The sequence below is a fragment of the Nocardia sp. NPDC003482 genome (assembly GCF_053588115.1).
Map to the genome: position 1 here is coordinate 1 of NZ_JBSFPI010000037.1, position 45512 is coordinate 45512.

A 45512-nucleotide genomic window follows, 5' to 3' on the forward strand; every position below is an offset into this window, starting at 1 on the left:
CGTCACTTCACCTCGACCAACCACCCCACACCGTTAACACAACCAGCACATCGACTCACCCAAACCCACACAACCACTTACAGGACACGCCCTAGTTCTCGTGGAGAAGGAGTGCCGTGGAGTCGGATGCGGTCAGGGCTGCGCGTCGGGGTTCGGGTAGTGCTGGAGAGGGAAGATACGCGCAATTTTCAGAGTGCCGAACGGCTCATGTTCTTCGGAATCTGTGTGTTTCCTGGGAGACGCCAATGGTGCTGACGACTCCATCGCCCTGCCCTATCACCTAGACCACTCGATAAGGCCGACTCCGGCGGACATACCCCCGCCGAAGCCGACGAGCAGGACCTTCTCGCCCCGATGCAGTGCCCCGGAGCGCGCAGCTTGGTCCAAGGTGATCGGAATCGAAGCGCCACCGGTATTTCCGAACTCGGCGACGCTGGTGTGCACTCGAGCGCGGTGCATACCGAACTTCGGGATGATCTCGTCCAGCATCCTTCCGTTCGCCTGGTGCGGTATGACATGATCGATTTCGCTTGGCAGGACATTGTTTTTGTAGAGCACCGCTTTTACCAGGTCGGGAACATTTTCCATGACGAATTCGCGAACGCTTCGTCCGTCCATCGTGAAGTGGTGCAGCCCTTGGTGATAAGTGTCCGGCGTGTACGGTTGGCGACTGCCGCCCGCGCGGACCGAGATCAGTTCCGACATGTGTCCGAAGGTATACAGTCGGCAATCGTGAAAGCCGCGGGTGCCTGAGACCGGACCGATGACTGCGGCGCCCGCGCCGTCTCCCAGCAGGACAACGGTCTTGCGATCGTACGGATCGAGGATGCGCGAGTAGACTTCGGCCCCTATCGCCAATACGTATCCGCCCGACGCACGGATCAGTGAGCGCGCGATCTCCAACGCGAACACGAAACCGCTGCAGACGGCGTTGATATCGAAGGCGGCACAATCCGCTCCCAGCGTGTTTTGTACGTATGCGGCGGTCGGTGGCTGAGGGCGATCTGGAGTCGATGTTGCCAGCACGATGGTGGTCAACTCGCTGGCCGAGACGCCTGCGGCCTCGAGAGCCATCCGTGCGGCTGCCGTGGCAAGGTCGGAGGTGGCCTGATCAGGTGCGGCCCAACGCCGTTCCCGAATTTTCGTCTTCTTCTGGATCCAGGCGTCGTCGACCCCGGCGGGGGCGCCCACGACCTCGTTCGATACCACTCGGTCGGGAACATAGGAGCCGGTCCCCAGGATTCCGATGGCGCCAGATTCTGATGGGTCGACTCTGTTCTTATCTTCCAGCACGGCTACACATCTCCTTCGTGCGCGCCTGATAGATCCGCTTGTGCCCGGAGAGCGCCGCTAGCCGGAAGGGGCCGGAACCGTCTGCGCGTATCACATGGTCGCCACCGTCGGTGGGAATCGTCCGCTCATGCAGTTCCAGGTAACTCGGATAGTCGATCGGCGTGCGTCGCTCGATCACCGATCGGTTCGCGGCGGTCCGCAGGTGATGGCGGTAGCCGGGAGTCACCGTCGCAGTAAAGAATTCTGCGACACTGCCGGAACCGTAACTGAACAACGCGATGGGCTGACCGGCGAGGTCACCGCCGTGGTCGAGCAGCGATGCCAGACCGAGATACAGCGACGCGGTGTAGCTGTTGCCGATCACACGGTTGTAGACCGTGCTGCTGCGGACGGCGTCGAGGATCTCGTCGGACGGCTCCAGGTCGGCGATGTGAGCCAGATGCTGGTGCGCCTTGAAAGCCATCCTTGTGAACGGTTGGTGATAAAGGAAGGCGGCGAATTCGTCGATCGGCCGTCCCCCCTGTTCGTCGTAGTCCTTCCAACTACCTTCCAACGCTTGCAGATACGCGGTGATAGATGCCTTTCCATCGACGACGCCGGTTGATCGGTAGTTGGGCCGCCAGAAGTCCATGATGTCCGCAGCGAATACACCTGACGAGGGCTCCAGGCGGAGGATCGCGGGATCGGAGGTGACCAGCATAGCCGCAGCCGCCGCTCCTTGCGTCGCCTCGGCGGCCGAACCGACGTCGTATCGGGCGATGTCTGCCGCGATGACCAGGGCTCGCTGTGCTGGATCCCGGGCGACGAGTGCGGCCGCGAATTGCAGTGCCGCCGTGGCGCTGTAGCAGGCCTGCTTCAGCTCGACGACACGCGCCGAGGAGGGTAACCCCAGCAGCGAATGAACATAGACGCCGGCCGCCTTCGATTGGTCGACGGCGGTTTCGGTGGCCAACAATATGGTACGAATGCCGGCAGCGCCGTGCCGCTCGACGATCGGCTGTGCCGCTGCGGCAGCCATAGTCACGATATCTTCGTCGGCCGCGGGCACGCTCATCGCTTCCTGGCCGATGCCGATGTGGTACTTGTTGATGTCTATGTCGAACTTCCGTGCAAATTCGGTGTGCTTCAGGACGTAGTGAGAGGTCGAGAAGGAAAGGTCATGTATCCCCACCGAAAAATTCTCATTCATTTCCACTCCATCAGTGTGCGGATACCGACCCGCGTTCCAGTCGGACGTGAGCTCGCATCAGCTCGCCCGGATTTGTCAGTGCCGCCATGATCGACAGCTCACCGCACAGAACCGTCGCCGCGGCGATAGCCGCTAAGCGACGAGCACCGTCCCCCGCTCGAGGTAGACCATGGCAGCCGAGCCGGTCCAGATTCCGTTCGACGAAGTCCAATCCCTTACCGTTGCCGACGCTGCCCACGATGAGATTGGGCAGAGTGCACGAGAAATACAGCATGCCGTCGCGGTCTTCGGCGAGGGTGATCCCCTGGGAACCTTCAACAATATTAGCTGCGTCCTGCCCGGTGGCAAGGTAGAACCCTAGCAACATATTCGCGTAATGGGCGTTCGCGGTACGGATTCCGCCAGCAGCGATGCTGCCAACCAGGTTCTTCCGCAGGTTCAAATCCGCGATCCGCCGCGCGGAAGTGTGTAGCACATCGCTTATGACGTCCTGTGGCACGAGCAGCTCGGCGATGATCTTCTTGCCGCGACCCAGAATTCCATTGACGGCCGACGCCTTTTTGTCCGTGCAATAGTTACCGGAGATCGAGCCGTAGGAGATTCCAGGGATCATTCGCATGATGTGATTCATCAGAACGTCGGCGGCCAGGGTCACCATGTTGTGCCCGGACGCGTCCCCAGTGGTAAATTCGAACCGAAGGAACAGCAGATTGCCAACGATTTCGTGCCGCATTTCAATCAACTCGATGAAGCGACTCGTCGCGCCAGCGACGTCTCGTAGCTCTTCCAACTCCGCATCCAAGCGCCGGATCGCAGCATGCGCAGTCGGGGCATCCTCGGCCTCGAACAGGACCGACCGGGTCATACGGTCATCGACGAGTGTGGCCGTGATACCGTGTTCGATCAACATGGAAACCTTCGCGCCTCGTTGCACCGAGGGCCACAGAGGTGTTTCGAAGGTCGCTAGGGGCACGGATGTCTCAGTTTCGGTGACATTTCCTGAGATTCGAATCGGACCGACCCATTTCATCGGTATTCCGGCTGTCGCGGTGTTTTCTTCCACGCAAGAACCTGCCCTTCTGATCTTGATAAATACGGGTGACGCCGCCGGATGTCACTGTTCGTCATCGAGCAGCCGAGCACCTGGCCCAGGCCGTGCAACGAGAACCGATCGAGTAACGCCGAGTAATTCGATCGCAGCGGCAATGGAGTCGGCGGCCGAGTGTCGACATATGATCTTCACATTCGGTCCGGCATCCATGGTCGCGTAGGCACCGACACCTGACTCGCGCAGTTCGGCCACGCAGTCGAGGATTGTCAGCGAAGCCTGAGATATGTACCGCACGGCCGGCCGCGCGGCAAGCATTGTGGCGTGCACGCCGAGAGCGTTACCCTCGGCGATCTCGCCGACTGTCTCGACGTCGCCGCGGCTGATCGCCGCGCGCATCGTGTGGAGATCCTTCGCGCTGGACTCGACCCATGCTCGGTACAGGGGTGAGGTCTGAACGGTCCGGCGCATCGCATCGCGGCTCGGGATCTTCTTCGCGGCTGTCTCGACGACCGCCACAACCAGGGCGAGATGGAGGGCGTCGCCGTTGATCCGCTCCGCGTAGGAACTGCGATCGCCTTCTTCACCGTTCCCCCGGCCGGCGTGCCAGATGGAGTAGCCATCGAACATCGATCGGCTCGCTGAACCTGAGCCACGCCGTGCCAGGGCCGACAATGCGACGGAATCGAGATCCAGCCCGTACAGCCGCGCTGCCGCTACCGTGAGGGCAGCGAACCCGCTGGCAGAGGAGGCCAGACCGGCGCCGGTCGGGACCGTGTTCCTGGTGTCCACCGTCAAATACTCAGTTCGACCCGCACGCGCGCGAACTAGATCAAGGAATCGCCGAATACGCGCCACCGTTTCGCCGGTCGCGGGTGCATCGTTGAGTATGACCTGGTCGCATCTGCCGCCGTTCGGGCGCACAAAGGTCGTGGTCGGATAAATGTCCAGCGTCATCGACAGACTATCGGAGTAGGGCAGGACTAATTGTTCGTCCCGCTTGCCCCAGTACTTGATCAGCGCGATATTCGGGTGCGCGACGGCACCCACAGGCGAACCGTCCAAGTTGGTTCGTGTTGTCCGTGACGTGGCATCATGCATGTCAGTTCGCCCGACTTCCGAGTGCGATCTCCCATGTCGCCTTCGCTCCGGCGCTGCGTAATGCTGAGGTGACCGCTTCCACGGGTTGACGACCGTCGACGACTGCGATCACACATCCACCGAGGCCGCCACCGCTGAGTTTGGCACCAAGACAACCAGCACGCAGAGCCGCATGGACCAGGCGATCTATTTCGACGGTGCTAACCCCGAGTCCGCGCAACAATTCATGATTCTCGCTCATTCGCTGGCCAAGTTCATTGATTTGCCCTTCTGCCAGATCCTCCACAGCGGCTGTCGTGAGTCGTGTGGAGTGCCGCAGGAACCGGGTCTTCGACGCAGGGTCGGACTCGAACAGGTCCCGGGAGACCTCGAACGCGTCCTTCGTCGAGCCGAATATGCCGGTGTCGGCGATCACTAAGACTCCGTCGGAGCCGACGGACAGTTCTTTGGCGGTGCCGCTTTGGAACCAGATCGGGACGGGGGAGCCGGTGGCTACGGTGTCGACTCCGCTGGGTGATCCGTGGGCCACGCGTTCGGCGGTTTGGACCAGGTCGAAGGCCAGGCGTGTATCGATAGGTCGGTCGAACAGATCGCTTAACGCGAGGACCACGGCACGGGCGCACGCAGCACTCGAACCAAGCCCGCGTCCCAGCGGGATTCCACAGTCGACTGTCACATCGACATCGGACCTCGGCGTTTCGGTGGCGAGAAAGAACGACTCGGCTAGGCCGTTGAGTCGAGAATCGCTCGCTTCCGGTCGACCGCTTCGTTCCACGACAGTGTGATCGGAGTTGCCGCTTGCGGTATTTGTCAGGCGAATACACGTAGTGGATGAGGTGGAGTGTCGCGCTTGCACCATGACCGACAGCTGTGGAATCGGTATCGCGATTGCCGGTGCTCCGTACACCACGGCATGCTCACCGAACAAGATCGACTTGGCATGGGCGCGACCTATACCCACTTCGCGCGTCGTCATTGCATGACTCCCGTCGGAATCAGAACTCACTGATCTGTTCGGCAACTTTGATACCCACATGCCTGCCCGGCTCGACCGCTCGCCCCAGCAACTCCGTACCCGGCCGCACATCGGTCAAATTCAGTGGCTTACCCTCCGCGCTCATCACCCGGACGTGCCAGTCGTCCTGTAGAAACACGTTCACACTGACATCACCGTTTCGGGCCACGAGCAACCGCAATGGCCGCAACTCCACCTTCACCCGACCCACCGACACCTCGCGAAATCGCCCGCTGGCCGACACCGCGCAGCTGCGTTCTCCCGCAGCCAAATCCGTGATGTAGGAGGTTCGTTCGGCGCCGAACACATAAGAGTGCACCGCTCCCGCATTCACCCGGAACGGACGTAGATTCATATAAGGCAGATAGTGAACCTCCGCGCACACCAGCAGACCGCCCGCTGAGGTCGAGCCGACGATCATGCCTTCGTCTTCGCCGAAAAGTGTCGTAGTGTCGATGCAACCGCGGTATCCCATACCTGTCGGCTCGGCCCGTACGACCTCGAACGGCACAAGTTGCTGGTTTACGTCTCGGCGGGTACGCAACACACCGGCTACGCGTTCCAGGTCGGGCAAATGCCGGGCATTCACCACCAAACCCGCAGGGCCGCTCTCCAATACGCCTGCGACACTGCCTGCCTCCGCGCCGGACAAGAGTTCCTTGAAAACCTTCGTCCGGGTGGTTTGCGCCTCGGCGAGCAGCAGTTCGAGCGGGATGTTCGTGGTGTCGGTGAACGCGGCGATCAGGACGTCGACCGATCCGATGATCGATACCGCGACGTTCATGCTGTCGGCGTCGTCGATCACGCACCTGACACCCACCGGCAATTCACCCGCTGTGGCACGTACCGCCTCCAGTTCGGCTGGCGATTCGGCTACCAACAAGCCCACCCTCCGATCGTCCAATCCCGCCAGAGCGGGGGCATCACCGACGCAAGCAATCCGAATACGCTGCACTGCTTCCCAATCGGTAAGCTGGGCAGGCCGCAGAACCAGCGTCGCAATGTCGGAGTTTCGCACATATGCGAGCGCGGCAGGGGTTTCGGTCGGGGGCAGAGTACTGACATCAGCCCAGAGCTCGGTTGTCATGCGTTTCCTTCCGCGCTTCGCCGTGTATGACAACTTTCAGTTGTGTGGTGGCCGTTGCCGGATCCGCGCTGCCGAAGACCCGTCTTCCCACACACAGACCGGCCAGGCCGACACCCATCGCGTTCTTGGCCGAAGCGATGAATTCTTCCCAGGTTCCGATCGCCTCGCCGCCGGCGATTACCACCGGGACACCCACGTCGGAGGCAAGACCGGCGAGATACTCGTTACCGGGATGGATAGTCTTGACAATGTCGGCACCTAGTTCCGCCACCGCGCGCGCCGCGTGGATCACAGCCGGACCGGGCGGCCGATCGGACGGTAGTACGTAGGTCATCGCCAACAGCGGCAAACCCAGGGAATCGCACGACGCGACGACACTCGCAAGGTCGGCCAATGTGGCGCGATCTTCAGCCGAGCCGGCTCCCAGTGTGATATGAACCGACACGGCGTCGGCTCCGATGGCCATGGCCAAATTCGGTTCGCATACGCGCGTTTTCAGTTCGGGTTGAGCACTGAGAGCTGTGCTACCCGAAAGGTGGACGATCAACGCGGTGTCACGCTGCACGGGCATATCCCAGACCGCCGAGCCGCGATGCATCACCACCCCGTCCGCGCCACCGCGCACAACCGAGCGCAGCACCGCGCCCATATTGGATAGACCGCCGACGGTACCCGTCGTCACCGAGTGATCGACGGCAATCAATAGAGTCTTTCCGTCTTCGCCTAACAAGCGACGCATACGGCGACGTTTTCCATCTATCATTGGGCAACCTCGATTTCGTAGGTTGATATCACTTGGCGACGCTTAGGTCGCCGCGAACAGATATGTGGCGGGAATTGCGATCCCCAGGAATCCGAGATTGTACGCATACATGCCCATTCGGCGAGCGTCCAGCCACTGCTTGCGTACCGGACCGAGATGAAGCTGCCGTACGTGGAGAAAGGTAGGCGGAACCATGGTCAGGAATGTCCACCATGGAAATCCGGCACCGACCACCAGCCACACCGTCGCTGCGATCGACCCGGTCACCAGAAGTGATAGTACCGCCGCCAGTGATGCCGAATTCGACACTGTTGCCAGCGTTTTGCGGCCGACCATGCGGTCTCCCACAATGTCATTGACATTCGAGTAGCTGCTAACCATGAGCATCCACAATCCGAGCAGCACTCCTTCCGCGGCGACCGACCGTGTCCAATGGCCTGCGACCGCCAGAAATGGTGCGTAAAGCCCACATGCCGTCGCGCCGAACAGAAGCATCTCCGCTCCGCCCAGATGGTAGCTCATGCGTAATCCGGCCGAGTACTGAATGCTCAGAATGAATCCGGCCAGATACATCAAATAGGCGAAGTTCGGTGACTGCCAGCCCAGTGACCAAAATGCTATCACCCCCGCGAAGATTGCGATCGCAGCTGCGCAGATTACAAATATGATAGCCTGTCGCTCGGAGACGGTGCCACTCAACAATGGCTTTCGTCGAATATCTCGCCGCGTTTCTTCGGCTCGATAATTGATAGCATCACTACCATTGCGAAATCCAACGATGTCGTCGATCGCGCAGGTTGTTGCGACTATGGCAATCGAACCTACCAGAAACCACATCATGGCCAGAACTACTGTGGGTCGACGAGCCACTATCGGATCCAGGGACAGCCACGCCAGGATCCATCCGAAATAGTGCTGAAAGACGGCGATCTTCGATAACCGGAGAAACCCGGTGAGTTTATCTCTGACGCTCTGCCTCCGGATATTCGATCCGAAAGTGGCGCTTGATACTTCTGACATCTGGGCGCGCTCCCGAACTACTTGTCACGTACCGCCGCCGCGCGAGCTATAGAGATCAGCTCATCCCGCCAGCCGGGCTCCAATTCGACCCCGTCGAGGGCCTCCTGTGCTTCAGCCACCAGTCCGTGGATATGGGACTCGACCTCGGCGCAAATCCCGGTGTCGCACAGGGTGCGATATAGCAGATCCGGGGTAGCGCCTGGGTCGGTGAGCAGCTCGCGCACGGCAGAGCTTCTTTCCATCGCGAGCGACAGCAGAAGCGTCATCTTGTGTCCTTCAAAATCGAGGTGGGCGGGCTTGCCGGTGATCTCGGCGTTGCCCAGGACGTCCAGCAGGTCGTCGCGCAGCTGATACGCCTCTCCGACAGCAACGCCGAACGAGCGAAACGCCTCGATCAGGTCCGGCCTTCCAGCGAGGAGCACACCGATGACCAGCGGGCGACAAATGCTGTAGTTGCCCGACTTGATCTGCGCGATAAGTCTCGACAGCTCAGAATCGGCCGCGAAACGCGCGGCGGCCAATAGATCTAGATGTTCGCCGACCACCAATTCCGCACGCAGTTCACTCCATGCTTCCGATACAGCCGGCATGGCCGCGGACATGAGATTGTCAGCGTATATCAGGGCCAGATCCCCTGCGAGTATTGCGACGCTTTCACCGAATCGACGTGCCTCTCCTTGCCAACGGTTTGCTTGGTGCTCGGCGGCATATTTCTGGTGGACCGTCGCGGCACCGCGCCGTAGAGACGATCCGTCCATGATGTCGTCGTGGATCAATGCGCAGGTGTGTAGAAACTCGAGCGCTGCGGCAGCCGAGATGATCGGACTTCGATCCGGATCACCTTTGGCAGCCAGATAGCCGCTGATGCATAACATGGGGCGTACCCGTTTTCCGCCCGCCTGGAAGAGATCGAAAATCGTCTCGATCGGCATTGCGGCATGCTCATCCAGCGCCGACCAGCGCATTCGCTCCTGAGTAAGAATATTTTCAGAGAGACGCTCGACGCGACTCATCATCATATTTCTGGTATGCCGCAATGAAACATGCGGGCCTCTCGCACACACGGACACGGGGTCACCTCTGCGGATTCGATTTCGATACTTCGACGATCGCGGCAATCGAAGCAGGGAAAGAATGAAGAAAGCATCTGCATTTGGGCAGCGCTGGTGTACGTCCAGCATGACAGAGGCGGTGTTCGAATCCAAGATGCGACTGATGTGATGCGAATCACGTGCGGGTGCGGATGGATTTCGCTCGCCAGTCCTGTCATGCTGAACGGACACCAGCGCTGCCCACAATGGCAGCTGCTTCCCTCTTTGCGTTACTTTTCCCCTGATGGCGGATTCCCGCATATACCTGTGCCGTCGGATCCTTCGCGAATCAATCCCGTCATCATGCCCACACCGATAGAGGTGGCACCGTGACCGTATTCATGACCAACTCGAGCGGCTCCCTCCGGCACACCAAATCAGAGATGATGAATAGCGCCGATGAGCAGGCTCTTAGCTTTCTGGCTGCCGAGCGCGCACGGTGGTCCGAACTCGACGAGAACGCCATCGCACCGATCGATGCGGTCATCGACCTGGTTCGGGCAGGCGGCAAACGTATCCGCCCGGAGTTCTGCATCAGTGGCTACCTTGCGGCAGGCGGAGACGCCGGGCTGCAATCAGTGATCTCGGCGGCGATCGCGCTGGAGTTCCTGCATACCTTCGCGCTGATCCATGATGACATCATTGATGACTCATCGTGGCGGCGAGGTGCGGCGACCGTCCATGAGAAGCATGCTGCAGAACACCGGCTCAACCACTGGCGGGGCGAATCGCGTCGATTCGGTGAGAGTGTTGGGATCCTGTCCGGGAACCTGGCCCTGATCTATGCCGACGACTTCATGAGCGACGCCGCGCCGAACGTCGCCGATGTCTGGGTCGAAATGCGCGCCGAGCTGATCATCGGACAGTACCTCGATGTCCTGGCCGCGGCGAGGTTCTCCGGCGATGCGCGGTTGTCCCGGCTGATCGCGCAGGTAAAGTCGGGCAATTACACCATTCACCGCCCCTTGGTCATCGGTGCGCTGCTCGCAGGTCGGCCGGACCTGGCGGATGCATTCCGCTCCTTCGGAGTAGCTGTCGGGGAGGCCTTCCAGTTGCGTGACGACCTCCTCGACCTCCTCGGCGACGCCGAAACCACCGGTAAGCCCGCTCATCTCGACTTCGCACAGCACAAGATGACCCTGTTGCTGTCGCTGGCCATCGAGCGAGATCCCGACGTCCGGGAGATGGTCACCGATCCGGCCGCGACTCCGGAGAAACTGCATCGGTTGCTGATGGAATCTGGTATCTGCGCTGAGGTCGAGTCCCATATCGACAAGTTGATGCAACTCGGCCACGACGCGATCGCCTGCGTGCGATTGGAGCCGGGCTGGCGGGAAGAACTCGCCGCCATGGCACACGCGGTCGCCTACCGCAAGCGATAGTCAGGAGTTCTCGATGAGCCCAATGGATTCGGTGATAGTTCTCGGAGGAGGGATCGGTGGCCTCCTCTCGGCCGCGGCGGTCGCCCCGCACGCAAGTTCTGTCATAGTGGTCGAAAAGGATTCGCTGTCAACGGTTCCCGTCGAGCGACGTGGTCTGCCGCAGGCGCAGCATACCCACATGCTGATGCCGAGCGGCGCCGCGGCCACGGATGCCTTGGTGCCCGGATCGATCGACCAGCTGGTCGGTGCGGGCGCGCACCGGATCGGCATGAACGCGAATATCGTGTCCTATAGCCAGCGAGGGTGGGTACAGCGAATGCCCGCGCGGCGGCACGCGATAACCTGCAGTCGTCCGCTGATCGATGCCACTGTTCTTGCACGAGTTCAGGATTTGCCGAACGTCTCATTCGAAATTGGTTGTCAGGCAGTGGGTTTGGTGGGGACTTCCCAGCGGGTGTCCGGAGTCCGGATTCGCGACGAGGGCGGGGAACGGGTCGCGCGGGCCGCGCTCGTCATCGATGCGACCGGTCGAGGTTCTCGAACGATCGCCTGGCTGGAATCACTCGGTGTGCCGTCGGTACCAACCGACTGCGTGGACTCCGGCCAGGCGTACGCCACTCGGGTGTTCCGTGCCCCCGCAGGAGCGGAGACCGGTTTTCCGATGATCACGATTATCGCCGATCCGTCATCGACGCAGCCGGGACGTGGAGCGGTGTTGACGCCGATCGAAAACGGGAACTGGATGGTCACCTTGGGTGGGACGCGCGGCGGCGAACCACCTACTGACGAGAACGGATACCGGTTCTTCGCAAGGCACGCGGTCCGCCATCCCCTCGTCGCCGATGCGATCGCACGCGCCGAACCGATCGGATCGATCAGAGGGTCGCGGAGCACTACGAATAGAAGGCGACGGTTCGATCTCTCTTCCGCCTGGCCCGCTGGCTTCCTCGTCGTCGGAGATGCCTCGGCGACATTCAATCCGGTCTATGGACACGGAATGTCTGTCGCCGCACGTGAAGCGCTTGCGATCCGTGAGATCCTCGACCGAGTCGAACCCGATGTGTTCTCGACGCGCGGTTTGCAGCGATCCATCAGTCGGTGCGCGGTCGACGCGTGGCAGATCGCGGCCAGCCAGGATATGCGCTACCCGGCGACGAAGGGTTCCCCGCCCGGGCGTGCGGCGAGGCTGCGAAACCTATATTTGGACCGAATCATTCGTACCGCGTGCGTCGAGCCGAGAGTGCGATCAGCACTCATCGACGTTTACTCGCTGTCGAGGCCGTTGAGCACGTTCACGAAGCCCGGGCTGGCCCTCCGCGTGATGCGAGGTCCCACCCACAGTCCACCGATCGATCCGCCTCTGACCGAACACGAGCGCGAGATCATCGGAGTAAGAGAGCGTCAGGTAGCGGAATGATCAGCAGAAGGATCGGCTTCCCGCCGAATCTCGGCCAGCTCTTCGAATGGCACGCGAACAGGAATCGTCAGACCACCCTCTACCTGGACCGTCCCTTCGACGTCTCTCCCGAGGCCGGCACGCAAATCTTTGGCGCTGGGCTGGCGGGCATCGTCGAAGAGATTTCTGGATGGCTCAGCGCGGCCGGCCTCCGCTACGGGGAGGCCGTAGCCGTGGTCAAGGAGAACCATTTCGACACGGTTCTGATCGCTGCCGCGGCCGTTCGGATCGGTGCGTTGCCGGTCTTGTTATCGCCAGAGAATTCGGACCACAATCTGCGAGTTATGCTGGGGCGCGCTCGCCCGACCCTCGCCGTGCTGGGTGAGGGCATCATCGCCAGGATCGCCACTGCGGACCAGCCGGTTGTTCCCCCGCAGACGCGCATCATCGCCCTCGGGGGCGATCCCGCGGCAATGCCAGGGCTCGAGGTCATCCCGATCGGGAGATTGAGAGGCGCTCCCGTGGCGCCCGCACGCTTTCGGCCCCTCGATGAGCCGATGATCGTGACGCATACCTCCGGCACCACCGGCGTCCCGAAGCTCGTGCTGCACTCGTCGCGAAGTTCTATGGCGTCCATTTCCTTTCGGATCGAATCGACTCACATTCCGTTTGTGACATCGCGAAGCTCGGATGTGGTGGTGGGCTGCTTCTCCTACGTCCACAACAGGCTGCTGTCCTGGACCGCAGCGCAACTCTCCCTTGCTCCGAAGGCCACGGTCGTCATGACGGATCCGTCGCCGGAGAACGCCGAAGAAATTTTGGAGAGGTATCGTCCGACCTCCCTCGAGACGTTGCCCAACGTATTTCAAGTTTGGGAAACTCTCGCACACCGGCGACCGCAGCTGTTCGCTCGGGTGAAACGGTTCAACAGCGCCTTCGACGCCATACATCCGCGGACCGTACGAACCTTTCTCGAGGCTTCCGGCGCCCGATACCCGATCTGGGCTACGGGCCTGGGGCAATCCGAGAGCGCGAGTGTTTCGGTCAGTATCTTTACGCGGCGGATGGCTCGCCGCTGGCGGGACCCGCTGGACTCGACGAACATAGGGTGGATCCCCCCCTTCCAGCGCGTACGTGTGGTGGATTCGCTGACGGGAGAGCCGAAACGCCGCGGTGAGGCAGGGTTGGTCCTGGTTAAGACGAGCTCGCTGTGTCTAGCCTATCTCGGCGAAAATGAGCGGTATCGGGCGAAGCTTCGTAACGGCTGGTGGGTCACCGGTGATGTCGGCAGTCGGATGCCGTACGGGCGCTTCCGCATGATGGACCGGGAGGTCGACTTCGTACAGGGCATGAGCTGTCTCCACTTGGAGAATTTACTGCTGGAGCGACTGCCGGAGTCTGTGGACATCACGGTGCTTGCGATGAACGACCTACCGCCCGTCCCTGTGATCAGCACCCACGGTGAAGAAATCGACCCGGCGAGGTGGGAGCTGGCCATCCGCGATCTTCCCAAAATGGCTGAGCCGATCACGATTCCGTGGACCGAGCTGCCGAGGACGGCGACATGGAAGGTACGGCGGAACGAACTCCGCTCCCGGGTATTGGGCAGCGAGAACATGCCTGGAACGGGAAACTGGACTTGAGAGGTGAGTACTTCCATGCTGCCGTTCAATTTTCTACCGCCTGCTCTTATCCAGATGTCGCACATCGCGCCTGCCACGCTTCCGGAGGCGACGAATACGCCGTGGTTGTACTGGGGATTGATGGGTCCGGCCGCTGTTGGCTGGCTGAGCGCTTACGGCCTTGCCATCCACCGCGGGTTCGTGGACAAGTATGTTGCGATTCCGGCATTTCTGGTGCTGGTCAACTTCGCCTGGGAGTTCAATCTCGCCCTGGTGCTCGATCAGGGAACTACTCAGAGACACATCAATTTCTCGTGGGCGGCGCTCAACACGATCATCGTCTTCCAGGCCTTCAAATACGGCTGGAAGGACTTCCCGTCATTGTCAAAGGGTCGGTTCCGATCATCATTGATCGGCATATTCTTGTGGGCGTCGGTCATGGTCATGGTGTCGACCAACGAATTTGGCGACGTCGAAGGCGCGTACACAGGCACGGTTATCAACATTCCATTGAGCGCCGCTTTTATCTTCATGTTGCGGGCGCGAAGGTCCTCGGTGGGGCAGTCGATGTACATTGCAATATTCAAATGCATCGGATCGATTTTCGCTGGTCTGACCGCCTTCGTGCAGTTTCAAGGGCGGTATCTGTTCTTCCCGTTGTTCGCGACGATTCTGGTGCTCGATCTGAGCTACATTTACCTTCTGCACCAGCAGATCCGTCGCGAAGGCGGCTCCCCGTGGGATCTGAACAGACCGCGCGTGTACCCATCCTCCGGTGCGCGTGAGTTGCCTCCCTCCGCGTCGACTACCCGACTTCGCGTCAGCGAGGAACTCGACGACGTTGCCCGGTGACGCCCGCTTTCCGCTCGGATCTGGCCTTGTCATGGATCGCGCCGATGAACGGTCTAGTGATCAGACCCTCAAAGGTGCCGGTGCCGCCGAGCGTCGTGCCGACCCGTAGGGGCACCCTACCGCTGGATCTCATCGAGGTGAGGACATGGACAACGCCATAGAAATCTCAGAGCTTCGAAAGTCGTTCGGCCGCACCCAGGCTCTCGACGGGGTTGACCTGCAGGTGGCCGTCGGCCAGGTGCACGGGTTTCTGGGTCCGAACGGCGCCGGCAAATCAACTACCATCCGGATCCTTCTCGGCCTGCTCAAGGCCGACTCCGGCAGGGTCCGCCTGTTGAACGCGGATCCCTGGTTGAACGCCGTGGGTTTGCACCGCCGGCTCGCCTATGTTCCGGGCGATGTCGAGCTGTGGCCCAATCTGACCGGCGGTGAGGTGATCGATCTCCTCGGGCGACTCGGCGGCAAACCCTCGGAGCGGATTCGATCCCGGCGGGCAGAGCTGATCGAGAGGTTCGACCTGGACCCTACGAAGAAGTGTCGGACGTACTCGAAGGGCAATCGACAAAAAGTCGCCATCGTCGCGGCCCTGGCCGCCGACGTGGAACTGCTCATCTTGGACGAACCGACGTCCGGCCTCGATCCCCTGATGGAAACCGTGTTTCAGGACGTGGTGACCGAGATGAAGCAGCAAGGGCGGACGGTGCTACTTTCCAGCCACATCCTATCCCAGGTCGAGAAGTTGGCTGACCGGATCAGCATCATCAAGCAGGGTCGAATCGTCGAAACCGGAACGCTGGATGAGATGCGTCATCTGTCCCACACCACGGTCGAAGTCCGCACGACCTGCCCGGCCGACGGTCTCGCTGTGCTGCCGGGGACCTCCGGCTTCGAAACCACCGGGGACGGAATACGTTTCACCGTCGACGGCGAGTACATCGACGATGTGATGAGAGAGTTGACACGTCTGGGCATTCGCAGTATCAGCTGTCACCCACCGACGCTCGAAGAACTCATGCTACGGCACTACAGCATCGATTCCGCCGGTGAGCACCAGGAGTACGCACGATGATCTCCGCTGCGACTGCCGCCCGGACCTCTTTCGCCGAGAACGACGCGCCCGTCATGGAAGCCTGGGTCGGCACGCTGACGTTGCTCAAATTTCAAGCGAGCCGTGACCGCGGCAGATTGATTCTCTGGATTGTGGGGTTGGCGCTCTGGCCCGTCCTCGTGCTGGCGTCCCTCGGTCACAATTATCCCACCCGCGAAAACCGACAGAACGCTGGAGACCTCTTCGGCCTGCCCGCGGTGACCGCGATGGTCGGCAACAACTACCAGCCGTGGAACTATACGTTCGGCATCATGCTGGGGCATATGCTCTTCATCTGGGCGGCAATGCCTTTCGCCTTGATGAGCATCCTGCTGGCCATCCGCTACACGCGACTGGAGGAGGAGCTTCGCCGCACCGAGTTGCTTCGAGCCCGGGCTCTTGGCCGGCATGCTCAGTTGAGCAGTGCCGTAGTTCTTGTCGCAGCCGTCAATATCGTAACAGGAGCAGTAGTCGCTGCCGGACTGGCGGCCTTTCCTCTCGACGGAATCTCGGTGTCCGGATCGGGTTTGTATGGAGTCTCGCTCGCCGCGGTCGGCATCGCCTTCTTGGGCATCACAACACTGGCCGCGCAGATCACCGAATTCAGCAGCACCGCGATTTCGATTTCTCTGTCCGCGCTCGGCACCGCGTATGTCGTGCGCGCGATCGGCGATGTCAGCCGCAACCCTTTATCGTGGCTCTCCCCGCTGTATTGGGGATTCGCGACCCACCCTTACGCGGACGCCCAGCGATACTGGCCACTGCTGGTCCCAGTGTTGTTCGCGCTGGTGACTCTCGCTCTGTCACTGCGCCTGAGCACCAATCGGGACGTGGGTGCGGGCCTGCGCCCCCCGAGGCCCGGTGCAAGTTCGGCCGCCGCCACCCTCCTGGCTCCCCACGGTCTGGCCGGCCGTCTCCTGGGCATGAGCGCGGTATCTTGGACGATCGGATTGGTCGTCTTCGGTGTGATGTACGGATCGGTACTCGGAACGATCAACGAACTGCTCGCCGATCTTCCCGCTTTCCAAAAGATGGTGCGACCGACCGGCGGGGCGTCGATGTCGGACTCGTGGATTGCGAGCACGCTCGCCCTGTTCGCGATCCTCGCGGCAGTCCAGGGAATGCTCACTATCACCTTCATGCGCAAGGAAGAACGCAGTGGCCGTGCCGAACCGGTTCTCGCGGCTGTCTTTTCCCGATCACAGTGGGCCGGTGGCAATCTGCTTGTCGGTATAGCCGGCAGTACTGTCACGGTGGTCTGTGCCGGGCTCGGTTACGGAATCAGCGGTGCCCTGGCGACCGGAGACCATGATGTGCTGGTGAAGGTCATGACGGCCAGCGCCGCCAATATCCCGGCCGTCTGGCTCACGCTCGCCATCACCATGGCTGTGTATGGAGCGATACCACAATTTCTGGAAGTGGTCTGGCTCATTCCCGTCTATGCGATTGTGGCGGTGTGGTTGGGCGACATCTTCGGGCTGCCCGGTTGGGCCAAGAAGCTTTCGCCCTTCGGGTACATCTCCAACATGCCCGCAGAGCCGTTCGCTCTGCTGCCCACTGCCGCACTAGTGGCAGTGGCGGTCGTGCTGGGCGCGACGGGAGGCACCCGATTCAGGCACCGCGACCTCCATCTGAAGTAACATGCGCCAAAGGAGGCGGGTCGGCGTGAAGAGGTTGTGTGATTCGAGCCGACCCGCCGCCGAAGATCATGTCGACAGCTGCCGATCCAGAAACCGCAATTTATCGGGATTGACGCATGTCCGGATGGTCGAAATGAGGCCCTCGTGGGTCTCGAGGAGGATCGCGGCAATCACCTTATGGCCCTCCCGTGCCACGACCGCAGGCTGGCAATTCACCTCTTTCAACAGAAATTCGATGCCGGACGGCGCCTTCGCCATCCATGACCGGAGGTAGTGCGCGACGGTGATGCGTCCGGATACGGGACGTGTTGCGGCGGTAACCCGGCCGCCTCCATCAGCCCAAGAGACAACCTCCCCGGCCAGCAGAGCTTCGAAGGACGCTATGTCATCCCCTCGGGCAGCCTCAAGAAAGGACCGTGCCAGGGCGACTGCATCGATTCCGGTCGGTGTGTATCGCTGGCCGCCCTTCAAACGAAGCCGTGCGCGGCGGTAGTGTTGTTGCGATCCGGACTCGGTGATTCCGAGTATTTGCGAGATCTCGTGGTGTGTATACCCAAACGCTTCTCGGAGCACGAATACGGCGCGCTCCGGGGGTGAAAGCTTCTCCATCAGAACCAGCATCGCCATCGAGATCGTCTCTCTCATCTCCACGGACTGATCCGGCATCACGCTGGGATCGGAGGTGATCACGGGCTCGGGAAGCCACGGCCCGAGGTACGATTCACGCGTCCGATAGGCCAGATTCAGCTTGTTGATGCTGAGGTTGGTCACGACCGTGGTGAGCCAGGCATCATGATTCCTGACCGTCTCACCGGTGTGTTGCCGCCATCGAATGTAAGCATCTTGAACCACATCTTCGGCATCGCTCGCCGAACCAAGCAGGCGATAGGCGATCGCCGTCATCTTCCCACGATGTTGTTCGAACTCACCGATCGCCGCGCGACTCTCGGCATCGGTCGGCACATGCCCGGACGATCGTCGGTTCCTCATCCCATAAGTACAGCACCCGTGACCGGCTGTAACACGGCCGGGGGCGGGCCATTGGATGACCGCACAATCGCAATAGCATTTGTCGCTGCGCGCTTCCGCACTACGGAACCAACCATCATGGATTCAAAGTCGTCGAGGTGTTCCCCGATCGATATATCGCGACTAGGAAGTCCCAGTCCTCACTGTTGAGGGCACTGTCCGCGATGCCATGTTGTTCACGATGCGCGATGACGATTCGCTAGTGACCACGCCCTTCTGATTGCTGACGTGCCCGACTGGCCAGTTTCCCGATGTCAATCCCGCGGGCTTCGCAGAAGGCGCGCAGACCTCCCGACACGACCAGGTCACATCGCCGACAGTCGGCGGGTGTCGATGTGCCCACAACGGTCATGAGCGACCGAATCTGGTCGAGCCAGGTGCTGATTCGGTCCACCAGCGCTGGCAGTCCAGCATTCATGAGGGTGCCGAGGAACTGGCCGGACACACCGACCGCCGGTGCGCCAAGCGCCAGTGCGCGCATAACGTCGAGAGGGTTACGCACGCCACCGGAAGCCAGGACCGGTAGGTTTGTCGCGCCCACGCAGTCCAACAGACTGGCCGGGGTCGAGAGACCCCAGTCTGCAAGGAAGGCGTAGTCCTGCCGACTTCGGCGCCCGTTTTCGATGACGGCGAAGTTCGTACCGCCGCGACCGCCGACGTCGACGGCGTCGACGCCGAGCCCCTGCAGCCTCGCTGCACTGTCGCGGCTAAGGCCGAAGCCGACTTCCTTCACGATGACAGGCACGTCCACCGCCGCCGCGACGCGTTCTATGCTGCTCGCCCAGGCGGCAAAGGATCGGTCGCCCTCGGGCATCACAATCTCCTGGATCGCATTCAAATGGATCTGCAGCGCGTCGGCCTCGAGCAGATCAATGGCCCGTTTGGCATCCTCCACCGACGTCGTGGCGTTGATGTTCGCCATGATGAACCCGTCCGGGTTCTCTTTGCGCATTACCCGGTAGGTGTCGGCAACTGCCTCGTCGGCGAGAAACGCGCTCAGTGATCCGGTCGCGATCGCGACGCCGGTCTCTCGGGCCGCGACGGCTAGATCGCGGTTGATTTGTCCGGTGCCCTCGCTGCCCCCGGTCATGGCGTTGATGTAAAGCGGAACCTGCCACCGCACACCAGCGAAAACTGTGGCGAGCCCGACATCGGCCCGATCGATTCCCGCGAGTGCATGATGGACGAAAGCCACATCGTCGAATTCGTTGCGTAAGTTTCGGTGTTGCGACTGTTCGAGCGCCAGCCGCACGTGGTCATCCTTGCGATTACCGATCACGGTCGGTCCTCCTCGAGGTCACACCAGATTGAGGGCTAGCGGACGAATTCCGGTCGAACGCCACCGATCCCGCAACTGCTCCAGTCGGGACGGTGAGGAATCCGTGAGTACGGCGATGCCACAGTCACCACCCCCCGATCCAGACGGCTTCGCGGTACCGCCCGCCTCTTCGGCGATACGGCAAAACGCATTGAGCCGATCGGTGAAGATCCCGATCTGCGTAATGCCGTCTGCGGTCTCGAGCAGCAACCGGAATCGGCGGATATGGTCCAGCAGGGCCGCGGTGTCACGCTCCCGCAACGCGGTGATACAGCCCTGGACGCACTCGTCGCTGCGCCAAAGGAACGACCGGTAGAAGGTGCTGTACTTGTGGTTCTGCAGCATCATCCCGCCCACCATTTTCGGACTGGACGACGGTGTGCCAGTCCAACCAACCTCGAAGTTGAGGTTTTTCGGTGGATTGAGGCTCTGCACCGAGAAATTCGGCCACTGTGCGTGTATGGTGTGCTCGACGCCGAACCGCTCGGCCATACCGAGAACCTCCAGCCGATTCGGGGCGCTGTAGGCGACCCACCCCTCCCAAGTGCTCGCCGCCAGGTCACCACCGGAGGATTTCGGATCGACCCGCGCGGTGGCAAGCATGGCCAGCCGGTAGCGTTCCTCCATCGACGGTTCCAGGCCGTGGAAGGCGCCGATCGCGGCGATCGCGGCGACAGTGACCGCTCCACTGGAGCCCAGCCCCAGTTTGACGCCGTCCTCGTGCAGTTCACTGGTTATGTCCACATTGATGGGGACCACCGAAGTACCGACTTCTAGCGCGTATCGCTGGACCACCTCGATCGCCGACATCACATGGCGCAATCTGCGGATGGCGGCATCGCCACCCACGATCGGAAGCAACCTCAGATTCTTGCGGACGAATCGCACTGTGCCTGAACACATATCGGAGGTGACCGCGACGTCGTACGTTGCGCTTTCCGCATGCGTCACAGTGACAGACACGCGCCGGTCCACCGACGCCACGATCGCGACTCGCCCTGGTTCCACGACGGAGTACTCGCCGACCACGAACAATTTTCCGGGTGCGCTGCGCGTGATCACCGACAACATCTGCACTACCTCCTGAGCGTGTCAGCTGGAATAACCGGCGGTCCTGACTCTCCACGTCGCAACCGCGCCCGCGGCATGCAGTGCGGAGACCACCGCCTCGACCCGATCGGTTTCCTCGACAAGTGCGATTACGCAGCCGCCGAGCCCGCCTCCGCTGAGCTTGGCTCCCGCTGCTCCCGTTGTCAGTGCCGCGCAGACCAGGCGATCGACCTCGGCCGCGCTCAGGCCGAACTGCCTGAGCAGGTCGTGGTTGTCAGTCATCAGCTGCCCGACATTTCCAACTCGACCGCGGGTCAGGTCCTCGACGGCTGCTGTGGTGAGTCGGGAGGAATCCTCGAGGAAGCGGGTTTTCGATGCCGGGTCGGCATCGAACCGTTCACGTAACTGTCGAACCGCCACCTTGGTCGCGCACGACACGCCGCTGTCGGCGACGACCAGAGTGGCGTCGACATCGATCGTCAACTCCTTGGCGGTGCCGCTTTGGAACCAGATCGGGACGGGGGAGCCGGTGGCTACGGTGTCGACTCCGCTGGGTGATCCGTGGGCCACGCGTTCGGCGGTTTGGACCAGGTCGAAGGCCAGGCGTGTATCGATAGGTCGGTCGAACAGATCGCTTAACGCGAGGACGACGGCACGGGCGCACGCAGCACTCGAACCAAGCCCGCAACCGGCTGGGATGGTGCAGTCGACGCGTAGGTGTACGCCACGCGCCTCGGCTGCGGTAGCGAGACAGAAAGCTCCGAGCAGCATGTGCAGTCCGGGATCGGTCTGGTCCACCCGCCCCCAGCCGCTCCCTGCGGTAGCCTGCACAACATCGGTCACCTGCACATCGCCGTGAGGTTCGGAGTGTCGCGCTTGCACCATGACCGACAGCTGTGGAATCGGTATCGCGATTGCCGGTGCTCCGTACACCACGGCATGCTCACCGAACAAGATCGACTTGGCATGGGCGCGACCTATACCCACTTCGCGCGTCGTCATTGCATGACTCCCGTCGGAATCAGAACTCACTGATCTGTTCGGCAACTTTGATACCCACATGCCTGCCCGGCTCGACTACAGGGCCAAATATCTTTCATTGAGCGACGAAATCTGCGCCTATCGTCGCAAATCAAATAGCGGTGACCGCTGGGCAGAAACGTCCGAAGCGCACTACAACGGAAGTCGAGAGTAGGTTGTTTCAACGCTAACCCCAGACTCATCCGGGCAGCTCAGGTACGCCTCCAGCATGACAGAGCCTCGAACGTGATCCAACAGCTATCTATGTGACCTGCATCACGGCATCTTTTCAAGTGATCTTCCTTCTAGAATCGGACGCGGGGAGGTGCTCCACATGAAGCTCTCTGCAAATTTGGGAATCATCGCCTGAGTCCGCACAAGGGGGATCCGTGCACTTTTCGGTAGAGTTACTCACTTGTCCATCGCAGCATCACAATCAAGAACAAGCGCGATGTGCGCGTAATCCGAGACTGTGCCCCTCATGCTTGAATAGAGCTCGGCGCAACATCGACCTCGTATCCGACATCTACCACGGCTGCCAAGAGGCTCTGTTGCTTCCCACTCGGGCCGGCGTTCTGGAGCGAATTCGAGGCGGACAGCTCCGCAATCTTCCACTGTGTGAGACTGCCTTGACTGCGCGGATGGAAATTTTTGATGTATTGACATCCTGGACGGAGATGGTGGTGGACGAACGCCGTCTCCCAACTCGGCCGCGACGGACCGTCTCGGATCAGGCCCGCTTCCTGAACATCCATTTGCACTGGCTGGCGCACCACTTCGCTGGCGGAGACTTCGTAGACGAACTCGATGCTGCGGTGACCGCAGGGCGTCACGCCGTGGAATCCATGGGTATGAGCGTCACGAAGGCCGACGGCCCTCGTGGCTGTCCAGTACCAGACTGCGATGGCAGCGTCGTTGTACACCGGCGCACCAGCCGGGGCCGACAATCGGTCGAGGTCGCGTGCACCCGCGGCCACCGGTTCAACACCGACGATTCGCGCCTGATCGGTGCGGCCGACAGCGGCTTCCAGCAAAGCACGCGACAGATGGTGAACACCAAAACCGCCGCCTGGATTATCGGCGTCTCCGAAGACGTCATTCGCCAATGGGTTCGACGCGGAAAGATCACCCGATACGGAACGGCCAGAAAGGCTGAGTTCGATCTCGCCGAGCTTCTCAAAATCATCGAAGTTTCCTAGAAGGTCGGGGGCGACGAAATTGCTTCATCGCCCCCTCCTCGGTCGGTATATAGGTCAACGACGATCGAGCAGACGTGCCAGGTGTTGCCAGTCTCGGGAACGCTGTCGCGCGAGTTCGGCGATGCTCGGAGTGCAGTGGCTGGGAAGGTTTTGGACGAGCGCGTTCCAGTCGACGCTGTCCCCGAACGGCGTCTCCAACGAGCGCAGCAGCTTGCGCCCTGACTCGCTGAAACGTAGCGAGGGATCCCTACGTAGACGCTGTAACAACTCGGCGCTATCGGTCTCGTCCGTGACGGGTGCTGGAGGATTGCTCTGGTGCTCACGCGCGGTTGTGGGTGCGGAGGTTGCGTCGGATGCGGGTTTGCGGGGTTGCGCGGGTCGTTGCCCAGCGCGCAATTGCTTGCGGACTTCTTTGGCAGTCGTCACCGAGACTCCTGCTGCCGAGGCCACCGTCCGAGCCGACGCATTTGGGTCAGCGGTGAACAATTCGGCTGCCCGCAGGCGGCCCTGCTGCCCGTCGAGCCGACGGAGTACTCCGTTGCGCCCCACTCGGGGGGTCGACTGGTCAATCTTTCCGATCGACCGGTTACGGATCGCCGCGACGGTAGGGTGCGAGATCCCGGCGATCGCAGCGATCGATCGATCCGACCAGTCCGGATGCGTCAGCAGGATGCGGTGCGCGGCGGCCTTTCGATCAGCAAGTGACAACGGTAGGCCATGTGCCACGTTCAATTTCACCGCCACGACGAAGGCTTCTGACAGGTCACCGTCGAAGTAGACGGCAGCAATGGTCGTCTCACCGCGCGACTCGACTGCGCGCACCCGATGCCAGCCGTCAACTACTCGCATCGTCGCGCGATGGACGACTATCGGAGGAAGCGGGGTCACCGATTCGGCGAGCATTCGTATATAGCCTGCGTTCAGTCCTGATGTTCGGGGCGAATCGGCGGGCAGCAGGTCGGATATCGGAAGTTCCACGACCGTCGAGCCGAGCGCCAGGCCGCGGATCGATACTGGTTCGAAAACGTTTCTCTCACTGGGTGAACCGGCATTCATGGCGTTGTTCATCGGCCCCCTCCGGGTCCACAGGATCGGTCGGATCCCTCGACTTCTTCCATGACCGCCCCGGATGTCCGTCCGGCCCGCGTTTGCCCTCGCCCGCAACACCTTCGGCCCGAGAGCTGCGAACTTGTCAGGCATGGACTCGACGAATTAGCGCAGCCCCCCAAGGCATTCACCCCCGCGAGAGCGGCTGCACCATCCTAGGCAGACCCCTACCACCTGGAGCGTCGCGGCCCACCCCGTCTCTTCCTGCACTCACCTGTGTAGGCTCGGCACGCTGCAATGGAGCGGAGTGCCGCACAGAAGTATTGTGATCGCTAATTCAGTTGTCAACTGCGGCAACAAGTTCCAGCCTCTCGCATCGCGGCCACAAGCGCGTGTCCTCTCCAGGAAGGATTGCATCCTGAGACTCGCGGCGAGAGTAGAACTTCGAGGAAGAAGGCAGCCTTGCGGTGGCAGCGAAGATGGATCCAGGCTGGCGGTAGCTCATCAGCCATCCCGCTTTCCGACGGCCTGAGAGAGGGTCGGGCGGATAGGGAGCAGAGCCGCCAAACCAGCAGCCAGAACCACCAAGATCCCCACGATCCCCGCACGGTCGGCGTCGAACACCCACACAAAGAACCCGAACAACGCGGGGGAGAGGAACGACACCGCCCGCCCGGTGGTCGTGTAAAGCCCGAACAACTGCCCCTCCCGCCCCTGCGGAGCCAACCGAGTCAGAAACGACCGAGCAGCCGACTGAGCAGGCCCGACGAACACCGTCAGCATCAGCCCGAAGACCCAGAACATAACCGGCCCCGACACGAACAACAGCGCCACACCGCAAACCAACATCGCCGCCAAAGAGAACACGATCACCCGCTTCGGCCCACCACTGTCATCGAACCGACCAGCGACGATCGCACCAAGCGCCGCAACAACATTCGCCGCCACCCCGAACAACAACACATCCGAATCCGCGATGCCATACACCCGCACCGCCAGCACCGCCCCGAACGTGAACACCCCAGCCAGCCCATCCCGAAACACCGCACTGGCGACCACGAACCCCACCGTCCGCCGATCGGTCCCCCACAACTCCCGCAGATCCCGCCACAACACCCGATACGACCCGAACAACCCGGCCGACGCCGCCCCGGGATCTGCATCGGTGCGCGGCAGCTCAGGCACCGCGAGCAGCACCGGAACAGCGAACATCGCGAACCATACCGCGGTGAACAAGGCGACCAGCCGGATGTTCAACCCGCCCTCGGTGGCCACCGACAGCAGCCCGCGATGATCACCGTCCCCGACGATGAACCCGAAGTAGCAGACCAGCAGCAGGATGATCCCACCGAAATAGCCCATGGCCCAACCGAATCCGGATACCCGACCGACCGTCGCGGGCGTGGATACCTGCCGCAGCATGGCGTTGTAGGGCACGTTGGCCAACTCGAACGTCGTGGACGCGAAGGCCAGCAGCACCAGCCCCAGCCACAGATAGCGATAATCGTCGCGCACGAAGAACATCAACAACATGGCCAACACCGTCAGCCCGGTCAGAACACCAAGGGACCGTTTGCGTTTCGCGCTGGCGTCGAACCGCTGTCCGCTGATCGGCGCGGTCAGCGCGACCAGGAGCCCGGCGATCCCCAACGCCCACCCCAGCCACGCGCTCGCCGAAATCCCGCCGGGCACATCGTCACCCACCTTCTCGGTGAGATACACCGAGAACACGAACGTGAGGATCACCGCGTTGAACGCCGAGGAACCCCAGTCCCACAGCGACCACGCCAGCACCTGCCCGCGTCCGGTCGCCTGTCCCACCACGGCGGAAGCGTGCGTTTCGGTCATGTCGGGCAGCCTAACCCGCCCTACCACGACCCGGTCAGCATCGCGAGCAACAGCGCCGCCACCAACGCCAACCCGCACCCGGCCGCCACACTCCGCCCGACCGCACGACCCCCACGCTGCCGCGTGACCAGCACCCCGGCCACCGCCCCGAGCACCGCCAGCACCGGCCCCACCCCGACAACCAGGTAGAACACCGCCGCCAGCCCCGCGTTCACGGCCTCACCCCCGCCGCGCGCATAGCCCCCGAACGGGATCGGGAACCGAAACACGCTCGCCACCAACGCCGCCGCGAAGGGCGTCACCAGCACCGCCGCCAGCGCGCCCCACACCGCCGCCGCCCACAACGCGACCGCCCCGGCCCCCGCATTCCGTTCCCACGCCGATCGCCTCACACGATGCACGGTACTGCCGCCCCGGGCGCGACGCCCAGCGCCGGGCGGCGCATTCCATGAGGCCGACCCTGCCGCGCCCGGTTTCGCCGAGCCTCCGTGACGCGAACGATCTGGACCGCGACACTCGGACCGCACGACGCTCAAGGCCGACCGGCGTACACCGCCCACGACTTCCACCGGCCCGCCCCCGCCGACTCCACCCGCACATCGACGAATCCAGCCGCCCGACACTGCGAGGCGTAGCTCTCGGCCTGTTCGCGAGTCCACCCGTGCCTCGTCGGCCCCTCCGACCCCGCGGGCGCATCCCGCTCGACGGTCAAGAACCGCCCACCCCCGACGAGCACGCGCCGAATCTGGCCCAGCCCCCCGGCAACCTCCGGCCAGTGATGAACGGTCGCCACCGCCCACACGACCGTGGCCGAAGCGTCGGGCAGGGGAAGGTCCTCGGCCGTGCCGGGCACCCAACGGACCGAAGGGTTCCGAACGAACAGCCGCGCCAACCGGAGCATCAACGGCGCCGGATCCACCCCGACCACATCGGCCGCCCGTCGTGCGGCCAGCCCCGCCGCACCGCCCGACCCACACCCGACGTCCACCACATGATCGTCAGGCCCCACGCCCGCGAGATCGACCACCATCCGATCCCGCCGCCGCCCGGCGACCCGCATGAGCACCCCGAAGGCGAGACCCAACGGCCCGCCGAACCCACCCTGTCCCGCATGGTGATTCACTGCAATCGTCATGACCACACCTTGCCGGTTCAAGCCGGATTGAGGTCAAATGCCGACATGGATCTCATCCCCATCGGGCGCGCCGCCGCCACGCTCGGCATGGCCCCCTCGGCGCTGCGCTACTACGACGAGCGCGGCCTGGTCACCCCGGCCGCACGAGCGGGCGGCAAACGCATGTACGACGCCGAACAACTCCGCCGCCTGGCCTTCATCAAACTCGCCCAGAGCCTCGGCCTCCCCCTCGACACCGCGGGCGCGGTCCTCGACGCCCCGGGCCCCGAATGGCGCGAACTCATCCACCGCCAGATCGCCGAACTCGACGAGGTCATCGCCCAGGCGAGAACGGCCCAGCACTTCCTCTCGCACGCCCTGAAATGCCCCGCCGAACACCCGGCCCGCGAATGCCCCACCATGCTCGCCGGACTCGACCAGCTCATCGCGGGCACCCCGGTCGCCGAACTCCTCTCCGCGCCACGGTGATTCGGGCGATAGAATGACGGCGTGACGTCCGGGCGGAGCCCGGTGCTCGCGCGCCCCACGGCGAAGGGAATCGGGGCGGCGCGGACGCCGCCGTTCGACTCACCTCGAGGAGTGAGAGGGGGTGAGCCACATGGCAGAAGCCCTGATCCGAGCCGGAGCCGAGATCGACGCCGTCGTGCAGCTCGTCAAGCCGTTCGGGCTGCTGGTCCGCACCGGCACCGGCGTGCCGGGCCTGGTCCGCGGCGCGAGCGCCGAGACCGGCGCGACGATCCGCGTCCGCGTGCTCGAATTCGACAGCGACGCACTGCGTTTCAGCGCCGCGCTCGCCGGATGATCGGCAGCGGCCCGGTCGGTGTCCGCACCGGCCGGGCCGTTGTCAACGCCGCCGCAGCCCCGCGATCAACAGTTCCACCAGCCGCCGCGCGTCGTAGGGATGATTCGGCCCCGCCCCCGCGCACAGACCGCCGATGCCGCGCATGAGTTCGTGCGCGTCCTGCCCGGGTTGAATCTCACCGGAATCGGCTGCGGCCGTCAGTAATTCGGTGCACACCGGAACCAAGCGGGCCACGAAATAGTCGTGCAGCGGGTCGTAACAGGGGTCGTCGGATTGCAGCACCGTCGCCAACCCCTGCTTGGTGGTCACGAAATCGACGAACAGATCGATCCAATTCCGCAGCGCCGCATACGGACTCGGCTCGGCGGCCAGCAGCGCGGGACCGGTCTCCGCCAGCGATTCGACCTGATGCCGATACACCGCCACGATCAGATCCGCCCGCGTCGGAAAGTGCCGATAGATCGTCGCCGTCCCCACCCCCGCCTCGGCCGCGATATCCCGGATCGGCGCCTCCACCCCCGACCGCACGAACACCGCCGCCGCCGCGTCGAGCAGCGCCTCCTGGTTCCGTCGGGCGTCGGCCCGCCGGGGCCGCGTCGCCGCCGTGTCGCTCTCGGCCACCGCACCTCCCATTGCTAAACGGGACACTGTCCCGTATCTTTCGAAGCGGGACAACGTCCCGTTTCATTCATCATCCCACGAGGGAGCATCATGTCGACATATCTGCTGGTCCACGGCGCGTGGCATACCGGCGAATGCTGGGATCGGGTGGTCGCGCGCCTCACCGCCGCCGGACATCGGGTGCTGGCCCCGACCCTGACCGGCTACGGCGAGACCCGGCATCTGCTCACTCCCGAGATCGGCCTCGACACCCACACCGACGACATCGCCCGGCTCCTCATCGCCGAGGACCTCACCGAGGTGATCCTCGTGGGCCACAGCTACGCCGGACTCGTGATCTCCGCGGTCGCCAACCGCCTGCCCGAGCGGATCGCCCACCTCGTCTACCTCGACGCCATGGTCCCCGAGGACGGCGAGACCGCCGCCGACGTCCTGCCCGTGACCAAGGCCATGATCGATCTCGCCCTCGCCTCCGAGAGCGGCTGGCGCGTGCCCCCGCCGCCCGAAATGCCCGCCCCCTACGGCCTTTTCGGCGTCACCGACCCCGACGACATCGCCTGGCTGCGGACCATGATGTCGGATCAGTCCGTGCGCTGTCTGCAACAGCCGGTTCGGCTGGACAACCCGGCCGTGAAGCTGTTGCCGCGCACGCACATTCACTGCACGATCACACCCCCGGGCCTGGAGCGCCGCCCGGTGCCGGATCAGCCGCCCGCCCGCGTGCGCGAACTGCCCACCGGCCACGACTGCATGATCACCATGCCCACCGAACTCACCGAACTCCTGCTCGAGGCCGCCTGACTACCGGTTCACCGCGGGCGCCACCCCGCCCGGGAACGCGGCTCGCGCGGCATGCGAATACTCCGCCTGCACCTTGTAATACCGGTCGCTCGGCCCATAGGCGACATACGCCGTGAACCCGTGCGGCCCCTCGCCGGGGAAGGGGGGCTCGGCGACGAAGCGGGCCAGCACCGGATGCAGATCGGTGGGGAAGGTGTCGCGAGTGCGGCGGACCGGGAAGCAGATCCGGCGCATGTGCGGGGAGTCCCAGCCGAAGGTGCGGTACACGTTGTAGGCGCCGCCGAACACGTGGGTCTCCGCCTCGGTCGGGATGACGAAACCCAGTTCGGCCGTGATCGCGGACATGCCCGCGGCGCCGATGGTTCCGGGCTCGAGCACCTGCGAGTACAGATTCATCGTCTCGGCCGCGAAGTCCACCGACAGGATCCCGATCCTGCCGCCGTAGCGGGTGAGATGCCCGGCGTGGGCGCGCGCGGAGTCGGGCACGTGCGCGAACGCCAGGGTCCGCTCCACCTCGAGCACCTCGGGAAAGAACAGCCACACCTTCCGCACCCCGCCGCCCAGCGCGACGTCCACGGCCGCGCGCGCCTCGGGCACGGCCGCGATCACCTCGTCGAGCAGCGCCTCGGGCGGCCGACCGGAGAACGACACCAGCCCCGACCGCCGCAGCGTCGCGACCAGTTCGGCGGGCGTGCCCGGATACTGCACTCGCGCATCGACTTCCCGCACGCCGACCGGATGGGTGGTCGTGCGTACCCCGACGATCCCGCTCCACGCGCCCCCGAACGCGTCGAGGGCCGCCTCCACGATCGCCGGTTCGTAGCGGCAGTCCACCGCCTCGGCGTAGCGCCGCAGATCCCGGCGTAGTCGGTCGCGCGTGTCGATCGTCAACGTATCCATGATCTCTTCCCCGATACAGAGTCGCCCGCGGCGCAAGGCCGTGCCCAGGATAGCGGGGGCCCGCTCGGGCTGTTTCGACTTTCGCCCCGGGGTTATGGCACTCCTGTCGACGGGTGGATGCCGTACGGTGACCGTGGCCGGATCCCCGGCCGAACTCTCTGGGGTGATGGGTGATTAGCGATGGAGTGGTCTGATCTGCTGACCCGGATCGTGGCGTGGCTGCGGGCCGGATATCCGCAGGGTGTCCCCGAACAGGACTACCTGCCGCTGCTCGCCGTGCTCGGCCGCCGGTTGAGCGCCGCGGAGATCGAACAGGTCGTGCGCGAACTCGCCGACCAGGGCTCGCTGCCGCCCGACCGGGTGGACGCCGGGGTGGCGATCACCCGGTTCACCGACGAACTGCCGCGCGAGGCCGATCTCGAGCGGGTGCGCGAGCGGTTGCGGGCGGGCGGCTGGCCGGTCGAGGAGGGGTGGCAGACGCCCGTGGCGCCGGACGCCGATCCGGTCCCCGCGCCCGATGGTGTTGAATCGGGTATGCGCGTCCAGTACCACGTCGAGTTGCGCCGCCTCGGCGAACTGTTGCGCGAAATGTGCTCGCGGGACAAGGCTTTGGTCGAAACCGCGACCGACGCGCTGGTGAACGCCGACGTCCAGCAGGCCGAGGCCGCCATCGATATGGGCCGCGAGGTCGACGAGATGCAGGCCGAGGCCGAACGGGAGGCGTTGCGGCTGCTGGCATTACAGGCCCCCGTCGCCACCGAGCTGCGGCTGGTGGTGACCGCCATCCAGCTCACCGGCAATCTGCAACGAATGGCCGCGCTGGCCACCCACATCGCCACCGCCGCCCGCCGTCGTCATCCCGAACACGTTGTGCCCGAATCGATTCGGCCGCTGCTGTCGCGCATGGGCGCGGCCGCGGTCGGCATCGCCGACGCCGCCGCGGACGTGCTCGCCTCCGGCGATCCCGCCGCCGCGGCCGGACTCGACGAGCTGGACGACACCATCGACCAGCTGCACCGGGAACTGCTGTCCACCATCCTCGACCCGGCCTGGACCCACAGCGTCACCGCCGCGGTCGACCTGTCGCTGCTCGGCCGCTACTACGAGCGGTTCGCCGACAACGCCGTGGAGGTCGGCCGCCGCACGATCTTCGTCGCCACCGGCGAGACCGCCGACCGGTGGGCCGGCCGCGAACCGGTGGAAAAGGATTGAGACGGCCCGCTCCGTAGTAATGTCCGGACACATGTCCACACCATGTACCGGACCGGTCCTCGCGATGTGGCGGGCTTTGTCGCGCCGCGACTGGGACGCCGTGCGGACCCACCTGTCCGAGGACTGCATCTACCTCGACATGCCGGTGGGCCCGACCGCCGCCGCCCGCGGCCCCGACGACATCGTCAAGCGCCTGAAGATCGGCCTGGCCCCGCTGGCCTCCTACGAGAACTTCGACGGCCTGATCCTCGACAACGGCGCCGACGTCATGTACGAGCACCACGAGGAATGGCATTGGGCCACCGGCGAATCCGCCGTCCTGCGCTTCGTGTCGGTGCACCGCGTCGAGGACGGCAAGATCACGCTCTGGAAGGACTACTGGGACATGGGGGCGCTCACCAACCACGCCCCCGCGACCTGGATGGCCGATTTCGCGAACGCCGACATGTCCTGGATCTTCGACGCCACCGGCCTGGTGTGAGGCGTCAGCTCTCCTCGGTCGGTAGGTCGAAACCGGGTGGGACGAGCGCCGCCCGGCGTGCCGAAAGGCGTTCGCGCTCAGCGGGATCCATGGACTCGAACGCCTCCGCGCGCCGACGTGCCAGGGCCGCGAACTCCTCCTCGCTCAGCGTGGCGGCGTAGTCGCGGCGGCGCCGCACGAGGCGGACGAACTCCTCCGGGGTCAGGGGCTGGGTCATGGCGAGGGTCTCCTCGGTCAGTCGCAGGAATTCCGAGATCGACGGTTCGACCGCGCGGTCGAGGCCGCCGAGCACGCCGAGCAGGCGGCGGCGCAGGACGAGGGCGCGGGCGATGCGCTCGTCGACCACCTCCAGCTGTTCGCGGATGAGGTCGCGGGGATCGTGGTCGGCGTCGGCGCGCAGGAGGTCCGCGATCTCGCCGAGCCCGAAGCCGAAGTCGCGCAGGGCCACGATGCGATGCAGCCGCCGCACATCGTCTCCGGTGTAGCAGCGGTGCCCGCCGGGCGTCCGCGACGACGGCGTCAACAGGCCCAGCCGGTCGTAGTGGTGCAGCGCGCGCACCGTCACGCCCGTCTCCCGGGCCAGCTCCCCGATCCGCCACTCTCGTTCGGTCACGGCGCCGTCCTTTCGGTGTGCGGTTCCCACGCTAGGACCTGACGTGGCGTCGGGTTCAAGGGCTCGTTATCTTTTCGCTGTGCGAAAGATCCTGCGGCCGTTGTGCGTGGCGGTCGGCCTGTGCGCGACCCTTCCCGCGACGGCGCTGGCCGGACCCGTGCCCACCCTGTCGTCGGGCGTGCTCACCTACACCGTCGACGTGAACGAACCCGACGGCAATCCGGACCTGAAGGTGTTCTACTCCGAGGGCCTCAGCGCCGCCGCGGTGCTCCCCAAGGGAATGGCCGACGCGGCGACCGCGCTGCCGGGGCTGCGGGCCGCGAACGTCATCGCGGACAAGGACGGCCACGTGATCTGGCGCTACGAACCGCCCGCGGGTGAGGACGTGAGCAACTTCCGCACCCAGACCTATCAGGGTCGCCGGGTGCTGACGTGGTGGCAGGGCAGCACGGCGGTCGGTCACGGTTCCGGCGCGGACTACATCGCCGACGAGGACCACAACATCATCGCGAAGGTCACCCCGGGCGAGGGCTACACCTCCGACGTGCACGAGTTCCGGCTCACCCCCGACGGCCGCGCGCTGATCACCTCCTACCGCGAGGCGCCCGCCGACCTGACCTCGATCGGCGGCCCGGCCCAGGGCACCGTGCTCGACACCGTCGCCTCCGTCGTCGACGTGGCCACGGGGACCGTGCTGTTCCGCTGGAGCGCCCTCGATCACGTGCCGCTGAGCGACACCCGCGTGCCGAAGCCGCAGTCGGGGTCGGTGCCCGATCCGTATCACATGAACTCGATCGCGCTGGATCCGCAAGGGAACCTGGTGATCTCGCTGCGCGACACCTCCACGGTCTACGACGTCGACATCCACACCGGCGACATCCGCTGGCGGCTCGGCGGCGCGCACTCCACCTTCGACCTCGGGCCGGGGGTGGAGTTCGCCTACCAGCACGACGCCGAATTCGCCGATCCGACCACGCTGCGGCTGTTCAACAACAACTCCGCGGAGCCGACCAGCTCACTCGGACCGTCGAGCGTCCGCTGGATCCACCTCGACTTCGACACGCGCCGAGCCACTCTGGTGCGCGACCAGACCCATCCGGCCGGGTTGACCGCCTTCGCCATGGGCAACGCCCAGGAGCTGCCGAACGGCGCCACCTGCGTCGGGTGGGGGATGGCCGCGCACATCTCGGAATTCTCCGCCTCCGGCGACCTGCTCTACGACGCCCGCCTGCCCTCGGGCACCTACCGCGCCTACCTGGACGCCTGGCCCTGACCGAGGTGCTCGCCGAAGAAGGCCAGGATCCGCCGCCAGGCATCCTCGGCCTCCGGTCGCGAATATTGAAGTCCCGCAACGCGTTCCACCACGCGCAGCGGCGCGGGGGCGCGCCAGTCGTTCATGAAGCTGTGGCCGACGTTCGGGTACTCCTCGACATCGTGGGGCACCTCCCCGAGGGCCGCTTCCAGTCGGTCCGCCGCGCCGCGCAGCCCGCGGTCCTTGCCGCCGTAACTGGCCACCATCGGGCACGAATGACGCAGCGTCGCAAGGTCTTTCGGCAGGAAGCCGTAGTTCGGGGCGGCGGCGTCGAACGTTCCGGTCGGTGCGAGCAGCAGGCAGAACCCGCCGCCCATGCAGAAGCCGACCACGCCGACCTTCCCGGTGCACCGGTCGTCGTCGGCGAGATACGTTCCGGCCGCGCGCAGATCGTCCACGGCCGGGCCCTGATTCGCCGACAGCGTGCGCATGGTCTCCACGACACAGCGAATCCGGTTGCCGCGCCGGAACAACGCGGGCGTCAGCGTGAGATACCCGGCGCCCGCGAAGCGATCGGTGATACGCCGGATGTCGTCGGTCATGCCGAACGCGTCGTGCACGACGACCACGCCCGGCCACGGGCCGGTGCCGTCCGGGACCGCCAGGTAGCCGGGCACCGAACCGCTGGGAGCGGGGTAGCTGATCTCCGGCATATCGCTCAGACCTCCTGTGGCGGAACGATTGTCGCGAAATCCACGTCGGCGGCGTCGGCGGCGACCGCGCCCGCCACCACCTCGAGCCGCCGCGCGTCCACCGCCGTACAGCCGATCTTGGCCAGGCTCGCGAACCGGTACTCGCTCCCGGCCTCGCGCATCGCCCCCGCGAGATCCTCCTCGGTCTCGTAGATGGTGATGGAGAAGACCGTGCCGTCGGTCGGGTCGACGAAGAAGTAGATCTGCCGCGCCCCCGGATCGGCCATCGCGTGCGGCACGATCTCGTGTTGCAGGAACGGCACCGTCGTGGCCATGGTCTCGGGATCGACGGGACACACGGCCTTCATCATGCGGGCGTACAGCTTTTTCGTCACGGAGACCTCCTGGGTGGTGACGATCGGAAACCGACGGTCCCAGTGTGCCGGGAATCCTTGTGGCGCGGGCGCATCCGAACCGGCCGCCCTGGTTTGCCCGAATCGATGTACTGTGCGGACATCGACGTCGAACAGAAATACGGGGTAGGGCAATGTCGAAGATCGTCGTGTTCGGAGCCACCGGCTACACCGGCCGCCTCACCGCCGAGGCCCTGATCGCCCGGGGCGCGACCCCGGTGCTCGCCGGCCGCCACGCCACCGCGGTGGAGAAGCTGGCCGCCGACCTCGGCGCCGCGGACACCGCGGTCGCGGACGTCACCGACCCCGCGTCGGTGCGCGCCCTGCTGAGCCGCGGCGATGTCCTGGTGACGACGGTCGGGCCGTTCCTGCGCCACGGCGAACCCGCCCTCGCGGCGGCGCTCGCGGCCGGGGCGCACTACTTCGACTCCACCGGCGAGGGCCCGTTCATCCGCGGCGTCTTCGAGCGCGACGCCGCCGCGCGAGAGGCCGGGATCGGACTGCTGACCGCGTTCGGATTCGATTACGTCCCAGGCAATCTCGCCGCCGGGCTCGTACTGCGCGAGGCTCCCGAGGCGGTGGGCGTGGAGATCGGCTACTTCATGGCCAGCCCCGGCACCAGCGGCGGCACCCGCGCTTCCATGGCCGGAATGCTGTTCGAACAGGGCTTCGCGCATCGCGGCGGCGAACTGGTCACCGAGCGGACGGGAGCGCGGGTGCGCGCCTTCGACGTCGCGGGCCGGACGGGGAGGGGACTGTCGGTGCCGGGTTCGGAGCACCTCGCCCTCACCCGGGCCTACCCGCAATTGCGCGACGTGGGCGTGTACCTGGGTCTCACCGGTCCGGTGGCGCGCGGCCTGCAAGCCACCTCGCTGCTCGCGGGCGCGATCACGGCGGTGGGCCCCGCGCGCCGGGCGACCCAGGGCCTGCTGACCCGAATCGTCAAGGGCTCCACCGGCGGTCCCGACGCGGCGGCCCGCGCCCGCACCCGCAGCTGGGTCGTCGCCGAGGCCGTCGACGCCGCGGGCCGCACCCTCGCGTCGGTGACGCTGACGGGCGGCGACCCCTACGAGTTCACCGCCGCCATGCTCGCCTGGGGCGCGCGCACCGCGCTCGACGGCGGCCTGCGCGGCGTGGGCGCGCTCGGACCGGTCGACGGCTTCGGGCTCGACGCGCTCACCGCGGCCGCCGCCGACGCGGGTTTCGCCCGCTGATCAGCGGTAGCGCTCCAGCAACTTCCGTTTGACCAGCTTCCCGGTCGGGGTGCGCGGCAGTTCGTCGACGAAGTCGATGCCGCGCGGCACCTTGTAGTGGGCGATGCGCTCGCGCAGGAACGCGCGCAACTCGTCGGCGAGTTCGGGGGTGGGGTCGACGCCCGGGGCGGGCTGGATCACCGCCCGCACCGACTCGCCCATCTCCGCGTCCGGAACGCCGACGACCGCGGCGTCGAACACCTTGGAGTGCAACGCCAACGCGTCCTCGATCTCCTGCGGATAGATGTTAACCCCGCCGGAGATGATCATGAACGCCTTGCGGTCGGTGAGGAACAGGAACCCCTCGTCGTCCACATAGCCGACATCGCCGGTGGTCGACCACGTCGGATGCGCCGGATGCACGGCCTCGGCCGTCTTGGCCGGATCGTTGTGGTACGCGAAGGGCACCTCGTCGCGCTCGAAGTAGATCGTGCCGATCTCCCCGACCGGCAGCTCCGCGCCGTCCTCGCCGCACACGTGGATCACCCCGAGCGCGGCCCGGCCGACCGTACCGGGCTTGCGCAGCCACTCGGCGCTGTCGACGAAGGTGATGCCGATGCCCTCGGTGGCCGAGTAGTACTCGTAGAGCACCGGCCCCCACCACTCGATCATGGCCCGCTTCACCTCGGCCGGGCAGGGCGCGGCCGCGTGCACGGCCACCCGCAGGCTCGACAGGTCGTATCTCGCGCGCACGTCCGCGGGCAGTTTGAGCATGCGCACGAACATGGTCGGCACCCACTGGCTGTGCGTCACCCGATGCCGTTCGACGGCCGCGAGCGCCGCCTCCGCGTCGAACCGTTCCATCAGCACCACGGTCCCCCCGTGCGCCTGCACCGCGCCGCAGAACCGCAGCGGCGCCGCGTGATAGATGGGCGCGGGGGACAAGTACACCGTGTCCTCGCCGAAGCCGTACATGGGGCCGAACACCCCGGCCACCGTCTCGCCCGGCTCGTGCACCTGCCGATCCTGCAACGGCGGCTTGATCCCCTTGGGACGCCCCGTGGTTCCCGAGGAGTACAGCATGTCCCTGCCCGCGGGCTGCGAGGGCAGCGGTTCGGGCGAGGACGCGGCGAGCGCGTCCTCATAGGAGGCGTAACCCTCCACCGCCCCGCGATACGACAGCCGCAGCTCCACCCCCGGCGTCTCCGGCACGATCTTCGCCGCCACCTCACCCAGCCGCGCCGACACCACGAGAGCCCGTGCGCCGCAATCGTTCACGATGTAGGCGATCTCCGCGGCGGACAGGTGCCGATTCACAGCGGTGAAGTACAGCCCCGAACGCATTGCGGCCCAATAGACCTCGAACGTCCGCGGATCGTTGTCGGTCAACAGCGCGACATGATCCCCCCGCCGCAACCCCGCCCCGTGCAGATACCGCGCCAGCCGCGCAGACCGCTCCTCCAACTCGCCGTAACTCAACCCCGCCGACCCGTCCGCGAGCAGCACCGCGGCCTTGTCCGGAAACCGCGCGGCATGCACCCCTGGATACATACGAACTCCTGACCGTCGCACCTGACCGCAATGTAGCTTGAACCGATCCCGCTGTAACCCCGTTCGCTATGTACCAACGAGCGGTCGTCCCGGCCGCCTGGGTCAGGGGCCGGTCGTCCGGCCGCCGGAGTCCCGAGCGGTCGTCCGAGCCGCCGGGATCACGAGCGGTCGTCCCGGCCGCCGGAGTCGGAGGACAGCGGGTGATGGCAGGACGGACGGGCACGCCGCGGGAGGCGGGGGAGCCGGACCCGGCCCGGGGGTTGCGGTTGGTGCCCGGCGACGGCTACCCGGACTGGGAGGCGGTGTATCGCGACAATGTGGGCTGGGTGTACGGCTTGATGTTCGGCAAGGTGGGCAATCGGGCGGACGCGGAGGACCTCACCGCCGAGGTGTTCACCACGGCCCTGAAACCGTTGCGGGTCAGCGCCGATGTGCGGGAGGTCCGCGCGTATCTGCGGGCCACCGCGCGCACCGTGCTCGCGGGCCACTGGCGCACGCGGATGGGCCGGGAGATCACCGTGATCGACGACGACTTCCCCGACACCGGACCCGAGCCGCCGCCGGACGGCCGGGCCGCCGAGCGGGCGCGGGCGGTGCTGGCGAATCTGCCCGACCGGTACCGTCGCATCCTGGAACTGCGTTTCCTGCAAGGTCTGTCGGTGCGCGACGCCGCGAACAGCTTGGGTGTGAGCGTGGCGAATGCGAAGGTGTTGCAACACCGCGCCCTACGCATGGCCGCGGGTTCGGACGAGGGAGGTGCGCGATGAGCGAGCGCGACACGCGGCGGTTCGTCGAGGATCTGCTCGCCGGGCGCCGCCCCCGCCCGGGACGGCCGGACGAGGCCGAGGCCCGGGAGATGCGCACGGCCATCGAACTGCGGGCCGCCCGGCTCGGCAGCGACGCCCCCAGCGAGGAGTTCCTCGCCGACCTGCACCGGCGGCTGGCCGACGAGATCGACGACGCCGAGCCGTCGCCGGGCAGACCGCGCCGGCAGTTGCTCATCGGCACCTCGGTGGCGGCGGCCGCCGCCGCGGTCGGGGCCGTGGTCGATCACGCCGTCACCGCGCCGAAAACGCCCGTGCCCCAAGCGGATCTGGAACCCAACGCGGGCGTGTGGCGGCCGGTCGCCGCGAGCGCCGACGTGCCCGAGGGCGCCACGGTCGCCTTCGATCTGGGTGTGGTGAGCGGATTCGTGCGGCGCGCCAACGGAATTCCGGCCGCGGTGACGGGCGTGTGCACCCATCAGGGTTGCAAGCTGTGGCTCGACGGCCCGGCGGATCGGTTGCGCTGCCCGTGCCATTCCACCTCGTTCGCGGTGGACGGCCGGGTGCTCACCCATCAGCTGCCGATCGCGCCCGCGCCGCTGCCCCGCCTGCGCGTGCGCGAAAACGACGGCGCCATCGAGGTTTTCGCGCCGACCGAACCCGCGTGAGGTGTAACCCGTCCTCCTATCTGTAGGTGAGCCACGCGTCGAGGGACGCGGCACCGGAACGGAGGCCGGACGATATGAGCAGAATTCCTCACGGGCGGCGGGCGGCGATCGCCCTCGCCCTGGCGGTCGCGGGGGTGACGAGCGCGTGCGGCGGCAACGACGCGCCCACCGCCGCCCCCACACCCGTATTCCCTTCGGGCACCGACACTCCCGGCATGACGGCGGGTGGCGCCGCCCCGGGCATGTCGGGGATGCCGGGCATGCCGGGCATGCGGCCGTCGTCGGGCGCCCCCGCCGCGCCCGCCGGGCCCAACGCGGTCACCATCGACAACTTCGCCTTCGCCCCCGCGACCCTGACCGTCCCGGTCGGCACGACCGTCACCTGGACCAATCGCGACGAGGAACCGCACACCGTGGTGGCCACCGACGGCAGCTTCCACTCCCCGGGAATGGGTGCGGGCGCGACGTATTCGTTCACCTTCACCAAACCGGGCACGGTGGCCTACGTGTGCTCGATCCATCCGTTCATGAAGGCGACAGTGCAGGTGACGCCGTGACCGAACCCGGAATGACCCGTCGCCAGCTCATCCGGCACAGCGCCTGGTTCGGGGCCGCGGTCGGCCTGTCCGTGGTCGGGGGCGAGATCATCTCCCAGGTGGCGGGCGGCGCGTCCGCCACCCCGGCCGCCGACCGGCCGACGCTGCGGTTCGCGCAGATCAGCGACAGCCACATCGGCTTCCAGGGCACCGCCAATCCCGATGTGACACAGACGTTCACGCAGGCGATCGACCAGGTCAACGCCCTCGGCTACACCCCCGATTTCGTCATCCACACCGGCGACCTGACCCATCTGGCCACACCGGAGCAGTTCGATCAGGTCAAGCAGATGATGACCGGGCTGAACACCCCGCACGTGTTCACCGTTCCGGGCGAACACGATTCGACCGACGACGCCGGGCAGCGGTATCGCTCGGTGTTCGGGGCGGGCACCCGCGGGGACGGGTGGTACAGCTTCGACATCGCCGGGGTGCACGTGATCGGCCTGGTCAACACGTTGAACCTGCGCACCCTCGGGCATCTGGGTCAGGATCAGCTGGACTTCGTGCGCAAGGACGTCGCCGGGCTCGGCAACGACACCCCGATCATCGTGTTCAGCCACATCCCGCTGTTCGCGATGTACCCGGACTGGGGGTGGGGCACCGACGACGCCGCCGAGGCGCTGAGTTATCTGCGCCGGTTCTCCTCGGTCACCTGCCTCAACGGCCATGTGCACCAACTGTTCACGAAGACCGAGGGCAACATCACCTTCCACAGCGGCACCACCACCGCCTACCCGCTGCCCCACCCCGGCGACGGCCCCGCGCCCAAACCGGTGACGCTGCCCGCCGGAAAACTGCACGCCGCCTTGGGAATTCGCGAGGTCACCTTCAAACGTGGCGAGCAGCAGCTGGCCGTCAAGGATCAGGAGCTGTCATGACCGTCCGCTGGTTCGATGCGCTGTCGCGCGTGCTGGTCAGCGTGGGCCTGGTGATCACCGGGTACGTCCACGTCGACCTCTACGGGAGCGGCTATCGCGTGATCCACGTCATCGGTCCCGGATTCCTGGTCCAGGCGGCCGTGTCGTTCGCGCTCGCCGCGCTGGTGCTCGTGGGGCCGTGGACCCTGCGGGTCGCGGCCGCGCTGCTCGGGCTCGGCTCGGTGGCGGCCTTCGTCCTGTCCCGCACGACCGGACTGTTCGGGTTCAGCGAGACCGGCTGGGAGCCCGCGCCCCAGGCCGCGCTCGCGCTGGCCGCCGAGGTGGTCGTGGTGCTGGCCTGCCTGGCCTCGCTCGCCGTCGAGGGGAGGTGGCGGGCTCGGGGAATATCGGACGGTGTTCGACCGGTTACGTCTTCCGGTGGGTAGACACCCTCGAGATTCCCAGGTCGATGATCGGATAGGCTTTGCACGTCATGAAGTCCCCTTTCCCGGGTCCGGTCGGTGCGGCGCCCCAGGCGGTCTACCTCGATCACGCGGCCACGACACCGATGTATCCGGCCGCGGTCGAGGCGATGACCGCTGTGCTGGCCGAGGCGGGTAACGCCTCGTCGCTGCACGGATCGGGGCGGGCGGCGCGGCGGCTGCTGGAGGAGGCCCGCGAGTCCATCGCGGCCGATCTGGGGGCGCGCCCGTCGGAGGTGATCTTCACCTCCGGGGGGACCGAGAGCGACAATCTGGCCGTCAAGGGGATCTATCGGGCCCGCCGCGACGCCGATCCGAAGCGGAACCGGATCCTGGTCAGCGCGATCGAACACCACGCGGTGCTCGACGCCGTCGACTGGCTCGAACAGCGCGAGGGCGCGCGGGTGACGCTGCTCGCGGTGGACGGCGAGGGCGTGGTGTCGCCGCGCACGCTGCGGGCCGCGCTCGCCGAGCACGCCGACGAGACCGCGCTCGTGTCGATCATGTGGGCCAACAACGAGGTCGGCGTCATCGAGCCGATCGTCGAATTGGCCGCCGTCGCACAGGAATTCGACGTTCCGCTGCACACCGACGCGGTGCAGGCCGCGGCGCAGCTGCCGATCGACTTCGCCGCCAGCGGGGTGGCCGCGGCCAGTTTCGCCGGGCACAAGGTCGGCGGGCCGCACGGGTCGGGCGTGCTGCTGCTGGGCCGCCAGGTGCCGTGCGTGCCGCTGCTGCACGGCGGCGGCCACGAGCGGGACCTGCGCTCGGGCACCTCCGACGTGCCCGCGGCGGTCGGCCTGGCCGCCGCGCTGCGTCAGACCGTGCGCGAATTGCCTACGCGCACACCGGAATTGACGCGGTTGCGCGACGATCTCATCGCCGGGGTGCGGGACGCGGTGCCCGACGCGGAACTCAACGGGCCCTCCGGCGAGCGGCGGCTGCCGGGCAACGCGCATTTCACCTTCCCCGGCTGCGAGGGTGATTCGCTGCTGATGCTGCTCGACGCCGCCGGTATCGAATGTTCCACGGGCTCGGCCTGCAACGCCGGGGTGGCCGCGCCCAGTCACGTCCTGCTGGCCATGGGGTCCGACCCGGGGCGGGCGCGCGGTTCGCTGCGCTTCTCGCTCGGGCACACCTCGACCCGGGCCGATGTCGAAACGTTGTTGCGGGCGCTGCCGCCGGTGGTCGAACGGGCCAAGGCCGCCGGGCTGGCCGGCGCGAAGGGAGGTACACGATGAGGGTGCTCGCCGCGATGAGCGGCGGAGTCGATTCCGCCGTGGCCGCCGCGCGGGCGGTCGACGCCGGGCACGAGGTGGTCGGGGTGCATCTGGCGCTGTCGGCGAATCCGGGGACGCTGCGGACCGGTTCGCGCGGCTGCTGCTCCAAGGAGGACGCCGGGGACGCCCGCCGCGCCGCCGATGTGCTCGGAATCCCGTTCTACGTCTGGGATTTCGCCGACCGCTTCAAGGAGGACGTGATCGACGACTTCGTCGCGTCCTACGCGGCGGGGGAGACGCCCAATCCGTGCCTGCGCTGCAACGAGAAGATCAAGTTCTCGGCGCTGGCCGATCGCGCGGTCGCGCTCGGCTTCGACGCCGTGGTCACCGGGCACTACGCGCGGCTGGACGACGGCGTGCTGCGCCGCGCGGTCGACGCCGACAAGGATCAGTCCTACGTGCTGGCCGTGCTGACCGCCGAGCAGCTGTCGCGGGCCATGTTCCCGGTCGGCGACACCCCCAAGCCGCGGATCCGCGCCGAGGCCGCCGAGCGCGGGCTCGCGGTCGCGAACAAGCCCGACTCGCACGACATCTGCTTCATCCCCTCCGGCGACACCCGCGCCTTCCTCGGCGCGAAAATCGGGGTCCGGCCGGGGGCGATCGTCGACTCCGACGGCAACGCGCTCGCCGAACACGAGGGCGTGCACGGCTTCACCATCGGCCAGCGCAAGGGTCTCGGCCTGCCCGGTCCCGCGCCCGACGGCCGGCCCCGCTACGTCACCGGCATCGATCCCGACACCGGGACCGTGCGGGTGGGTCCCGCCGAGGAGCTCGACGTGTGGACCGTGCGCGCCGACCGGGCGGTGTGGACCTCGGGCGCGACCCCGTCCGGCCCGCTGGACTGCGTGGCCCAGGTGCGCGCGCACGGCGGCACCGCGCCCGCGGTCGCCGAGGCCGTCGGCGACGGGCTGGTGGTCCGGCTGCGCGAACCGCTCACCGGTGTGGCGCGCGGACAGGCCGTGGTGCTGTACCGCCCGGACCCGGCGGGGGATCAGGTGATCGGCAGCGGCACCATCAACGCGACCAGCGGCGACCGCGCGGGCGAGCTCGTCCGGTGACCGAATCCGTCCTGCGCGGTGGCGTCGCCACCGGCGTCGGCTCCTGGCCGGGCACCGATCCGCGCGAGGCCGCCGCCACCATCGTCGGCGAACTGCCCGAGCTGCCGCACCTGGTCGAATTGCCCGCTCGTGGAACGGGTTCGGACATGCTCGGGCGCGCCTCCGCGCTGCTGGTCGACCTGCGTTTCGACACCACCACCCGCGGCTACCGGCTCGCCGCCCGCCCCGGCTCGGTATCGCGACGCGCCCGGGATCTGCTGCGCGCCGATCTCGACGCGCTCGAAGAGGCCTGGGAGACAGCGGGTCTCACCGGTTCCGACCGTGTCGTGAAGGTGCAGGCGACCGGTCCGCTGACCCTCGCCGCCCAGGTCGAACTGCCCGGCGGGCATCGCATCCTCACCGATTCCGGTGCGGTGCGCGATCTTTCGGAGTCCCTGGCCGAGGGCCTGACCCGGCACGTCGCCGAGGTCGGTCGGCGGCTGGGCGCGCGGGTCGTGCTGCAACTGGACGAGCCGTCGCTCACCGAGGTGCTGCGCGGGTCGCTGCCCGGCACCAGCGTGCTGGACAGCGTGCCCGCGGTGCCCGAACCGGAGGCGCTGCACCTGCTCGACACCGTCATCGGCGCGCAGGCGGCCCCGGTGCTGGTGCACAGCTGCGACCGGTCGCCCGCGCTCGGCTTCCTGCGCGGAAGTGCCGCCGCCGCAATCGGATTCGATCTGGCCGCCATCGCCACCCGAGACCTGGACGCCGTCGGCGAACTCCTGGACGCGGGCAAACTGCTCGCCCTGGGCCTGATCCCGACGACGCCCCCGAGCACCCCGCCGACCTGGCGCACCGTCGCCGAACCGGCGGTCCGGCTGATCGATCGTCTCGGCTTCCCGCGCCGCACCCTGAGCGACAAGGTCGTCGTCTCCCCGGCCTGCGGTCTGTCGGGCGCGCCGACGGACTGGGCCCGCCGCGCCCTCGCGCTGGCCACGGACACCGCCCGCGCCTTCACCGAGGAACCGGAGAACCTGACCTTCGACTGATCAGGAGCCCAGATACGGCCGCGCGCCCGGATGCCCGATCCGCCAGTGCTGCGGTTTGCCCATCGGATACACCACGGTGATGTCCTCGCCCGGCGACGGCCACTGGTTCACGTCCCAGGCGAACCGCCCGTACACCGTCTCCCCGGGCACGGTCGGACCGGTGATGGTCCCCGTGATGGTCACGTACTGCTCGCCCTGGGCGGCGGGCCGCGGGCTCACCCCGGTGACGTGCAAGGTTCCGGTCTCGGCCTGCGCGGGCGTGTTCCCGCCCCCGCGCCCGCGGCGGTACATCGCGAACAGCGCCACCAGCGCCCCACCGATCAGAAGGATGAACGCGAATTCCACCATGCCCCCATGCTAGGCGTCCGGCTCCACACCCAGGATGCGGAGGAAGGCGCTGGCGGCGGGAGTGCGGGCGGCGCGATTCCAGATGACGTACTCGACCCGGGCCGGGGCGTCGGAGACCTCGCGGGTCGCCACGCCCGACAGGTGCGGGGCATAGGCCGAGGGCATCATGGCGACCGCGAGGCCGGGGGCGACCAGGCGGGCGATGTAATCGGCGGTGGTGACCTCGAAGGCGACGTCGCGATCCAGGCCCGCGGCCGCGAACGCCTGGTCGGTCTGGAGGCGGGCGGCCGTTCCGGCGGGCATGTCCACGAAGGTCTCCGCGGCGAGGCGGCGCAGCTCGACCACGGGTTCGGCGGCGAGCGGATGATCGGGGGCGACGACGGCGACCAGGCGGTCCCGCGCGAGTTCGCGGGACGCCACCCCGCGCGGGTGGGCCGTGGTCGGCAGGCCGAGGAAGGCCACATCGACGCCGCCCTGTTCGACCCGGGTGATGAGGTCGTCGCTCGCGCCGACCCGCAGGCCGATGCGGACGTGCGGATAGCGCTCGCGGAATTCGCGCAGGGCGTCGGGTACGTCGACCGCCGCCACGGTCGGGATGAGCCCGACCGCGAGCCGGCCGCGCACCTCGCCCACGGCCGCGGCGACCTCGGCGGCGGCCCGCTCGG

47 protein-coding genes are annotated in these 45512 nt (G+C 65.8%); 22 read left to right on the forward strand and 25 right to left on the reverse strand.

Annotated features, from left to right (window positions below; genetic code table 11):
• Positions 1 to 276: 276 nt before the first annotated feature.
• Genes ACWDSJ_RS35270 through ACWDSJ_RS35310 form a run of 9 tightly spaced genes read right to left on the reverse strand, consistent with a single transcriptional unit; the run spans position 277 to position 9535 of the window.
• Positions 277 to 1293 (reverse strand): 3-oxoacyl-ACP synthase III family protein, encoded by a 1017-nt coding sequence (locus tag ACWDSJ_RS35270; RefSeq protein WP_450037123.1) that lies wholly within the window; start codon positions 1291 to 1293, stop codon positions 277 to 279.
• Positions 1280 to 2482 (reverse strand): hydroxymethylglutaryl-CoA synthase, encoded by a 1203-nt coding sequence (locus tag ACWDSJ_RS35275; RefSeq protein WP_450037184.1) that lies wholly within the window; start codon positions 2480 to 2482, stop codon positions 1280 to 1282. Before ACWDSJ_RS35275 ends, ACWDSJ_RS35270 begins: the two co-directional genes overlap by 14 nt.
• Before the next feature lie 10 nt (positions 2483 to 2492).
• Entirely contained in the window at positions 2493 to 3566 is a 1074-nt protein-coding gene (locus tag ACWDSJ_RS35280) for a hydroxymethylglutaryl-CoA reductase (RefSeq protein WP_450037186.1), read from the reverse strand.
• Positions 3567 to 3596: 30 nt separating this feature from the next.
• A complete protein-coding gene (mvaD, locus tag ACWDSJ_RS35285) occupies positions 3597 to 4631 on the reverse strand; it encodes a diphosphomevalonate decarboxylase (RefSeq protein WP_450037125.1) in 1035 nt (344 codons plus the stop codon).
• Between the two features lies 1 nt (position 4632).
• A complete protein-coding gene (mvk, locus tag ACWDSJ_RS35290; protein ID WP_450037127.1) occupies positions 4633 to 5607 on the reverse strand; it encodes a mevalonate kinase in 975 nt (324 codons plus the stop codon).
• Between the two features lie 19 nt (positions 5608 to 5626).
• Entirely contained in the window at positions 5627 to 6733 is a 1107-nt protein-coding gene (locus ACWDSJ_RS35295) for a 3-dehydroquinate synthase II (protein WP_450037128.1), read from the reverse strand.
• Positions 6711 to 7496, reverse strand: a complete 786-nt coding sequence (locus ACWDSJ_RS35300; RefSeq protein WP_450037130.1) for a hypothetical protein — start codon at positions 7494 to 7496, stop codon at positions 6711 to 6713. The genes ACWDSJ_RS35295 and ACWDSJ_RS35300 overlap by 23 nt, the downstream gene beginning before the upstream one ends.
• Positions 7497 to 7538: 42 nt before the next feature.
• The gene (locus ACWDSJ_RS35305; RefSeq protein ID WP_450037131.1) at positions 7539 to 8516 is read right to left on the reverse strand and encodes a UbiA family prenyltransferase; all 978 of its coding nucleotides are present in this window, start codon (positions 8514 to 8516) and stop codon (positions 7539 to 7541) included.
• A gap of 17 nt (positions 8517 to 8533) precedes the next feature.
• Positions 8534 to 9535, reverse strand: coding sequence for a polyprenyl synthetase family protein (locus tag ACWDSJ_RS35310; RefSeq protein ID WP_450037133.1), 1002 nt, complete (start codon positions 9533 to 9535; stop codon positions 8534 to 8536).
• Positions 9536 to 9936: 401 nt separating this feature from the next.
• On the opposite strand from ACWDSJ_RS35310, the gene ACWDSJ_RS35315 reads away from it, so the two are divergent.
• The 6 genes from ACWDSJ_RS35315 to ACWDSJ_RS35340 all read left to right on the forward strand — a co-directional run bounded on the left by ACWDSJ_RS35315 (position 9937) and on the right by ACWDSJ_RS35340 (position 17586).
• Positions 9937 to 10989 carry a polyprenyl synthetase family protein gene (locus ACWDSJ_RS35315; protein WP_450037134.1) on the forward strand — a complete coding sequence of 351 codons (1053 nt, stop codon included), beginning with the start codon at positions 9937 to 9939 and terminating at the stop codon, positions 10987 to 10989.
• Positions 10990 to 11002: 13 nt separating this feature from the next.
• Positions 11003 to 12406 carry an FAD-dependent oxidoreductase gene (locus ACWDSJ_RS35320; protein WP_450037135.1) on the forward strand — a complete coding sequence of 468 codons (1404 nt, stop codon included), beginning with the start codon at positions 11003 to 11005 and terminating at the stop codon, positions 12404 to 12406.
• The gene (locus ACWDSJ_RS35325) at positions 12403 to 14028 is read left to right on the forward strand and encodes an AMP-binding protein (RefSeq protein ID WP_450037136.1); all 1626 of its coding nucleotides are present in this window, start codon (positions 12403 to 12405) and stop codon (positions 14026 to 14028) included. The genes ACWDSJ_RS35320 and ACWDSJ_RS35325 overlap by 4 nt, the downstream gene beginning before the upstream one ends.
• A 15-nt stretch (positions 14029 to 14043) precedes the next feature.
• Positions 14044 to 14859 carry a transmembrane-type terpene cyclase gene (locus tag ACWDSJ_RS35330; protein WP_450037138.1) on the forward strand — a complete coding sequence of 272 codons (816 nt, stop codon included), beginning with the start codon at positions 14044 to 14046 and terminating at the stop codon, positions 14857 to 14859.
• Between the two features lie 145 nt (positions 14860 to 15004).
• Positions 15005 to 15928, forward strand: a complete 924-nt coding sequence (locus ACWDSJ_RS35335; RefSeq protein WP_450037140.1) for an ABC transporter ATP-binding protein — start codon at positions 15005 to 15007, stop codon at positions 15926 to 15928.
• Positions 15925 to 17586, forward strand: a complete 1662-nt coding sequence (locus ACWDSJ_RS35340) for an ABC transporter permease (protein WP_450037141.1) — start codon at positions 15925 to 15927, stop codon at positions 17584 to 17586. The genes ACWDSJ_RS35335 and ACWDSJ_RS35340 overlap by 4 nt, the downstream gene beginning before the upstream one ends.
• Before the next feature lie 66 nt (positions 17587 to 17652).
• Here the strand turns inward: ACWDSJ_RS35340 and ACWDSJ_RS35345 are convergent, their stop codons facing one another.
• The 4 genes from ACWDSJ_RS35345 to mvk (ACWDSJ_RS35360) form a co-directional block, all read right to left on the reverse strand.
• On the reverse strand, positions 17653 to 18549 hold the full coding sequence (locus tag ACWDSJ_RS35345) for a sigma-70 family RNA polymerase sigma factor (protein WP_450037143.1): 897 nt from the start codon (positions 18547 to 18549) through the stop codon (positions 17653 to 17655).
• A 265-nt stretch (positions 18550 to 18814) separates the two neighbouring features.
• A complete protein-coding gene (fni, locus tag ACWDSJ_RS35350; RefSeq protein ID WP_450037144.1) occupies positions 18815 to 19894 on the reverse strand; it encodes a type 2 isopentenyl-diphosphate Delta-isomerase in 1080 nt (359 codons plus the stop codon).
• Positions 19895 to 19912: 18 nt separating this feature from the next.
• Positions 19913 to 21004 carry a phosphomevalonate kinase gene (locus ACWDSJ_RS35355; protein WP_450037145.1) on the reverse strand — a complete coding sequence of 364 codons (1092 nt, stop codon included), beginning with the start codon at positions 21002 to 21004 and terminating at the stop codon, positions 19913 to 19915.
• 21 nt (positions 21005 to 21025) lie between these two features.
• Positions 21026 to 21985 carry a mevalonate kinase gene (gene mvk, locus ACWDSJ_RS35360; RefSeq protein WP_450037146.1) on the reverse strand — a complete coding sequence of 320 codons (960 nt, stop codon included), beginning with the start codon at positions 21983 to 21985 and terminating at the stop codon, positions 21026 to 21028.
• Between the two features lie 659 nt (positions 21986 to 22644).
• Between mvk (ACWDSJ_RS35360) and ACWDSJ_RS35365 the strand changes: the two genes are divergently transcribed.
• Positions 22645 to 23202 (forward strand): hypothetical protein, encoded by a 558-nt coding sequence (locus ACWDSJ_RS35365; RefSeq protein WP_450037148.1) that lies wholly within the window; start codon positions 22645 to 22647, stop codon positions 23200 to 23202.
• A gap of 54 nt (positions 23203 to 23256) precedes the next feature.
• On the opposite strand, the gene ACWDSJ_RS35370 is transcribed toward ACWDSJ_RS35365, so the two are convergent.
• The 4 genes from ACWDSJ_RS35370 to ACWDSJ_RS35385 form a co-directional block, all read right to left on the reverse strand.
• Positions 23257 to 24270, reverse strand: a complete 1014-nt coding sequence (locus tag ACWDSJ_RS35370; RefSeq protein WP_450037150.1) for a transcriptional regulator — start codon at positions 24268 to 24270, stop codon at positions 23257 to 23259.
• A gap of 483 nt (positions 24271 to 24753) precedes the next feature.
• The gene (locus tag ACWDSJ_RS35375) at positions 24754 to 26097 is read right to left on the reverse strand and encodes an MFS transporter (protein WP_450037151.1); all 1344 of its coding nucleotides are present in this window, start codon (positions 26095 to 26097) and stop codon (positions 24754 to 24756) included.
• A gap of 20 nt (positions 26098 to 26117) precedes the next feature.
• Entirely contained in the window at positions 26118 to 26489 is a 372-nt protein-coding gene (locus ACWDSJ_RS35380; RefSeq protein WP_450037153.1) for a hypothetical protein, read from the reverse strand.
• A gap of 140 nt (positions 26490 to 26629) precedes the next feature.
• Positions 26630 to 27232 (reverse strand): class I SAM-dependent methyltransferase, encoded by a 603-nt coding sequence (locus tag ACWDSJ_RS35385; RefSeq protein ID WP_450037155.1) that lies wholly within the window; start codon positions 27230 to 27232, stop codon positions 26630 to 26632.
• A 45-nt stretch (positions 27233 to 27277) separates the two neighbouring features.
• Between ACWDSJ_RS35385 and ACWDSJ_RS35390 the strand changes: the two genes are divergently transcribed.
• Entirely contained in the window at positions 27278 to 27700 is a 423-nt protein-coding gene (locus ACWDSJ_RS35390) for a MerR family transcriptional regulator (RefSeq protein ID WP_450037156.1), read from the forward strand.
• Positions 27701 to 27830: 130 nt separating this feature from the next.
• Positions 27831 to 28034, forward strand: coding sequence for a hypothetical protein (locus tag ACWDSJ_RS35395; protein WP_450037158.1), 204 nt, complete (start codon positions 27831 to 27833; stop codon positions 28032 to 28034).
• A gap of 42 nt (positions 28035 to 28076) precedes the next feature.
• Here the strand turns inward: ACWDSJ_RS35395 and ACWDSJ_RS35400 are convergent, their stop codons facing one another.
• Positions 28077 to 28667 carry a TetR/AcrR family transcriptional regulator gene (locus ACWDSJ_RS35400; protein ID WP_450037159.1) on the reverse strand — a complete coding sequence of 197 codons (591 nt, stop codon included), beginning with the start codon at positions 28665 to 28667 and terminating at the stop codon, positions 28077 to 28079.
• 78 nt (positions 28668 to 28745) lie between these two features.
• On the opposite strand from ACWDSJ_RS35400, the gene ACWDSJ_RS35405 reads away from it, so the two are divergent.
• The gene (locus ACWDSJ_RS35405) at positions 28746 to 29456 is read left to right on the forward strand and encodes an alpha/beta fold hydrolase (RefSeq protein ID WP_450037161.1); all 711 of its coding nucleotides are present in this window, start codon (positions 28746 to 28748) and stop codon (positions 29454 to 29456) included.
• Here the strand turns inward: ACWDSJ_RS35405 and ACWDSJ_RS35410 are convergent, their stop codons facing one another.
• Positions 29457 to 30356, reverse strand: coding sequence for an aromatic prenyltransferase (locus tag ACWDSJ_RS35410; protein WP_450037162.1), 900 nt, complete (start codon positions 30354 to 30356; stop codon positions 29457 to 29459). It lies immediately after the preceding gene.
• Between the two features lie 180 nt (positions 30357 to 30536).
• Between ACWDSJ_RS35410 and phoU the strand changes: the two genes are divergently transcribed.
• Both phoU and ACWDSJ_RS35420 read left to right on the forward strand, forming a co-directional pair.
• A complete protein-coding gene (phoU, locus tag ACWDSJ_RS35415) occupies positions 30537 to 31568 on the forward strand; it encodes a phosphate signaling complex protein PhoU (RefSeq protein WP_450037164.1) in 1032 nt (343 codons plus the stop codon).
• A 31-nt stretch (positions 31569 to 31599) separates the two neighbouring features.
• On the forward strand, positions 31600 to 32049 hold the full coding sequence (locus ACWDSJ_RS35420; RefSeq protein ID WP_387355659.1) for a nuclear transport factor 2 family protein: 450 nt from the start codon (positions 31600 to 31602) through the stop codon (positions 32047 to 32049).
• A gap of 4 nt (positions 32050 to 32053) precedes the next feature.
• On the opposite strand, the gene ACWDSJ_RS35425 is transcribed toward ACWDSJ_RS35420, so the two are convergent.
• The gene (locus ACWDSJ_RS35425) at positions 32054 to 32662 is read right to left on the reverse strand and encodes a MerR family transcriptional regulator (protein WP_450037166.1); all 609 of its coding nucleotides are present in this window, start codon (positions 32660 to 32662) and stop codon (positions 32054 to 32056) included.
• 79 nt (positions 32663 to 32741) lie between these two features.
• Between ACWDSJ_RS35425 and ACWDSJ_RS35430 the strand changes: the two genes are divergently transcribed.
• Complete coding sequence (locus ACWDSJ_RS35430; protein WP_450037167.1) at positions 32742 to 33935, forward strand: arylsulfotransferase family protein; 1194 nt, start codon at positions 32742 to 32744, stop codon at positions 33933 to 33935.
• On the opposite strand, the gene ACWDSJ_RS35435 is transcribed toward ACWDSJ_RS35430, so the two are convergent.
• Complete coding sequence (locus tag ACWDSJ_RS35435) at positions 33914 to 34627, reverse strand: dienelactone hydrolase family protein (RefSeq protein WP_450037169.1); 714 nt, start codon at positions 34625 to 34627, stop codon at positions 33914 to 33916. The two genes, ACWDSJ_RS35430 and ACWDSJ_RS35435, sit on opposite strands and share 22 nt — an antisense overlap.
• A gap of 5 nt (positions 34628 to 34632) precedes the next feature.
• Positions 34633 to 35001, reverse strand: coding sequence for a hypothetical protein (locus ACWDSJ_RS35440; RefSeq protein ID WP_450037170.1), 369 nt, complete (start codon positions 34999 to 35001; stop codon positions 34633 to 34635).
• 152 nt (positions 35002 to 35153) lie between these two features.
• On the opposite strand from ACWDSJ_RS35440, the gene ACWDSJ_RS35445 reads away from it, so the two are divergent.
• Positions 35154 to 36233, forward strand: coding sequence for a saccharopine dehydrogenase family protein (locus ACWDSJ_RS35445; protein ID WP_450037172.1), 1080 nt, complete (start codon positions 35154 to 35156; stop codon positions 36231 to 36233).
• Here ACWDSJ_RS35445 and ACWDSJ_RS35450 read toward each other — a convergent pair whose 3' ends face one another.
• A complete protein-coding gene (locus ACWDSJ_RS35450; protein ID WP_450037173.1) occupies positions 36234 to 37763 on the reverse strand; it encodes an acyl-CoA synthetase in 1530 nt (509 codons plus the stop codon).
• Positions 37764 to 37966: 203 nt separating this feature from the next.
• Between ACWDSJ_RS35450 and ACWDSJ_RS35455 the strand changes: the two genes are divergently transcribed.
• The 8 genes from ACWDSJ_RS35455 (at position 37967) to ACWDSJ_RS35490 (ending at position 44499) form a co-directional block, all read left to right on the forward strand.
• A complete protein-coding gene (locus ACWDSJ_RS35455) occupies positions 37967 to 38530 on the forward strand; it encodes an RNA polymerase sigma factor (RefSeq protein ID WP_450037174.1) in 564 nt (187 codons plus the stop codon).
• Positions 38527 to 39195 (forward strand): Rieske 2Fe-2S domain-containing protein, encoded by a 669-nt coding sequence (locus ACWDSJ_RS35460; protein WP_450037175.1) that lies wholly within the window; start codon positions 38527 to 38529, stop codon positions 39193 to 39195. The genes ACWDSJ_RS35455 and ACWDSJ_RS35460 overlap by 4 nt, the downstream gene beginning before the upstream one ends.
• A gap of 74 nt (positions 39196 to 39269) precedes the next feature.
• The gene (locus ACWDSJ_RS35465) at positions 39270 to 39752 is read left to right on the forward strand and encodes a cupredoxin domain-containing protein (RefSeq protein ID WP_450037176.1); all 483 of its coding nucleotides are present in this window, start codon (positions 39270 to 39272) and stop codon (positions 39750 to 39752) included.
• A gap of 11 nt (positions 39753 to 39763) precedes the next feature.
• Positions 39764 to 40672 carry a metallophosphoesterase family protein gene (locus ACWDSJ_RS35470; protein ID WP_450037188.1) on the forward strand — a complete coding sequence of 303 codons (909 nt, stop codon included), beginning with the start codon at positions 39764 to 39766 and terminating at the stop codon, positions 40670 to 40672.
• Positions 40669 to 41097, forward strand: a complete 429-nt coding sequence (locus ACWDSJ_RS35475) for a hypothetical protein (RefSeq protein ID WP_450037177.1) — start codon at positions 40669 to 40671, stop codon at positions 41095 to 41097. The genes ACWDSJ_RS35470 and ACWDSJ_RS35475 overlap by 4 nt, the downstream gene beginning before the upstream one ends.
• Before the next feature lie 47 nt (positions 41098 to 41144).
• Positions 41145 to 42374, forward strand: a complete 1230-nt coding sequence (locus tag ACWDSJ_RS35480; protein WP_450037178.1) for a cysteine desulfurase family protein — start codon at positions 41145 to 41147, stop codon at positions 42372 to 42374.
• Positions 42371 to 43471, forward strand: a complete 1101-nt coding sequence (gene mnmA / locus ACWDSJ_RS35485; RefSeq protein ID WP_450037179.1) for a tRNA 2-thiouridine(34) synthase MnmA — start codon at positions 42371 to 42373, stop codon at positions 43469 to 43471. Before ACWDSJ_RS35480 ends, mnmA begins: the two co-directional genes overlap by 4 nt.
• Positions 43468 to 44499: a methionine synthase gene (locus ACWDSJ_RS35490; protein ID WP_450037181.1), complete on the forward strand. Its 1032-nt coding sequence runs from the start codon at positions 43468 to 43470 to the stop codon at positions 44497 to 44499. The genes mnmA and ACWDSJ_RS35490 overlap by 4 nt, the downstream gene beginning before the upstream one ends.
• Here ACWDSJ_RS35490 and ACWDSJ_RS35495 read toward each other — a convergent pair whose 3' ends face one another.
• Together ACWDSJ_RS35495 and ACWDSJ_RS35500 are read right to left on the reverse strand one after the other, a co-directional pair.
• A complete protein-coding gene (locus ACWDSJ_RS35495; RefSeq protein WP_450037182.1) occupies positions 44500 to 44847 on the reverse strand; it encodes a hypothetical protein in 348 nt (115 codons plus the stop codon).
• A gap of 9 nt (positions 44848 to 44856) precedes the next feature.
• The coding region (locus tag ACWDSJ_RS35500; RefSeq protein WP_450037183.1) for a LysR substrate-binding domain-containing protein at positions 44857 to 45512 on the reverse strand (656 nt) is incomplete at its 5' end.

Excerpts from the sequence above, each read along its gene's own strand:
- ACWDSJ_RS35275 (WP_450037184.1), bottom strand. The coding sequence starts at position 2,482 with ATGAATGAGAATTTTTCGGTGGGGATACATGACCTTTCCTTCTCGACC.
- mvaD (WP_450037125.1), bottom strand. The coding sequence starts at position 4,631 with ATGCATGATGCCACGTCACGGACAACACGAACCAACTTGGACGGTTCG.
- mvk (WP_450037127.1), bottom strand. The coding sequence starts at position 5,607 with ATGACGACGCGCGAAGTGGGTATAGGTCGCGCCCATGCCAAGTCGATC.
- ACWDSJ_RS35295 (WP_450037128.1), bottom strand. The coding sequence starts at position 6,733 with ATGACAACCGAGCTCTGGGCTGATGTCAGTACTCTGCCCCCGACCGAA.
- ACWDSJ_RS35300 (WP_450037130.1), bottom strand. The coding sequence starts at position 7,496 with ATGATAGATGGAAAACGTCGCCGTATGCGTCGCTTGTTAGGCGAAGAC.
- ACWDSJ_RS35305 (WP_450037131.1), bottom strand. The coding sequence starts at position 8,516 with ATGTCAGAAGTATCAAGCGCCACTTTCGGATCGAATATCCGGAGGCAG.
- ACWDSJ_RS35310 (WP_450037133.1), bottom strand. The coding sequence starts at position 9,535 with ATGATGATGAGTCGCGTCGAGCGTCTCTCTGAAAATATTCTTACTCAG.
- ACWDSJ_RS35320 (WP_450037135.1), top strand. The coding sequence starts at position 11,003 with ATGAGCCCAATGGATTCGGTGATAGTTCTCGGAGGAGGGATCGGTGGC.
- ACWDSJ_RS35325 (WP_450037136.1), top strand. The coding sequence starts at position 12,403 with ATGATCAGCAGAAGGATCGGCTTCCCGCCGAATCTCGGCCAGCTCTTC.
- ACWDSJ_RS35330 (WP_450037138.1), top strand. The coding sequence starts at position 14,044 with ATGCTGCCGTTCAATTTTCTACCGCCTGCTCTTATCCAGATGTCGCAC.
- ACWDSJ_RS35335 (WP_450037140.1), top strand. The coding sequence starts at position 15,005 with ATGGACAACGCCATAGAAATCTCAGAGCTTCGAAAGTCGTTCGGCCGC.
- ACWDSJ_RS35340 (WP_450037141.1), top strand. The coding sequence starts at position 15,925 with ATGATCTCCGCTGCGACTGCCGCCCGGACCTCTTTCGCCGAGAACGAC.
- ACWDSJ_RS35355 (WP_450037145.1), bottom strand. The coding sequence starts at position 21,004 with ATGTTGTCGGTGATCACGCGCAGCGCACCCGGAAAATTGTTCGTGGTC.
- mvk (WP_450037146.1), bottom strand. The coding sequence starts at position 21,985 with ATGACGACGCGCGAAGTGGGTATAGGTCGCGCCCATGCCAAGTCGATC.
- ACWDSJ_RS35365 (WP_450037148.1), top strand. The coding sequence starts at position 22,645 with ATGGAAATTTTTGATGTATTGACATCCTGGACGGAGATGGTGGTGGAC.
- ACWDSJ_RS35370 (WP_450037150.1), bottom strand. The coding sequence starts at position 24,270 with ATGAACAACGCCATGAATGCCGGTTCACCCAGTGAGAGAAACGTTTTC.
- ACWDSJ_RS35375 (WP_450037151.1), bottom strand. The coding sequence starts at position 26,097 with ATGACCGAAACGCACGCTTCCGCCGTGGTGGGACAGGCGACCGGACGC.
- ACWDSJ_RS35385 (WP_450037155.1), bottom strand. The coding sequence starts at position 27,232 with ATGACGATTGCAGTGAATCACCATGCGGGACAGGGTGGGTTCGGCGGG.
- ACWDSJ_RS35390 (WP_450037156.1), top strand. The coding sequence starts at position 27,278 with ATGGATCTCATCCCCATCGGGCGCGCCGCCGCCACGCTCGGCATGGCC.
- ACWDSJ_RS35395 (WP_450037158.1), top strand. The coding sequence starts at position 27,831 with ATGGCAGAAGCCCTGATCCGAGCCGGAGCCGAGATCGACGCCGTCGTG.
- ACWDSJ_RS35400 (WP_450037159.1), bottom strand. The coding sequence starts at position 28,667 with ATGGGAGGTGCGGTGGCCGAGAGCGACACGGCGGCGACGCGGCCCCGG.
- ACWDSJ_RS35405 (WP_450037161.1), top strand. The coding sequence starts at position 28,746 with ATGTCGACATATCTGCTGGTCCACGGCGCGTGGCATACCGGCGAATGC.
- ACWDSJ_RS35410 (WP_450037162.1), bottom strand. The coding sequence starts at position 30,356 with ATGGATACGTTGACGATCGACACGCGCGACCGACTACGCCGGGATCTG.
- phoU (WP_450037164.1), top strand. The coding sequence starts at position 30,537 with ATGGAGTGGTCTGATCTGCTGACCCGGATCGTGGCGTGGCTGCGGGCC.
- ACWDSJ_RS35420 (WP_387355659.1), top strand. The coding sequence starts at position 31,600 with ATGTCCACACCATGTACCGGACCGGTCCTCGCGATGTGGCGGGCTTTG.
- ACWDSJ_RS35435 (WP_450037169.1), bottom strand. The coding sequence starts at position 34,627 with ATGCCGGAGATCAGCTACCCCGCTCCCAGCGGTTCGGTGCCCGGCTAC.
- ACWDSJ_RS35445 (WP_450037172.1), top strand. The coding sequence starts at position 35,154 with ATGTCGAAGATCGTCGTGTTCGGAGCCACCGGCTACACCGGCCGCCTC.
- ACWDSJ_RS35450 (WP_450037173.1), bottom strand. The coding sequence starts at position 37,763 with ATGTATCCAGGGGTGCATGCCGCGCGGTTTCCGGACAAGGCCGCGGTG.
- ACWDSJ_RS35455 (WP_450037174.1), top strand. The coding sequence starts at position 37,967 with ATGGCAGGACGGACGGGCACGCCGCGGGAGGCGGGGGAGCCGGACCCG.
- ACWDSJ_RS35460 (WP_450037175.1), top strand. The coding sequence starts at position 38,527 with ATGAGCGAGCGCGACACGCGGCGGTTCGTCGAGGATCTGCTCGCCGGG.
- ACWDSJ_RS35465 (WP_450037176.1), top strand. The coding sequence starts at position 39,270 with ATGAGCAGAATTCCTCACGGGCGGCGGGCGGCGATCGCCCTCGCCCTG.
- ACWDSJ_RS35470 (WP_450037188.1), top strand. The coding sequence starts at position 39,764 with ATGACCCGTCGCCAGCTCATCCGGCACAGCGCCTGGTTCGGGGCCGCG.
- ACWDSJ_RS35475 (WP_450037177.1), top strand. The coding sequence starts at position 40,669 with ATGACCGTCCGCTGGTTCGATGCGCTGTCGCGCGTGCTGGTCAGCGTG.
- ACWDSJ_RS35480 (WP_450037178.1), top strand. The coding sequence starts at position 41,145 with ATGAAGTCCCCTTTCCCGGGTCCGGTCGGTGCGGCGCCCCAGGCGGTC.
- mnmA (WP_450037179.1), top strand. The coding sequence starts at position 42,371 with ATGAGGGTGCTCGCCGCGATGAGCGGCGGAGTCGATTCCGCCGTGGCC.
- ACWDSJ_RS35495 (WP_450037182.1), bottom strand. The coding sequence starts at position 44,847 with ATGGTGGAATTCGCGTTCATCCTTCTGATCGGTGGGGCGCTGGTGGCG.